Raw genomic sequence first — 52,294 nt, forward strand, 5'->3', positions numbered from 1 at the left:
GGCATGAACTTCCTCTTCTATATGTCACTGCGCACAGTGCCTCTGGGCATCGCGGTAGCGCTGGAATTCACCGGCCCGCTCGCCGTGGCTATCTATGCCTCGCGCCGGGCGGTGGATTTTGTATGGATCGGCCTCGCGATCGCGGGCCTGCTGCTATTGATCCCCACCGGAGAAACCAGCAGCGGCATCGACTTGACCGGCGCCGCCTACGCACTGGGTGCCGGCGTTTGCTGGGCACTCTACATCCTGTTTGGCCAAAAAGCCGGCAACGACAACGGCGTGCAAACCGCCGCCCTGGGTGTGATGATCGCCGCTTTGTTCGTGGCGCCGATCGGCATCGTCCATGCTGGCGCCGCACTGCTGACGCCCTCGCTGATTCCCGTTGCCATCGGTGTCGCCATCCTGTCGACCGCCTTGCCCTATACCCTGGAAATGGTCGCACTCACTCGTCTGCCCGCTCGCACCTTCGGCACCTTGATGAGCATTGAGCCGGCGTTCGGCGCCCTCTCCGGTCTGTTCTTCCTGCAAGAGCACTTGTCCCTCGCGCAATGGCTGGCGATCACCTGCATTATCTTGGCCTCCGTAGGTGCCACACTGACGATGCGCAATGAATCCAAACCGTTGGTGCCAGCCGATTGATTCTGATCGCAGGTAGCTCTGGTATTTGCCGCTCATTTAGGCCATGTTTAGGCCGTAAACGAATGTCTTTCATGGAGAATTTCGACAGGGACTGCTGAACGCTACAATCGAGAGCGAGTAAAGCCTGCATCGAGCCTTTTTGCGACGCGGCTATAAGGATAGTAATGAAACGAATTTTGATACTGTTACTGGTCGTGGGTATTGCTGGCTGTGCTGCGACCACCAAGACAGAAGTGAAACGGGGCAAAAAAGGCATGCACATCAACTGTTCCGGCCTGTCCTCCTCCTGGGACCAGTGCTACACCAGTGCAGCCAACTCCTGCGGCGCCAAGGGCTACCGGGTTATCGCCAAATCCGGTGACAATTCCGAGGAGCCCGGTGACTATCCTTTCGGCATCAACCCTGCCGGCTACACCAGCCGCAGCATGATCGTCATCTGTAAATGACCGCCCGAGCAGTCCACTTCCGGCTGCTCCTCCTTCTTGCCATGCCCTTCGCCCTCCTGCGGCTACACTCCTGCTCGACATTAGAGCAACGGAGTTCCCATGACACCCAACAAGAAAATCGTATTGGTGGTTGGTGCCGGTGATGCAACCGGTGGCGCCATTGCCCGGCGTTTTGCCCGTGAAGGCTATGTAGCCTGTGTCACCCGTCGCAGTGCCGATAAACTGCAGCCCCTGGTCGACAGCATTCAGGCTGCCGGCGGCGAAGCCCACGGTTTTGCCTGTGATGCGCGTAAAGAAGACGACGTGATCGCGCTGGTTGAACAGATAGAAACCGAGCTGGGCCCCATTGAAGCCTTCGTCTTTAATATCGGCGCCAACGTGCCGTGCAGCATCCTCGAAGAAACCGCGCGCAAATATTTCAAGATCTGGGAGATGGCCTGCTTCTCCGGGTTCCTGAACGCTCGCGAAGTCGCCAAGCGCATGGTCACCCGCGAACGCGGCACTATTTTGTTCACCGGTGCCACTGCCGGACTGCGTGGCGCTGCAGGGTTTGCCGCATTCGCTGGCGCCAAACACGGCATCCGCGCGCTCGCACAAAGCATGGCGCGGGAGCTGGGGCCGCGGAACATCCATGTGGCCCACGTGGTGGTCGACGGCGCCATCGACACTGACTTTATTCGCGACAATTTCCCGCAAAAATACGCGCAGAAAGACCAGGATGGCATCCTCAACCCTGACCACATCGCCGACAACTATTGGTACCTGCACAGCCAGCCACGCGACGCCTGGACCTTCGAACTGGACCTGCGCCCCTGGAATGAACCCTGGTAAACACGCCGCCCCTAATCAAGAACAACAATAAGCAGTGAGAATCGACCATGAGTAAAACCCTGGAATTCTTTTTCGACCTCGGCAGCCCGGCCACTTACCTGGCCTATACGCAATTGCCTGCGCTATGCGCCGAGACCGGTGCGCAACTGGTGTATCAACCCATGCTGCTGGGTGGCGTATTCAAAGCGACCGGCAACGCTTCGCCCATCACTGTGCCCGCCAAAGGGCGTTACATGTTTAATGACCTGGCGCGATACGCCAAACGCTACAACGTACCGCTCAAATTCAACCCGCACTTCCCCATCAACACCCTGATGCTGATGCGTGCCGTCATGGGTATCCAGATACGCGAACCCGAGCGCTTCCAGGCCTTCATCGACTGCCTGTTTCGCGCCCTCTGGGTCGAAGGTCGCCACTTGGGCGACCCCGTCGTCGTGGCCGCTGTGCTGAGTGAAGCCGGTTTCGACCCAGAGGAAGTCCTGAACCTGGCCAATGATGAAAAGGTAAAAGCCGCCCTCAAGGATAAAACCGAACAGGCTGTGCAGCGCGGGGTATTCGGTGCACCCAGCATGTTTGTAGGCAATGACCTGTTCTTCGGTCAGGACCGTCTGGAGTTTGTGCGCGAAGCACTACGCTAAAACTCGATTGCCAAGCGTCCTTGAGCACCGCTTGCGAGCAAATCGTAGGCGGCGTTTACCGTATGCCGGTCGAAGTGACGCGGGCCCATGATCGGCAAGAGTTTGCCGGCATCGATCAACCAGGCGGCGTCAGAGAGTATCCGCCCGTGGTGCTCACGCCCCTTGCCCGTCAACAACGGCAACAATGTGAACACCCCGGAATAGGTCGCCCCGCGAAACGACAAAGGCGCCAGGCTATGTTGCCCCCAGCCCAGGCAGCTCACCACATGCCCGTGATACACCTTGGCGGCCCGGAAAGACGCATCCAGCGTCGCGCCGCCAACGGTGTCATACACAATGTCAAAACCCTCACCCGCCGTGTGCAACGCCACATACTCTTCGACCGTATGCTGCTGATAGTCGATGAAGGTGGCGCCCAACCCCTCAATGGTTGCCCGATGCCGCGCCGAGCCGGTCGCGTACACCCGCGCGCCGTAGGCAATCGCCAATTGCACGGCGACATGCCCTACACCGCCGGCGCCACCCTGGATCAACACCGTGTGCCCCACGCCCACCCGCGCCCGGTCCACCAGCCCCTCCCAGGCAGTGATCAATACCAACGGCAACACCGCCGCTTCGCGCATGCTCAAACGTTCAGGTTTTCGCGCCAGCAGGCGCGCATCAACCACCACATACTCAGCTAACGCCCCCTGAATACCGCCGATCCCGGCCCCGAGCGCATAGACGTCATCGCCCACTTGCCAATCGCCCGCCAACGGACCGACGGCCTCAAGGGTGCCCGCCAGGTCCATACCAATAACGGCAGGTAAAGGTTGCTGGGCATGGGCTGCCTGGCCCGCGCGGATTTTCGCGTCCAACGGGTTAAGGCCACTGGCCTTGACCCGGACCAGCACCTGCCCGGCACCCGCCACAGGCTTGGGGATCCTGGCCAAACGGAACGGCGCGTCTGCGGCGTCCACTACCAAAGCGTGCATATCAGTCATATCGGCGATCTCGGTGGGTTGATGATGTGGGCATGATCCGCCGCCACACTCATGCCGATAAGACGCTAAAAAGCTATAGTGACCATGCGCGTATGGCATGAATGAGGCAACCGATGGACAAACTCAACGCAATGGCAATCTTCGTGCGGGTCATCGAACGCGGTAGTTTTTCCGCCGTCGCCCGGGAGATGCAAACCACCCAGCCGACCATCAGCAAAGTGCTGCGTGCGCTGGAAACCGAATTGGGCGGCAAGCTGATTGCCCGCAGCACTCGGCACTTATCACTGACAGACGAAGGTCAACGCTACTACAACCATTGCCGTGAAATCCTGTCGGCCGTCGATGCCGCGGAACACAGTTTCCAAACGGGCAAGGAAACCATCGCCGGCCCACTGCGCATCGGCTCGTCGGTCAGCTTTGGCCGCCTGCACATCGCCTCGCGTTTGCACGGTTTCCTGCAGCAATACCCGGACGTGCACATTGACCTGCAACTCAACGACCATCTTCAGGATCTGGTCAGCGAAGGCCTGGATGTGACGTTGCGTATCGGCGAATTACCCGACAGCGGCCTGATTGCGCGACAGATCGGCACCACCCACCGCGTCACCGTGGCGAGCCCGGCTTACATTGCCAGGCACTGCGTCCCACACACCCCACAAGATCTCACGCAGCACAACTGCCTGCTCTTCAACTTGCTGAGCAGCCAGAACCAGTGGATTTACGAAAAGGACGCCAAGCGCCACGCGGTGCGCATCACCGGCAACGCCCAGAGTAATAACTCTGAGGCGGTGCGGGAGATGGTGTTGACGGGGCTTGGCATTGCGCTGTCGCCCCTGTGGCTGTTTGCCGATGACCTCAAAGCCGGCCGCGTGGTTGCACTGTTACAGGATTACACCCCGCAATCGCTGCCGATCCATGCGGTGTCGGCGCCCAATCGGCGCCAGTCAGCCAGGGTCAAGGCGTTCGTCGACTACCTCGCCGACGCCCTGGCCTTGGCCCCTGAACTGCAACCGATCAGATAGCGGCGGTACGCACCTGCAGCCATTCCAAAGCCGCACCACTGAGCAGCGGGCTCAGGCGTTCACGCACCTCGGCGTGGTAAGCGTTAAACCACTCGCGCTCATCCGCCGTCAGTAACGACGACTCCAGGCAACGGGTGTCGATCGGGCACAGGGTCAGGGTTTCAAACCTGAGGAACTCGCCAAACTCGGTTTTGCCGGCTTCGCGGTTCAACACCAGGTTCTCAATGCGCACACCCCAGCGACCCGGGCGATAGGTACCTGGCTCAATCGAGGTGATCATCCCCGGCTGCATCGCGGTCTGCGGTGCCGCGGCAGCCTGGTAGGCGATCACTTGCGGGCCTTCATGCACGTTCAGGAAGTAGCCTACGCCATGACCTGTACCGTGGCCGTAGTCCACGCCTTCGGCCCAGATCGGCGCACGGGCAATGGCGTCCAGCAATGGCGAAAGAATGCCCTTGGGGAAATGCGCACGGGACAGGGCAATCACACCCTTGAGCACGCGCGTGCAGTCGCGCTTCTGCTCGTCACTCGGCGTGCCGATGGGCACCATTCGCGTGATATCCGTGGTGCCGCCCAGGTACTGGCCGCCGGAGTCGATCAGCAACAGGCCATCGCCTTCGATCAATGCATGCTCTTCTTCGGTGGCGTGGTAATGCGGCATCGCACCGTTGGCGTTGAACGCCGCGATGGTGTTGAAGCTCAGCGACACATAATCGGGGCGACGGGTACGTGCGGCAGTCAGGTGTTCGTCGATGGTCAGCTCAGTGATGCGCTCACGACCCAACGCACTGTCCAGCCAGGCGAAGAATTCGCACAGCGCTGCGCCGTCCTGCTCCATGGCTTGGCGGATATGTTCGGCGTCCGCCAGGCTTTTGCGCGACTTGGCCAACGTGGTCGGGTTCAAGCCCTCGACCAGCTTGACGCCGGCATCGAGGTTTTCCAGCAAACCGGTGGTGACGCGTGCCGGATCAACTTGCAGGCTGACGCCCGCCGGGACTGCACGCAGCGCATCTGCCACTTCGCTGTAGTCGCGCAAGGTCACGCCGTCGCGCTCCAGTACCGCGCGCAACTCGGCATCGACCTTGCTCAGCGCCACGAACAGCGTGGCCTGCTGTTGATTGATCAAGGCAAAGGACACAAACACCGGGTTGAACGACACATCACCGCCGCGCAGGTTGAACAACCAGGCGATGTCATCCAGGGTCGCAATGAAGTGCCAATCGGCGCTCTTCTCTTTCAAGCTGGCACGCAGGGCGGCGAGTTTGTCGCCCCGGCTGACCGTCGCCTGCGGCGGCAGGTGTGGGTAGATCGGCTGGTTCGGCAAGGCCGGGCGGTCTTGCCAGACTTCATTCAACAGGTCGATATCGGTACGCAGGCGAGCGCCGCGCTCGGCCAGCTTGCCGCCCAGGGTACGCGCCGAGGCCACGGCCATCACTGCGCCGTCCACCGCGACCACACCACCCTCCGGGGTTTGCTCGGCCAGCCATTCCAGCGGGCCGGGTTGGCCTGGCTGCAGTTTCACCAGTTCGATGCCGCTGCCCTTGAGTTCCTTGCTCGCCTGCTCCCAGTAACGGCTGTCGGCCCACACACCGGCAAAATCCGCGGTCACAATCAGCGTGCCCACCGAGCCATAAAACCCCGACAGCCATTGCCGCCCCTGCCAGTAACCCGGCAAGTACTCGGACAGATGCGGGTCGGCCGACGGCACCAGCAGGGCATGGATGCCCTCGCGGCGCATCAGTTCGCGGGTATGCGCCAGGCGCTGGGGAACCGTTCCATGGGTCAAAGGCTGCGTACTCATCATGTCTCCTGCTAACCACTCATAATTGTTATGTGTTGTGACTGAAAAATCAGACCGCCCAGAACGCCGGCGCACTGGCGAGTGCGGCCTTGATCAACTGCACGGCCGCGTCGATATCCTGCTCGGTGGTAAACCGGCCCAGGCTCAAGCGAATAGTCCGACCGGCGCTGCGCGCGTCATGGCCCAAAGCCAGAAGCACGTGGGACGGCGCATTGCTCGCCGAATTACACGCCGAGGTGGCCGAAAACGCGATGCCTGCGCTCAGTGCGGCGGAATTGAATTCGCCCTCGGTGAACGTGAGGCTCAGTGTATGCGGAATGCGCTGGGTGGCGCTGCCATTAAGGCGCACGCCGGCAAGCGTTTCCAACTGATCGAGCAGGCGCTGACGCAACGCGACGATGGCGGCTTTTTCTTCAGCAAAGGACTGCGCCGCCAAGGCGAAGGCAGTGCCCATGCCGGCAATCTGGTGAGTCGCCAGGGTGCCGGAGCGCAACCCACCTTCGTGGCCGCCGCCGTGAATCTGCGCCAGCACCTTCTGCTGCGCACGCGGGCCGACATACAGCGCGCCAATGCCCTTGGGGCCGTACAGCTTGTGCGCCGAAAACGACATCAGGTCCACCGGCCATTCAGCCAGGTCGATCGCGACCTTGCCCGCCCCCTGCGCCGCATCCACATGCAGCAACGCGCCGTGCTCACGTACACGTGCACCAATGGCGGGGATGTCATTGAGGGTGCCCAGCTCGTTGTTCACCAGCATCAGCGACACCAGGAAGGTGTCTTCGCGCAAGGCCTCACTGACAGCTTCGGCACTGATCAAGCCTTCAGCGTCCGGTACCAGGTAAGTGACAGCCACGCCGGCTTCCTGCAACTGCCGCGCCGTGTCCAGCGTAGCCTTGTGTTCGATCTGGCTGGTGATGATATGTCCACCTGCCACACCTCGCGCCTGGGCCACGCCTTTGATCGCCAGGTTGTTGGATTCTGTGGCACCGGAGGTCCAGACAATTTGCTCAGGCTGGGCACCGACCAGCTCGGCCACTTGGCGTCGCGCCTGCTCGACCGTGTGCCGAGCCGCCTGACCGAACGCATGGGAGCTGGACGCAGGGTTGCCGAAGTTGGCATTGAAGCCCAGACACTCGACCATCACTTGAATGACCCGCTCATCCACCGGCGTGGTGGCGGCGTAGTCGAAATACAACGGACGTTTATTCATGACATTAAGACTCGCAGAGCGTATTCCCCAGGACAGCGCCTCGGGTGGCATCGACCGGAACAGAGGTCGTCAGGTTTAACCCGTCGGATGCCATAAAAGAAGGACCACTTTATGTAAATGTGCGTAGGAACGCTCCTGAAATTCAGCTTAACAGGCTGAAGTATCCCAATGGCAAACAAAAAGCCCGAGGTTCCTTAAGGGAATCCTCGGGCTTTTTGCCACTTGGCGCCGGCTCAACTGGGGCGACCGTGCATCACCACGCTGCGTTCGGCGTTCATTTCGCCCTGGTGGTCGAAGCCGAACGGCTTCTGTGGCTGGCCGGTCAACGCGGCGCGCTGCTGTTGATATTCATCAAACGACAGGCCACGACGGCTCAAGGCTTCAAGGGCCAATTGCTTGGTTTCTTCGGCGGTATAAGGACGCGACTCAGGTGACGGGTGGGTCGCACATCCGGCAAGGACAGCGCTCACAACTATTAAGGAAACAGCCAGGAAGTGGTTCATGGTGAAGGCCCTGCGAAGGAGGTTTGTAGTCAATGAACACAGGCTACTCCCGCCCTTGCGCAGTGAAAAATCATCCCCTGTGATAGTCGCTATCAACAGTTACGGCGTCTTCGATAGCGAACCATGCATATTCATTTATGTTCTATAAATATGGAAATCAGTTCGTTTACGGAATAAACCTAACCTTCTATAAATAGCCCTATTGCGAACCGACACTGTTCGCCACGCAACTGTTGCCCAGGCAACAGCCATTCAACATAACCGCAACCAGGCAACAGCTTCTTTTTCAACAGGTCGTCTGCAGCCCATGCCAATCAAGGCTTGCAGCCATTGGTACAGCTCTTGCTCAACACGTCACACCTCACCTGCTACCCACCCCTGTTGAAAAAGGAACTGTTGATGTCCCGTCCCCTGAATGTCGTTGCCCTCTCCGGCGGAACCTGGCGCCCATCGCGCACCTTGGTGCTGACCCAAGCTGTGCTGGCCGAACTGGCCACGTTGCTGCCGATCCAGACCACCCTGATCGAGTTGGGTGACATTGCCCGGCCCTTGGGCGGTGCACTCTCACGCGATGAACTGCCGGCCGAGGTCGAAACGCAACTGTTGGCCATCGAACAGGCCGACCTGCTGATCGTTGCCGCGCCGGTGTATCGCGGCTCTTATCCTGGCCTGCTCAAGCACCTGTTTGACCTGGTTGGCCTCAACGCTTTGATCAACACTCCGGTGTTGCTCGCGGCCACCGGCGGCAGCGAGCGCCATGCACTGGTCCTCGATCACCAGTTGCGTCCGCTGTTCAGCTTCTTCCAGGCCTTGACCCTGCCGATCGGCGTGTACGCCACCGAGGCCGACTTCACCGACTACCAAATAACCAGCGAGTTATTAAAAGCCCGCATTCAACTGGCCGCAGAACGCGCAGCGCCGTTGTTTGCCGCGCACTCCCCTTCTCTGCTGAAAATCGCTTAAGGATTTGTCATGGATGTTTTCTGGTTTCTGCCCACACATGGCGACGGCCATTTCCTCGGCACCACCCAAGGTGCGCGCCCGGTCACGCTCAATTATCTGAAGCAGGTGGCGCAAGCGGCTGACAGCCTCGGTTACTTTGGTGTGCTGATTCCTACCGGGCGCTCGTGTGAAGATTCCTGGGTAATTGCCTCGGCACTGGTGCCGTTGACCGAACGCCTGCGTTACCTGGTAGCGATTCGCCCGGGGATTATTTCGCCCACGGTGTCGGCGCGCATGGCCGCGACCCTGGACCGCCTGTCCAACGGCCGATTGTTGATCAACGTAGTCACCGGTGGCGACCCCGACGAAAACCGTGGCGACGGCAGCTTCCTCGACCATAGTGAACGCTACGAAGTCTCCGACGAATTCCTGCAGATCTGGCGCCGTGTGTTGCAGGGCGAGTCGGTGGACTTTGAAGGCAAGCACCTGCGTGTGCAGAACGCCAAAGCCCTCTACCCGCCGGTGCAGAAGCCGTATCCGCCACTGTACTTCGGCGGTTCGTCGGATGCTGCCCACGACCTGGCCGCCGAGCAGGTCGACGTGTACCTGACCTGGGGTGAGCCGCCTGCCGCCGTTGCGCAAAAACTTGCCGACGTACGTGAACGCGCCGCCCGTCATGGGCGCACCGTCAAGTTCGGCATTCGCCTGCATGTGATCGTGCGCGAAACCGAAGAGGAGGCCTGGAAAGCCGCCGCCAAACTGATCGAACACATCAGCGATGAAACCATCGCCGCCGCGCAAAAATCCTTCTCGCGCTTTGACTCCGAAGGCCAGCGGCGCATGGCGGCTTTGCATGATGGGCGCCGCGATAACCTGGAAATCGCGCCGAACCTGTGGGCCGGCGTCGGCCTGGTACGCGGCGGTGCCGGCACCGCGTTGGTGGGTAACCCGCAGCAAGTGGCGGAACGCATCAAGGAATACGCCGACCTTGGCATCGAGAGCTTCATCTTCTCCGGCTATCCGCACCTGGAAGAAGCCTATCGCTTTGCCGAGTTGGTGTTCCCGCTGCTGCCGGAGCCTTACGCCAGCCTCGCCGGGCGCGGTATCACCAACCTGACAGGGCCGTTTGGCGAAATGATTGCCAATGATGTGCTGCCGAACACCAAAGCCTGAGTGCACTGAGTTCCACTTCGTGTGGGCACTGCTGTTCTGTGGGAGCCGGGCTTGCCCGCGATGCAGACGAGGCGGTGTTTCAGTTGCACCACAGTGATGCTATCGCAGGCAAGCCAGCTCCCACATTTGAACGTGATCGCCAGACAGACATTGAGGAACCCCGTGTGACAGCCAAACCCCACAGCGTCCTGCCTTCCCCCTTGCAGACCGCCAAGCTGTTGGCCGCCGAATTCGCCCTCACCGCCGTTGAACGCGATGAGCGCGGCGGCACACCCAAGGCCGAACGTGATGCGCTGCGCCAAAGCGGTCTGCTGGCCCTGAGCATCCCCACGCAATACGGCGGCCTCGGCGCACGCTGGAGCGAAACCCTGGGCATCGTGCGCGAGTTTGCCAAGGTCGACAGCTCCATTGCCCATGTCTTCGGCTTTCACCACCTGATGCTCGCCACCGTGCGCCTGTTTGCGCGCCCGGACCAATGGCAGCCGTGGTTCGAACAAACCGCACGCAAAAACTGGTTCTGGGGCAATGCCCTCAACCCGCTGGACACGCGCACGGTGGTTAAGGATTTCGGCGGCTGGCGCGAATTTTCCGGCAAGAAGAGCTTCTGCTCCGGCGCCAGCGATTCGGAAATGCTCATTGCCTCCGCCGTGGATGAAAGCTCCGGCGGCAAGCTGCTGATCGCCGCGATTCCCAGCGGGCGCAGCGGCATTACCTTGCATAACGACTGGAACAACATCGGCCAGCGCCAGACCGACAGCGGCAGCGCCAGCTTTGAACGGGTGCGCGTCGAAGAGTCGGAGTTGCTGCTCGATCCCGGCCCGTTGAGCACGCCCTTCGCCTGCCTGCGCCCGCTGATCGCTCAGTTGACGTTCACGTATATGTTTCTCGGGATTGCCGAAGGCGCCTTTGAAGAAGCACGCAACTACACCCTCACCGAAACCCGTGCGTGGCACAAATCTTCGGCGGGCGATGTGCGCCAGGACCCTTACGTGCTGCACCACTACGGCGAATTCTGGGTGGCCCTGGAAGGCGTGCGCCTGCTGGTCGAGCGCGCTGGCGAATTGCTCGACCAGGCCTGGGCCAAAGGTGCCAGCCTCAGCGAACAGCAACGCGGCGAACTGGCGATTGCAATCGCCACCGCCAAAGTCGCCGCCACCCGCCAAGGCCTGGACCTGTGCAGCCGCCTGTTTGAAGTTACCGGCGCGCGCTCGACCCATGCCTCGCTGCGCCTGGACCGCCACTGGCGCAACTTGCGCACGCAAACCCTGCACGACCCGGTGGATTACAAACTCCACGAACTGGGGGACTGGGCGTTGAACCAGTCCCTGCCGATTCCCACGTTCTACTCCTGAGAGAGGTGCCCATGCAGCTGTTAACCTTACCGCCCTCGCCCGCCCTCGCGACCTCGATTCGCGCCACGGCCCAGGTCTTCGAAGACCCCAAATCCCAGGCGTTGCTCGACCATATCCAACAAGTGGCACCCAGCGAAGCGAGTGTGCTGATCATCGGCGAGACCGGCACCGGCAAAGAGCTGGTGGCGCGCCATATTCATAACCTCAGTGCGCGGCGCAACCGGCCCTTTGTGGCGGTGAACTGCGGCGCGTTTTCCGAATCGCTGGTGGAAGCCGAATTGTTCGGGCATGAAAAAGGCGCGTTTACCGGCGCCCTCAGCGCCAAGGCCGGCTGGTTCGAAGAGGCCGACGGCGGCACCCTGTTCCTCGATGAAATCGGCGATTTGCCGATGGCGATCCAGGTCAAATTATTGCGCGTTCTACAGGAACGCGAAGTCGTGCGCCTGGGTTCGCGCAAGAGCATTCCGATTGATGTGCGCGTGCTGGCGGCCACCAACGTGCAGCTGGAAAAAGCCATCAACGCGGGGCACTTTCGCGAAGACCTCTACTACCGCCTGGATGTGGTCAGCCTCGAACTCAGCCCACTGCGCGAGCGCCCCGGCGATATCCTGCCGCTGACCCGGCATTTTATCGAAGCCTATAGCCAGCGCCTGGGCTACGGCCCGATCACCATCAGCCGTGAGGCGGAGCACAAGCTCAAAAGCTACAGCTGGCCGGGCAATATCCGCGAGCTGGAAAACGTGATTCACCACACCTTGCTGATCTGCCGTAATGGCGTGATCGAGCGTGATGATCTGCGCCTGTCGAACATGCGCATCGAACGCCAGGACGACAGCCAGCACGGCACCGACAACAGCGCCGAAGCCTTGCTGGCCCGCGCCTTTCAAAAGCTTTTTGAAGAACAGGCCGGCGCCCTGCATGAAAAAGTCGAAGACGCGCTATTGCGCGCCGCCTACCGTTTCAGCCATTACAACCAGGTGCACACCGCCAACCTGCTGGGTTTGAGCCGCAACGTCACGCGCACACGCCTGATCAAGATCGGCGAGCTGGCAGTGAACAAACGCCGACCCGGCGAAAACGTGCAGGGCGAGCGCATGCTGCACTTATCCATTTAGGCGGCAGTGCAACGCGTTGTCATGGCTGCGCTCGAAACTGCGCAGCACTTGAAATGAACCGAAGGTCACCGCCGTGGCCTGGTGGGCGCGAATCAGCGTCCAGAAGTCTTCCTCGCCGTGCTCAAAACACTTGAACGCCGCCTCGCCGTCTTCGCGCGAGCGCCATTGCAGGTAATTGAGCACCCGCCGCCCATCGTCGCTAACTTGCACACTGGCATTGATAAAGCCGCCATGGCCCTGGGCCAGGCGCTCGCTCTGGGTGGACAAGGCGGCCACCAGGGCAAATTGCTGCTGAGGTTCGATCTGAAACTCGATCAACTGAGTGAAGCTGCGATTTTTCTCTGATACCTGCATGAACACTCCCCTCTCTCTGTAGGCAGAATCTTGCGATTCGATGCCACGCAGGGTAAAACCTCTAGTTAAGTCAAGGTCAAGCGCTTATCTGGAGTTTTTTATGCTTACCAAGGAACTCACCGTCGGCCAACTCGCCGCTCGCAGTGGCGTGGCGGTTACGGCACTGCACTTTTATGAGTCCAAGGGGTTGATCAAGAGTAACCGCAACGCCGGCAACCAGCGGCGCTACCCACGGGATGTGTTGCGGCGCGTGGTGGTGATCAAAATCGCACAACGTTTGGGTATTCCATTGGCGACCATTGGCGAGGCGTTGCAGACGTTGCCGGATGGGCGCACGCCCACTGCACAGGATTGGGAACGCTTGTCGGCGCTGTGGCGCGAGGATCTGGATCAGCGCATCAACAAGCTGATGCTGCTGCGCGACAAACTCAGTGGCTGTATTGGTTGTGGGTGTTTGTCGCTGGAGGCGTGTCCGTTGCGTAATCAGGACGATCAGTTAGGTGAGCAAGGGCCAGGCGCCCAGTTGCTGGAGCCCACCACGCCGGCCTGAGTTGGCAATGCGATCAATGTGGGAGCTGACTTGCCTGCGATGGCATCACCTCGGTTTGACTGACAGACCGAGTCGCCTGCATCGCAGGCAAGCCAGCTCCCACACAAGCCCTGCCCCATGGATGGAGGTTGTGCCTTAAAAGCCCGGGGCTATCTGGCCCTTGTAACGCGTGAGAATGAACTGGCGCACCTCATCCGAATTCAACGCCTTGGCCAGCTTTTGAATGCGCGGGTCGTTGATGTTGTCCGGCCGCGCCACCAGATACTCGACGTACAAGGATTTGCCCTTCTCCACAATCAACGCACTGTTGGTATCAATCCCCGCCTCCAGCGCGTAGTTGGCAAACACAAACGCCAGGTCCACCTGGCTCACCGAACGCGCCAGCAAGGCGCCTTCCAGTTCGCGGATTTTCAGGTGCTTGGGGTTCTCGGCAATATCACGCGGGGTGCTGAGGGTGTTGCTCGGATCCTTGAGTATGATCAACCCGGCCTCATCCAGCAGCACCAGCGCGCGGCCGGTGTTGACCGGGTCGTTGGGGATCGACACGGTGGCGCCGTCTTTGAGTTCCGAGATATTTTTGATCCGCGTCGAATACGCCCCAAACGGCTCGATATGCACGCCCACCACCGGCACCAGGTCGGTGTGGCGGGTCTTGTTGTAGTCATCCAAGAATGGCCGGTACTGGTAGTAGTTGGCGTCGATATTTTTCAGCGCCAGTTGCTGGTTGGGTTGGATAAAGTCAGTGAAGACTTTGATCTGTAAATCCACACCCTCCTTGGCCAGTACCGGTTTGACGAACTCGAGAATCTCCGCGTGCGGCACGGGTGTGGCGCCGACCACCAAGGTTTCATTGGCAAACGCATTGAACGACAGAACAGCGGCCAAAATGGCCAGGGACTTTTTCATGCAGGCTCCAAAGCTAGTTTTATAAAAATTAACGGCGGCTATAACGCGCCACCAAACGGTCGCCGGTCATCTGTAATGCCTGTACCAGCACCAGCAACAGCACCACGGTGACCACCATCACGTCGGTCTGGAAGCGTTGGTAGCCGTAGCGAATCGCCAGGTCACCGAGGCCACCGCCACCGATCACGCCGGCCATGGCGGTGTAGTCCACCAGCACAATCGCGGTCACGGTGACGGCGGCCAGCAACCCGCCTCGGGCTTCCGGCAACAGCGTGTGACGGATCACCTGCCAGGTACTCGCACCCATGGATTGAGTGGCCTCGACCACCCCACGGTCGACTTCGCGCAACGCGGTTTCCACCAGCCGCGCAAAGAACGGCGTGCAGCCCACCACCAACGGCGGGATGGTGCCCGGCACGCCCAGTGAAGTGCCCACCAACAAGGTGGTCAGCGGGATCAGCACAATCAGCAAGATGATGAACGGCAGTGAACGCAGCACGTTGACCACCACCGACAGCAGGCGATACACCACCAGCGCTTCATGCAACTGGCGTTTGCCGGTCAGAAACAGCAACACGCCCAGCGGCAAGCCCAGCAGCACGGTAAACGCCAGGGCGGCGCCGAGCATGCTCAAGGTTTCCAGGCAGGCCTGGCCGATGTCGGCCCAGTAGATGTGCTTGAACCATTCGGCCATGGGTTATGACCAGTCGTGACGTGGCGGCTGGGTGCCATTGAGCAACCAGTTGCCCACCACGTGGTACTTCCAGCGCACCGGGTCGTGCAGGGTGTGGACCCGCGCGTTACGCCAGTGGCGGTCGAAATTGTGCGTCTTCAAGGTCGAGCGGGTGCCGCCCAGTTCAAACACTTTGTTGCTGGCTTCGATGGCGATCTCGGTGGTGAGCACCTTGGCCCGCGCCACCGCCAGGGAGGCGTGGGCGACGTTATCTTCAGTCGGCGCCGGGCGCGCGGCGTCCAGGGCCAGACCTGCGCGTTCCAGCAAGGCTTCAGCGGCTTCCAGGCGGATATCCAGAGCGCCGACCTGGATGATGGTCAGCGGGTCTTCGCTGGCTTTTTCTACCCCGGCATCGATCCACGGCCGAGCGAATTGCTGCACGAAACGCACGGTGTCACGCAGTGCGGCGCGGGCAATACCGGCGTCGATGGCGGCGGTGGTCAGCTGTGCGAAAGGGCCGGCAAGCGTCGGTGAATCGTAGGATTTATGCGTGGGAAACAGATTGAACGCCGGTACCCACAGGTTCTCTGCCAGCACCGTGCCGCTGCTAGTGGTGCGCTGGCCCATGCTGTCCCAGTCATCCACCACCGCCAGCCCTTCGGTGCCACGCTTTACGAACGCCAACTGCGCATTTTGCTGCTCATCCAACGCCAGCACCGCCAGCCAGTGGGCGTACAGCGAGCCGGTGCAATAGCCTTTGCGGCCGTTGATCACATAACCGTCGCCTTCAGGGCGAATCGTGGCGCGAATGTCCTGCACGTGCTTGCCGCCGGTTTCCGACAGCGCATTGGCAAACCGATGCCCCTGCAGCGCCAGGCTAAAGAAATGCGCCTGCTGCTGTGGCGTGCCTTGCAGGCGAATGTCTTCGAGCAGGCAATAGTGGTTCTGCGGGATCTGCCCCAGCGACGGGTCGGCCGCCGAGATAATTGCGATCACCTGGGCCAGCACTGCGTAGGACACCTGAGCCCCACCGAATTCGCGCGGCACGCTGATGCCCCACAGGCCACTGTTGGAATACAGGTTCACAACGTCGGCGGGCACGTGGCGGGTGCGGTCGCGTTCGGCAGCGTGCTCAAGCAGCACGGCAGCGACACGGTGGGCGACAGCAATCGCCTGAGCTTCATCGCGAATCAGTTCGGCGTTCGGGGTGTGGATCGGGTAATCGGCAGACACGGGCAGTACAGGCATACAACGCTCTCGGGCGAATGGTTTGCCTGAGGCATTGCAGCTTCTGTGCCGGGCCCTGAAACCGCAGGTTTGGCTGTAAAAGCGCGATTCCGGACCGCTGGCAACGCAGCAATCTGCCGGTTCACTGTTGCCTGGCCAACACCTCGTCGGCTCGCCGCAGGGCACGCGCTACGTGGCCTATAGTGAAAAGGCCGTGCCTCCACAACCACCATCCAAGGAGAACGATATGAGCGTTAAGCCAATCCCAGAGGGTTATCACAGCGTTACGCCGTATATGGGCATCGACAACGCCGCTGAGGCCATCGAGTTTTACCAGAAAGCCTTTGGCGCCACCCAGGTCATGCGCCTGGACATGCCCGACGGCAAGGTCGGTCACGCCGAGCTGCGTATCGGTGACTCGGCGATCATGCTCGGCTCGCCGTGTGCCGACATGGCCCTGCGTAATCCCGGTGAGCACACCAGCGTTGGTTTGCACCTGTATGTGAACGACGTGGATGCGCAGTACCAACAGGCCATTGAGGCAGGCGCCCTTTCGGTGTCTGAGCCAAAAGATCAGTTTTACGGCGACCGCTCGGCGAGCGTGAAGGATCCCTTTGGTCATCTGTGGTTTTTGGCTACGCGCAAGGAAGACCTGACTGAAGCGCAGATTCGCGAGCGGGCCATGGAAATGTTCAAGCAAGGCTGAAGTTTCAATAACCCTGCATATCCAATGTGGGAGCGGGCTTGCTCGCGAATGCGGTGGGTCAGTGACAGATGAATTGACTGACGCACCGCATTCGCGAGCAAGCCCGCTCCCACATTTAGACTGCGCTGCATCAGGTAGATAGACTTTTGCTTTGCACTGCCAAAAGTGACCCGCCGTCAGTGCGGAACCCTAAGTAGCCGTTACCGCAGCAACGGATATGTACCCCGCTCCTACACACTTCATGAACAACCCCTCCACGCTTTCCCCCTTGCCCCAAACCCCGGGTGATTCCACGATGCAAGCACTTACAAAGAGGAGTCATCCCATGTTCGCCGGTTTCCAAAAAGACCAGTGCCACGTCAACGGCGTGGACATCAGCTACCGCAAAGGCGGTACAGGTCCCGGTCTGCTCCTGCTGCACGGGCACCCGCAAACCCACGTCATCTGGCACAAAATCGCCGAACAGCTGGCCCGGCACTTCACCGTGGTCGCCGCCGACCTGCGCGGCTATGGCGACAGCAGCAAACCACCCGCCAACGACCATCACACCAACTACTCCAAACGCGAAATGGCCCGCGACGGCGTCGAGCTGATGCAAGCCCTGGGCTTCGAGCGTTTCTCGGTACTGGCCCACGACCGTGGCGCCCGCGTCGCCCATCGCCTGGCCCTGGACCACCCCGCCGCCGTGCAGCGCATGGTCCTGCTGGACATCGCCCCCACCTTGTCGATGTACGCCCAAACCAACGAAGCCTTCGCCCGCGCCTATTGGCACTGGTTCTTCCTGATCCGCCCCGCGCCGTTGCCTGAAGCGCTGATCGAAAGCAACCCCGAGCTGTACCTGCGCAGCGTCATGGGCAGCCGCAGTGCCGGGCTCAAACCGTTCACCGATGAAGCCTTCGCCGAATACCTGCGCTGCCTGCAACTGCCCGGCACCGCTCGCGGTATCTGCGAGGACTACCGTGCTGCCGCCGGCATCGACCTTGAGCACGACCAGGCCGACATCGACGCCGGCAACCACCTGAATCTGCCGCTTCTTGTGATGTGGGGCGCCGAAGGCACCGTCGGCCGCTGCTTCGAGCCGCTCAAGGAATGGCAGAAAGTCGCCACCGACGTGCGTGGCAAGGCGCTGCCGGCCGGGCACTACATTGCCGAAGAAGCCCCTGAGTTGTTGCTGGGCGAAGTCCTGGCCTTCCTTCGCTGAATGCACTGACACCGTGATCTGAAACACCCGCCTCGCAGGCTGCCAATGGCCTGCGATGGGTTCGCTTTGCCCAAAAAACATCCCGAGATAATAACAATGACAATCCGAAAACTGCTGGGAACCCTGTATGTCCAGGTGCTCATCGCCATCGCGCTGGGTGTGTTGATCGGCCATGTCTGGCCGCAAATCGGTATCGACCTCAAGCCCCTGGGCGACGGGTTTATCAAGCTGATCAAGATGATCATCGGCCCGATCATCTTCTGCACGGTGGTCTCCGGTATCACCAGCATGCACGATGTGAAACAGGTCGGCCGCGTCGGCGGCAAGGCGCTGCTGTACTTCGAGATCGTCTCCACCATCGCCCTGCTGATCGGCATCCTCGCCGCGCACCTGCTGCAACCGGGCGTGGGTTTCAACATTGATGTGAAGACCCTCGACAGCTCGGCCATCGCCGGCTTCGTCGGCCAGGCCGAACATGGCGAAGGCATTACCGGGTTCTTGCTGCACGTGATCCCCACCACGTTTTTTGATGCCTTCTCCAAGGGCGAAATCCTGCCGGTGCTGTTTGTTTCGGTACTGTTCGGCGTCGGCCTGGTGATGGTCGGGGAAAAAGGCCGGCCATTGGTGGGCGTGATCAACCAGGCCAGCGAAGTGTTCTTTCGCATCGTCGGCATCATCAGCCGCGTGGCGCCGATCGGGGCGTTTGGGGCGATTGCCTTCACCATCGGCAAATACGGCGTGGGTTCATTGCTGCCGCTGCTCAAGCTGGTGGGTACGTTCTACCTCACCGCGTTTTTCTTTGTGGCCGTGGTGCTGGGCAGCATCGCGCGCTACGCCGGCTTCAGCATTTTCAAGTTGATGGGCTATATCAAGTCGGAGCTGTTGATTGTGCTGGGCACCAGCTCGTCGGAGTCGGCACTGCCGCAATTGATCCAGAAACTCGAGAGCCTCGGCGCATCCAAAGGCGTGGTGGGCATCGTGGTGCCGACCGGCTACACCTTCAACCTCGACGGCACCAATATCTACATGACCTTGGCGGTGTTGTTCCTGGCCCAGGCGACCAATATCCACCTGCCACTGGAGCAACAATTGACCTTGCTGGCGGTGGCCATGCTCACCTCCAAGGGCGCCGGTGCGGTAGTCGGTGCAGGTTTTGTGGCGCTGGCCGCGAGCCTGGCCGTGGTGCCGACTGTGCCGGTGGCGGCGATGGTACTGATCCTGGGTGTCGACCGTTTTATGGCCGAGTGCCGCTCGCTGACCAATATCATCGGCAATGCCGTCGCGGCATTGGTGGTGGCTGCCTGGGAGGGTGAGCTGGATCGCGAAAAAATGGCCCCTATTGCCCTCAAGCATGGCCGCCATGCGCGGGCTGCGGCGCAGGCGAAGATCGCCGCTGAGTAAGCAATAACGGCCCGGCATGCCGGAAGGCGTGCCGATCCGGTGCTATTCTGGCGGTTCATGCCGCCACGCCTGTTTCTGATGACTCATAAGAAAGATACCGTGCCCTTACCCGAAGACCTGCGGGTGTTCCTCACCGTGATCCGCAAGGCCGGCTTCGCTGCCGCCGCCGATGAACTGGGGCTGTCGCCTGCGTATGTGAGCAAGCGCATTCAGATCCTCGAAACCACCCTGGCCACGCGCCTGCTGCACCGTACCAGCCGCCGCATTGCCCTGACCGAAGATGGCGAGCGGGTACAACGCTGGGCCGTGCGCATCCTTGAAGATTTCCAGCAACTGTCCGATGAGTTGAGCGACGCCCACGACAGCCCGCGCGGGCATCTGCACCTGTGCAGCAGCTTCGGTTTCGGCCGTAACCACGTAGCGCCGGCCCTGTCGTTGCTGGCCGAGCAGTACCCGGACCTGGAAATCCGCCTGGACCTGTTCGACCGCGTGGTGGATATCGTCAGTGAAGGGTTTGACCTGGAAATCCGTGTCGGCGATGACATCCCCGGCCAGCACATTGGCAGGCGGCTGGTGAGCAACCGCCGGGTGCTGTGCGCAGCGCCGGCCTACCTGCAACGCAAAGGCACCCCGCAACAGTTGAGCGACCTGGAACAGCACGACTGCCTGGTGCTCAAGGAGCGCGACAACGCCTTCGGCATCTGGAACCTGGAGCGTGACGGCACGCCCGAAAGCGTGCGCGTGCGCGGGCCGCTTTCTTCAAACAATGGCGAGATCGTGTTGCAGTGGGCCCTGGACGGGCGCGGTGTGTTACTGCGCTCGATGTGGGACGTGAAACCACTGCTGGAACAGGGCAAGTTGGTGCAGGTGCTGCACGCCTACACCCAAAGCGCCAACGTGTGGGCGGTGTACCCGACACGTTTGGCCTACTCCGGCAAATTGCGCGCCTGCGTGGAATTTTTGCAGGAGCACTTCAAGGGGTTGTCGATCTGACGCCCCGCGTGGCGCTGACACCCAGCCATACCGTCATGATCACCAAGGCCGTCAATGGCAGCCCATGGAACAGCACAATCACCTGGGCCGGCGTCCACGTCAGGTAGAACGGCCCCACCACCAGCATGCCCACGCCAAAGCCGGCCATCTGGATCAGCGTCAACAAGCTGAACAGCGGCAGGCGCAAGCTATCGGGTTCGCTTTGCGCACGGGAAACCAGCGCCACCTCAGAGATACCATCACCGAGCCCGGCCCACACCACCAACAGCAGCGCCAGCCACAGTTCGGTTTGCTGAAAGGTGAGGATAAAGCCGCTGGACATCAGCGCCACACCCGCCATGAACCAGCGCTCCATGCCTTGGGTGCCACGGCCCTTGAGCAACGCACTGGCCAGGCGCGCGCCGACGAACTTGCCGCAGGCCCACACCGCCAGCAGGTAGCCCATGACGGTTTTCGCGGTGTCCGGCGAAATGTACTGCGACAGCACCGGCCAACCGACGTTGTGTGCAGCGCTGCCGAGGGTGTCGAGCATGCTGATCAACAACATCGCCGCCAACACCGGCGCACCGCGCAAGCCCTTGGTCAACTCGTGCCATTCGGCCGCAAGCCCACGGTGCGCGGCAACGGCGACTGAATACAAGGCGCGCAACGGCAGGATCAGGCAGGCCGCCATCACGTAAGTGCCGATGTTGACGGCAAACACCGCCTCGAATCCGCCCGTGGCGATCAGCACGCCGGAGAGCAGGCTGCCAAACACCGCACCGGTAGCCGCCGCCGAGGTGATCCAGGCATTGGTGCTCACCCGCTGTTCAAGCGCCACCCAGGTCGGCAACTGGCTATTGAGGCCAATGGCAAACAGCGAATTGCACAGGCCGATGCCGAACGCGATAAACGGCAGCACGTTGAGCTGATGCGCCGGGATCAGCACCAGCAGCGGCACCAGTAACAGCGCGCGGGCCATGTCCAGCCCGGCCAAGGTACTGCGCCCCGGGAAGCGCCGGAAAAACGGGATGCCGAACAGGCTGGCGACAATCCCGCCCGTCACCCGGCACGCCAGGAACACACTGACAAACACCACGCTTTGGCTGAGCCAGTAAACGTAGGTCGAGAGCGCCACCATGTTGAGGAAGGCGCCGAAGTCCGACACGCCCCGCGCAAAGATGATCAAGCGGGCGTTGCGGGTCGACAGGCCCAAGGGCTGAACGTCGCTCATGCCGGTTGTACCTCGTCTTCTACCCGAACGTCATCAGCCGCCACGCCGCGCAGGCTCACCAGCAGCACATCGCGCCAGGCCGGTGCCGAATCGGCCTGCGCCCGCACAGCGCCGGCGCGATGATACAGCCCACGGTCGTTGATCACGATGGTTTCCAGGAACTGCTCCATCGCCAGGTTAAGCACGCGGCTTTGCTCCGCCTCAGCGGTAAACACCTCGGACACCACCGGCACCGTGTTGCTCTGGCCAATAAAGTGCATGAACACCCAATCCAGGCCGTCCTGGTGAATCCCCGAGGTGGTCGGGCTGGCCGATGGCCCCTCTGCACGCACGCGAAACTGGTGGATATCAATGGTGTAGGCATGCGCGCCCAGGTGCGGTTCGATCACCGCCAAGTCGGTGGCGAGCAATTTCTGCATCAGTGGGTGCTCGATAAAGCCCTCCTCGCTGTAACTCAGGTGGTTCACGCCTTGGCGATAGTTGACGGCATAGGTGACCGGCGACTTGAACGCGGTCGTGCGGTCGATCTGCAACTGCCGCGACGGAGATAAACGATAGCGCAGGATCCGCCGTTCGCGATGGGTGTATGCCTTGAACGCCTCGTCGCGCACCAGGTTTGCCCAGTAGGCGCGAAAGCTTTGCTCCTCGCCAGGCTCGACCTTGAGCAACTGGCCAAAGTCCCGACGGTGACAATAGTGGTGCTCGCGCAAGTGCGCGCCAATCTGTGGGATATCCATATCGCTAGACCTTACTGTCGATAATCACGCGCAGGTTGTGCCGGATCGCATCATGCACGGCGTGGGCGTCGGCAGCATCGTCAACCTTGGCCCAGCACTTGAGCAAGTAATGCTCTTCGATATCCGCATCGATGCAGTTGCCGGGTTCCTGCTGGAAATACTCCAGCACCGCAAGGTGCTCATCGAGGAACTGCATCCCCTCAATGCCCTTAAACTGACCACTGTGCTCCGGGTAGAGCGCCAGCATCGAGTAATGCTGGGAGGCACTTGCGATGTTGTGCGCACAGGCTTGCAACCGGGCATTCAGGTCCGGCTCGCCCAACAGCAGGGACAGATAAAGGTCGTATGGGTCAATGCCGGCAAAGTCGCGGAACGCCGCATTGACATACAGCCCGCCGACGCGCGGGTTGATCTCAATTACCACCGGCCCCGCCGCCGTCATGCGAAATTCAAAATGCACCAGCGCGTTGGTCAGCCCCACCGCGCGCAGGCAATCCCCCGCGTATTGGCGGATCTGCTCGCACTGGGCGTCGGTAAAAGACGTGGGCGGGCAAATCAGCAGGTTCTCCAGCACCGTGCCACTGCGCTCGGTCAACATCAGTTTTTCGTTGATCAACAGCGCATGGACGTGCCCGCCGACGATCACACACTCCACACTGCCTTCAATGCCTTGGATAAACCCTTCCAACAACAGGCTGTGCCCTGGAATGTATTGGCGTTGCTGCCCATCTTCGTCAGACAGGCTGTGCTCACACCCATAGAAATCAGCGTAAGCCGCGTTAGCGTGGCCACTGCGAAATTGCGCATAGTGCCGGCTTAACTCGGCCCAGTTGAAGCACTGCTTGATAAACGCCGAAGCGCCACCAAACGGCGGTTTGGCAATCAGCGGATAGCCCATGCGCTCGGCGCTTTGCTGCAGTTGTTGTTCGTCATTGCACAGCGCGAACGGCACGGAGAGCACGCCATGCTGGCTCAGCGCCCGGCGCATCAGGTACTTGTTGTTGCACGCGGCAATGGCTTGCGGGCAGCTGTACACCAGGCCCAGGCGCTGACTGGCCTGCGCTACGATGCAACCGACTTGCCCCAGCGCAGATGAATGACCAGCCTGGCAGAAAATCGCGCGGATCTGATAGCGCCCATCCAGTTCGCCCACCAAGTCGAGAATGGCCGGCTCGCTGAGTGTATCGAGCAGGAACACTTCATCACTGTCGTCCTGCAGCCGTTGCAGGTGCTTGCGCCCCGCCAGACCCGCAGTCAAACACACCAGGCCTTTGGCCCGGGCCGCAACAAAGTGCGGCTCACGGTAGCTATAGCGAATGGAAGCACTGTCATCCACATCAATAAAAAGAATGGCATCTTGTTTCATCATTAATACCGCCTCATGCGTCAATAACTTCAGGCATCCTGCCAACTGCACCACTGCCCTTCCCAATTACGGAAACGGTAATGACGCTGCCCATCGCGCACTTCAAAGTGCGGCAAGTCTTGCGGCTTTTCAAAGTCCAGCAGCGGCACGGTAAACTTGCCCTGTGCATGCGGCAGTACATATTCCGGCATGGCAATATTGGACACACGCCGCTTGAGGCGATCCATAATAGCGATGGCGTGGCTTATCGATGCTTTATATTCCGAAGCCCCAGGTGAAAACGGCATGAAGTGGTACAAGTAATATGGTTTTACGCCCAGCCGATACAGGTCAATAAACAGTTTATGCAAGGTCGCTTCATTGTCATTCACGCCGCGCAACAACGGCATGTTGGAGAACACGATCGGCACCACACTTTGGATACGTTTAACCGCCACGGCAAAGTCCGCACTCAGTTCCAGCGGGTGGCAAACATGCACGCCAAACGCATTGACCTTGTACTTTTCCAGCATGGCCAATAACTCATCGGTTACCCGAAACGGGTTAAAGCTCAAGGCCCGTGTGTGCAGGCGAATCAGCAGGTCGTCGCGGATGCCACGCAGGGCGGCGAGGTTCTCTTCGAGCTTGCGGTCGGCGAGCATCAGCGGGTCACCACCGCTCAAAATCACCTCTTCGATGGCCGGGTTGTTGCGGATGTACTCGAGCGAGTCCTTGAACGAGTCGGCGCTGGCATTGGCCTTCTCGGTACCCACCTGCAAAGTGCGCAGCGCTTCGAAGCAGAACTGGCAATAGGCGTTGCAGGTGTTGGTCATGCGCAGGATTACGCGGTTGTCGTATTTGTGCTGGCAGATCGGCGTTTTCATCTCGTGGCCGAGTTCCCAGTTCTCCGAGGTACCGTCGTAATCGCCAGCGACCTGCTCGCTCCAGTAGGGCACCACTTGGCGCCACAGCGGATGGTCCATCACCTCGCCATCGGTGAGTGAGCGCTTGATCAGGTCAATATAATAAGGCGTTATCTGCAACTTGCGGTCTCGTAAGTTGTGTTCGATATGCGCGCTGGTTTCCTCATTCCAACCACCGCAAGCGGCCCGCAGTGCCGGTTCATCGCGGATGGCATTCTTTTGCTGCCAACGCCAATCCTGCCACTGCACCGAACGCTGGATTGCTTGATCAAAAATCGACATGAGTTTGCACTCTCTGTGTTCTGAACGGATGTTAAGGCATAGGCTTACGTGTCTTTTCACAGTGGAAAAAACAGTGACAACCGCAACAATGACAACTGGTTTAGAGGTGGCGGAATTCGATCAAGTTACAAACTTGTTCACCGACACCAGAGAGGTATGAAAGCTAACTAATTCATCGGCCATGGTTTTAACTTCCTTTTCTTATAATGTGCGACTTTCCAAGTCAGCACCCACTTAAGCCGATAGACTACAAAGTGTCAACACACCTACCCTTGTATTTTTTAAGGGTTTAACCCATTGCCTCAACTACGCCCTTGAAATCGCTGAGGTTGCGCGGTGTAAACCGCGTTATTTGAAAAGTAAATAGTCTAAAAAAAACGCCCTCCAGTAACAGGAGGGCGTTTGCTCTACTTATATGACTACGTAGTTAATCCATTGAAGTCTTTAACTCAGCCAGGGGTTGGCCGCCAGATGCTTGCGCTCGAACATTTTTATCTGCTCACTGCGCTGCAACGTGCTGCCAATCGCATCCAGGCCGAGCAACAACGCGGTCTTGCGCAAGGTGTCGATCTGGAAGGGGATCACCTGGCCATCGGCCAAGCGAATCTGCTGTGCCTCAAGGTCCACGCTGATCTGCGCCTGCGCAGGCTGGCTGACCGTCTGCCCGAGTGTGTGCAGCACCGCCTCGTCCAAGGTAATCAACAACACCCCGTTGCGCTGGCAGTTGTCATAGAAAATCCCGGCAAAGCTGCTACCGATCAGCGCGCGAATGCCCATCTGCTTCAAGCCCCACACCGCGTGTTCGCGGCTCGAGCCACAGCCGAAGTTGGGCCCCACCACCATAAAACTTGCGCCCTGCCAGGCTGGCTGGTTCAACACGAATTCGGGGTTGGGCGCGCCATTGGGCAAAAAGCGCAGGTCGAAGAACAGCCCACGGTCGAGGCCTGCGCGGTCGATGCCTTTGAGAAATTGCTTGGGCATGATCACGTCAGTGTCGATATTTGCTGCCAGCATCGGCGCGGCCTGGCCGGTGACTTGGGTGAACGGTTGCAGGCTCATGGGCGGTCCCCAAAGTGACGGATATCGGTAAGACGGCCGGTGATGGCAGCGGCGGCGACCATCGCCGGGCTCATCAAGTGGGTACGCGCCCCGGCGCCCTGGCGGCCTTCGAAGTTGCGGTTGGTGCTGGAGGCGCAGCGGTCGCCGGGGGCCAGCACGTCATCGTTCATCGCCAGGCACATCGAGCAGCCCGACTGGCGCCATTCGAAGCCGGCGTCGATAAAAATCGCCGCCAGCCCTTCGGCTTCGGCCTGGTCGCGTACCTCGGTGGAGCCCGGCACGATCATCGCCCGCACATGCTCGGCCACGTGTTTGCCGCGCACCACACTGGCGGCGTCGCGCAGGTCTTCGATGCGCGCGTTGGTGCACGAGCCAATAAAGGCATGGCTGATCACAATGTCGCTGAGCGGCATGCCGGCTTCCAGGCCCATGTAGTTGAGGGCGCGGCGCATGTCCTGGCGCAGGATCAGGTCGCTGACGTCTTGCGGGTCCGGCACACGGGCGCCGATGGGCGCAGCCTGGTCGGGGCTGGTGCCCCAGGTGACCATGGGTTCCAGGGTGCTGGCATCGAGGTGCACTTCCTGATCGAACACTGCGTCGGCGTCGGTGTGCAACGTGCGCCATTGCACCAGGGCTTGTTCCCACAGCTCGCCCTTGGGCGCACGCGGCTTGCCTTTGAGGTAGGTGAAGACTTTTTCGTCAGGCGCCATAAACGCGCCACGCGCGCCGGCTTCCACCGCCATGTTGCAGATGGTCATGCGCGCTTCGACACTCAGCGCATCAATGGTGGCGCCGCGAAACTCGATGGCGTAGCCAGTGGCACCGGACGCGCCGATCTTGCCGATCAGCGCCATGATCACGTCCTTGGAGGTCAGGCCGTTGCCCAGGGTGCCGTCTACCGTCACACGCATGCTTTTCAGACGCTTGTACACCAGGGTCTGCGAGGCCAGCAGGTGCTCGATTTCCGAAGTGCCGATGCCAAAGCCGAAGGCGCCTAGGGCACCGTAGGTGGTGGTGTGGCTGTCGCCGGCGGCGATCACCATGCCCGGCAGAATAAAGCCCTGCTCCGGGGCAATCACGTGTTCGATGCCTTGGCGCTTGTCGAGGATGTCCAGCAACTCGATGCCGAAGTCCTGGCAGTTTTCTGCCAGGTACGAGACTTGCCGCGCGCCGCCTGCGTCGGGCATGGCTGCAATGCGTGTGGGCGTGGTGGGGTTTACGTGGTCGACCACCGCCAGCGCGGTGCCGGGGCGCCATACCCCACGCTTGGCCTCGCGCAGGCCGCTGAAGGCCTGGGGGCTGGTGTATTCGTTGATCACCTGGCGATCTATATAAAGCAGCACATGGCCCTGATCATCCAGGGCGCACACCGTGTGGGAATCGATGTGTTTGTCGTAGAGGGTTCTGGCAGTCATTTTTGTGGACTCACTTTTATAAGCGCTCGCTCAACGGTATGCCCCCATCCTACGCAGCCCCCCGGCCCCATCAATGCCACCTGGGTGATGGCTTGGAACATGTTTCGTGTTCAATCCGGCAACGCTGAAACATTTTCTTTCATATCCCGCTTAGGGATTTCTCATTCTCATCCGTCTTAACTTAGATACAGCCCGTCGCGTCAGCAAAAGCTACGACCGGCCTTTTCCGGGCCTCCTTCGCCCTCCTCCGATCAAGACCCGCATCCACATGTCAAAGAAGTCACGCTCAAAACTCTGGTTTCTGGTTCATAGCTGGCTGGCGTTGCCCATCTGGTTTTTTGTACTGATTGTCTGCGTCACCGGCACCCTGGCGGTGGTCAGCCAGGAAATCGTCTGGCTGGCCAACCCGGACATCCGCGCCAGCAAGCCGTCGGACGATGCCGAACTGCTGAGTTACGACCAGGTCATCGGCGCCATCAAGCGCAACGAACCCCAGGCGATCGTGCAGTCGATCACGCGCCCGGACGAGTCGCACTTCGCGCTAAGCGTCGACCTCAGTTATCCCGACGGGCGCTCGGTGGAGGTCTACGTCAACCCGTATACCGGTGTGATCCAGGGCATCAGCCCGGCCTTCAACTTCCAGCAATTTACCCGTGCCTTGCACGGTTGGTGGCTGGTGCCGTTTACCAATGGCTACAGCTGGGGCTGGTACCTGGTGTCGGCACTGGGCATACCGCTGCTGGCCTCGCTGGTCACCGGGCTGGTGGTGTACAAGCGTTTCTGGAAGGGTTTTCTGCGCCCGACCCTGCGAATCCGCCATGGCGCGCGGATCTTCTGGGGTGACTTCCACCGTTTGAGCGGTATCTGGTCGATCTGGTTTATCGCGGTGATTTCCATCACCGGCATCTGGTTCCTGATCCGGGCAATCCTGGGCGACAACCAGATCTCCATCTCCAGTGAGCCCATCGTGCCGGTGATTGCCCGGGAGAAGGTGCCTATGTCGGCACCGGGTGTACCGGCACCGATGATCCCGATCGATCGGGCCATCGAGATCGCCACGCAACGCATCCCCGGGCTGGAGGCCAGTTTTGTGTTCCTACCCAGCAACGCCTATAGCCACCTGCAGATCGGCGGGCGCGGCTGGTACCCGTTGATGTTCCAGACGGCGCAACTCAACCCGTACGACGGTGAAATTGCCGTGTCACACCTGCTCTCCGACCGTTCGACACTGGAGTTCGTCACCGAATCCATGCGACCGCTGCACACCGGCGACTTTGGCGGCCTGTGGATCAAGCTGATCTGGGCATTCTTCGGCCTGATCATGAGCATGATGGTGTTGAGCGGTCTGCTGATCTGGACCAAACGCACCGCGCTGGCCACGCTCAACGCCCTCAAGCGCGAGGCCAAGACCCAACGCGCACCGGCCCCCGCCACGGCCAGGCAGGCTGAAACCTCGGAGGCCAACTGATGAGCAAACGTGCGACCACCACACCGCCTTCACCGCTGCGGGCCTTTTGGCTCAAATGGCGATTCCACATCAATGTCCTGCTGTTGCTGGTGCCCCTGGGGTTCATGCCCAAGTACTTTGCCGACGCCGCGCTGTTTCGCGGTGACACCGGCATTGGCGAGCGCGTGGCCGGCGAAGTGCAGGTGGGGCCGTGGAGCCTGACCCTCGCCGAGTTTCGCAACGAAGGCCCGCGCCCGGACCCGGCCGGGCCGATGAAATTTTTTAACGCCGCCCTGTGCGACACCTGCGCCGAGCAGGTCAAGGCCACTTACCTGCGTATCGGCAAACCACGCAGCCTGCGCGCGGCCGGGGTGATTTTCTTCGGCACGCCGTACCGCATGGGTGCAGTGCTGCCGGTGCCGGAACGCACCCCCGTCGATGCCGAAGTGTGGGTGACCATGGAAGGCTGGGACGGCTCCATGCACCAGGGTTCCATCCCGCTGAGCCAGGCCTCGCCTGCCACCATTGCCTGGCTGAACAAGCAAGGAGTTAAACCATGACGTTAATGCGCCTGACTCGCGCCGCTTTTTTACTCTGCGCCGGCTTCAGCGGCGTCGCCCTGGCCCATAACCCGATGTGCGAATGCAAGGAAATCCCCGGCGAGCAGATCCAGTGCACCGGCGGTTTTTCCGACGGCAGCGGCGCGCCAGGCGTGACCCTGGACGTGATCGGCTACGACGAAACCATCCTGCTGCCCGGCAAGCTTGGCCAGGACTCGACACTGACCTTCAAAAAGCCCTCGGCCGAGTTCTATGTGCTGTTTGATGCAGGCCCTGGCCACGTGGTGGAAATCGACCAAGCGGATATCCAGCCCCAATGAGCACCACACAGGTTGTACGCCCCGCCGGGGCCGGCCATGAAACCCTCTACGTGTTGCTGCTGTGCCTGATCATCCTCGCGGTGGCGGGCACGGTGGTGGCGCTGCACGGTGAAACCCAGGAGGTCGCCGCCGTGCCCAGCCACCAATTGGACGCACGCCGTGACCTGAGCGCTGCCGAGCAAGGCATCTACGCCGACCTGCGGGTGACCCTGGATGAAATCCAGCTGTTGCAGCAGGAGCAAAGCGCCCTGCCGACGCCTGAGCAACTGGCCGAAGAAGGCTTCGCGCCGTTTGCCCAGGACGCCAGTTCGGTGAGCCGTGGCGACCATCGCTGGCAGTTGCTCGAGCCTGCGGCCTACCTGGGTTTGAGCCAAGCGCCAAGCACCAGCGGCTCGGTGCTGATGCGCGTGCAAGGCGCAGAGCCGGATGTGTGGCTCAACCGCCAGGCCAACCTCGCCGCGCCGGCCGACCTCACCGACGCAGCGCTGATCGCCGCCGGCTGGCGCCAGGTGGTCACGCAATTTGATGCCGGCGTGACACGCCAGCACCGTCACTGAACCAGAAGACCGAGTGCCCATGTCTATTTCATCGCCCCTGTTACGCCTGTTGCTGGTTGGCCTGTTCAGCCTGATGCTCGCCCCACTCGCAAATGCCGAGGCGGCCAAGCGCCTGCGCATCGGCATCACCCTGCACCCGTATTACAGCTACGTGGCCAATATCGTCGGCGACAAGGCCGAGGTGGTGCCGCTGATTCCGGCCGGCTTCAACCCCCACGCCTACGAACCGCGCGCCGAAGACATCAAGCGCATCGGCACCCTGGACGTGATCGTGCTCAACGGCGTCGGTCATGATGATTTTGCCGACCGCATGATCGCCACCAGCGAGCGCCCGGACATCCCGGTGATCGAAGCCAACGCCAACGTGCCGCTGCTGGCCGCCACCGGCAATGCCGCGCGCGGTGCGGGCAAGGTGGTCAACCCGCACACCTTCCTGTCGATCAGTGCATCGATTGCCCAGGTCAACAACATTGCCCGCGAACTGGGCAAGCTCGACCCGGACAACGCCAAGACCTACACCCAAAACGCCCGCGCCTACGGCAAGCGCCTGCGCCAGATGCGCGCCGATGCCCTCGCCAAGCTGACCAGCGCGCCGAACCCGGACCTGCGCGTCGCCACCGTGCATGCGGCCTACGACTACCTGCTGCGCGAATTCGGCCTGGAAGTCACCGCCGTGGTCGAGCCTGCGCATGGCATCGAGCCCAGCCCCAGCCAGTTGAAAAAGACCATCGATGAACTACGCGCACTGGATGTGAAGGTGATCTTCTCGGAGATGGATTTCCCGTCCACCTACGTCGAGACCATCCAGCGTGAATCCGGGGTCAAGCTCTACCCGCTGTCGCACATTTCCTACGGCGAATACACGCCAGAGAAGTACGAAGTGGAAATGACCGGCAACCTCAACACCGTGGTGCGGGCGATTCAGGAGTCGGGGGCATGACGGCAGCGCAGCAAATGAAGGTGGCCAGCATTGGCCCGACCCTTGAGTTCGACAAGGTCTCGCTGACGCTGGGCCGCACGGTGATTCTTGACGCGGTGAGCTTTCAGGTCGAGCCAGGCAGCATTCACGCCTTGGTCGGCCCGAACGGCGGCGGCAAAAGCTCGCTGATCAAGACCTTGCTGGGGCAGACCCCGCACCAGGGCCAATTACGCCTGCACTGGCCGAACACGCCAGGCACGGTCGGCTATGTGCCCCAGGCGCTGGAATTCGACCGGGGTTTGCCGATGACCGTCGACGACTTCATGGCCGCCATGTGCCAGCGGCGCCCGGCGTTTCTGGGCCTGTCCCGGAATTACGCCGCCGCGATTGGCGAAGCGCTGGAACGGGTCGGCATGCAGGACAAACGCAAGCGCCGCATGGGCGCGTTGTCTGGCGGTGAGCGTCAGCGCGTGCTGTTGGCCCAAGGCCTGATCCCGACGCCGCAGTTGCTGGTGCTGGATGAACCGATGTCGGCGCTCGATGAAGCCGGTATCCAAGTGTTCGAGCGGCTGCTTAATGACTGGCGCCTGGCCGGGATCACCGTGCTGTGGATCGAGCATGACCTGGAAGCCGTGGGCCGCCTGGCCGATCGCGTTACCGGCCTGAACCGCCGCGTGCTGTTCGATGCCACACCGAAAGAGGCGCTGACCCCGGACCGCCTGCTGACCCTGTTTTCCACCCACCCGCGGAGCCCGGCGTGATGAGTTATGAAGCCTTTCGTTTGATGGTCCAGGGCTGGGCTTCATCCGGCTACCTGCCGGAAGCGCTGGCCTATGGGTTTGTGGTCAACGCCTTGCTCGCCGGCTTGCTGATCGGCCCGGTGCTGGGCGGCCTGGGCACGCTGGTGGTGGTCAAGCGCTTTGCGTTCTTCTCTGAAGCCGTCGGGCACGCCGCGTTGACCGGCGTGGCCGTGGGCATCCTGCTCGGCGAGCCCTATACCGGGCCTTACGGCAGCCTGTTCGGCTACTGCCTGTTGTTCGGCATCCTGCTCAACTACCTGCGCAACCGCACGGGTTTGGCGCCGGACACCCTGATCGGCGTGTTCCTCTCGGTGTCCCTGGCGCTGGGTGCGAGCCTGCTGCTGATTCTGGCGGGCAAGATCAACGTGCATATCCTCGAAAACGTATTGTTCGGCTCGGTGCTGACGGTGAACGGCAATGACCTGCTGGTGTTGGCGGTCGTCGGTTCACTGGTGATGGCCCTGGCGCTGCCGCTGTACAACCGCATCATGCTGGCCAGCTTCAACCCGCAATTGGCCGCTGTGCGCGGCGTGGCGGTGAAGACCCTGGATTACCTGTTCGTGATCCTGGTGACCTTGATCACCGTGGCGGCGGTCAAGGTGATCGGCGCCATTTTGGTCGGCGCCCTGCTGGTGATTCCGGCAGCGGCAGCGCGTCTGTTGAGCCAGTCGCTCAAAGGGTTTTTCTGGGTCTCGGTGGTGATCGCCACGCTCAGCACGCTGTGCGGCATTCTGCTGCCGATCATCTTCGACCTGCCCATCCCGTCTGGTGCCGCGATCATTCTGGTGGCCGGTATCGCCTTCGCCTTTGCCGCCATCGCGCGCGGCACCGTGCCCAGCCTCAAAGGGAATCTTGGATAATGCGCTCTGTTTTTCATCCGCTGGCCCTGGCCATTGCCTGTTTATTCACACCGCCGTTGATGGCCGTTGAAGCCGCCAAACCGCTGGCTCACGCCGCCAAACCGGTGAAAGTGCTGGCCTCGCTGCCCATCACCTATGGTTTGGCCGAGGTGCTGCTCAAAGGCACCGATGTACAGCTTGAGCGCGCAGCACCGGCCAACCTGCCCGGTTCGCGGCAAGTGTCCTACTTCACCGGCCGTGGTGCGCCGGCCCTGAACACGCTGGCGCTGGACGCCGACGCCGCCATCGGCCTGCGCTCGCTGTGGGCGGATGACCCGCTCTACCCGGTGGCGCGGCGCAGCAATATCCGTATCGTCGAAGTGGACGCCGCGCGCCCGGTGGACGGCGGCTTGCCGGGTATTGCCGTGCAGCCGGGCGGCGCCGATGGCCTGAACAGCCAGCCGTGGCAGTCGAGTAACAATATGGGGCGCATGGCCGATGTGATGGCGGCCGACCTGAGCCGCCTGGCGCCCACGGCCAAAGCCAGGATCGACGCCAACCTCGCGGCGCTCAAACAACGCCTGCTCAAGCTCAGCGCCGACAGCGAAGCAAGACTGGCCAAGGCGGACAACCTGAGTGTGGTCAGCTTGAGTGATCACTTTGCGTATCTGATCAGCAGCTTGAACCTGGAAGTGCTCAGCACCGATGCTCGGCCGGACACCGAGTGGACGCCTGAGGCATTGCACACACTCAGTGCCGACTTGAAGGCCAATGACGTGGCCATAGTGCTGCATCACCGCCAACCGAGTGAGGCGGTTAAAACAGCAGTGACGGCAGGCGGTGCGCAACTGCTGGTATTGAATGTCGACGGGGCGGACCCGGTGGCGGAGTTGGAAGGCAATGTGGATCAGGTGATCAAGGCACTGGTGCCATAGCCTTTATATGAAATGCAGTTCAAATGTGGGAGCGGTGCAGCAGTTGAAATCCGGCAATAGCCATTCAAGCTGCGATCAAACCACATCCACACCCACATGAATCGCATCATGGCGCCAGAACTCCAGGTCGCAGTCGATCAGGCGCTCATGCTGGTCATAATTGACCCGGGCAATCCGCAAGCCCGGGCTGCCCACCGACACCCTCAATGCGGCGGCGGCCTCCACCGGCAGTGAAGTCGGCACAATCTCGAAACGCACGCGGCCGTAATGCAGGTCGTACTTGCGTGCGTACAGTTCGGTCATCGACTGGTTCAGGTCACACGCCAGAATCCCCGGAAAATACTGCGGGTTCAGGTAATGCTCCACATACAGCACCAAGCGCCCATCGATCCGCCGGCCCCGGCAGATCTGGATCACACTCGACAACGCCGGCAACTGCAACCACGCACACACCGCCGCCGATGCCGGTTGCAACCGCGCCGAAATCACTTCGGTGGAGGCTACGCGCCCTTGTTCACTGACCATCGCGTGAAAGTGGCTGCGTTGCATCAGGTTATAAGCCAGACGCGGCGGCGAGACGAACCAGCCACGTCGCTCTTCGCGATAGATCTGGCCCTGGGCCTCCAGTTGTAACAAGGCTTCCCGCACCGTAATGCGGGTGGTACCAAACAACTCGCTGAGCTTGCGCTCGGCGGGCAGTTTGCTCGCCGGCGGCAACAGCCCGTGGCCGATCTGCTCTTGCAGCGCCAGGCCAATGGATGTCACCGCCTTGATTGCCTCATCACGCATCAACGTTACCTATCTGGACTAGACCAGCACCGTTCAGGTGCACACACCGCGCTGTATTCGGGCCTCTGCCGTTAACTGCCAGCCTAGGCATTACAGATGACCGACAGATGACAGTCCCTGCTCATCCCCAGCCCCACACCCTGCAATACATCGGCCAAGTCCAGGGCCTGCGGGCACTTGGGCATGGTCTACGCTGAGTCTGAAGTCAGCGACATAAACGCTTTAAAAACGACATCGACATGAAACTGTCATCCACCGAGCCTAAATTGGCTCAGGTATTGCTGACCTAGACCAACACCACCGCAAACGTCGATAAAAACGCAGCGTTGAAAACGCCCAAAGGAGCTTCGGATGAAACAGCTTTTCCTGGCATCACTGTTAGGCTCGACCATTGCCATGTGCACCGCCGCCATGGCTGCTGATACCGATCTAAAAACTCTGGAAGCCGCCGCGAAAGCGGAAGGCGCCGTCAACAGCGTCGGCATGCCCGATGACTGGGCCAACTGGAAAGGCACCTGGGACGACCTGGCCAAGACCTATGGCCTCAAGCACATCGACACCGACATGAGCTCGGCCCAGGAAATCGCCAAGTTCGCCGCCGAAAAAGACAACGCCAGCGCCGATATCGGTGACGTCGGCGCCGCCTTCGGCCCGATTGCGGTCAAACAGGGCGTGGCACAGCCGTACAAACCGACCACTTGGGCACAAGTGCCGGATTGGGCCAAAGATAAAGACGGCAACTGGGCCTTGGCCTACACCGGCACCATCGCCTTTATCGTCAACAAAAAACTGCTGCATGGCTCTGAAGCGCCAAAAAGCTGGGCTGATCTTAAAACCGGTAAATACAAAGTCTCCATTGGTGATGTGAGCACCGCCGCCCAAGCCGCCAATGGCGTGCTGGCTGCTGCCCTGGCCAACGGTGGCGACGAGACAAACATCCAGCCTGCGCTGCTGATGTTTGCCGAGATCGCCAAGCAAGGTCGCCTGTCGCTGGCCAACCCGACCATCGCCACCATGGAAAAGGGCGAAGTCGAAGTGGGCGTGGTCTGGGACTTCAACGGCCTGAGCTACAAAGCCAAGATGGCTAACCCGGATGACTACGTAGTGCTGATCCCGTCGGACGGCTCAGTAATTTCCGGCTACACCACCATCATCAACAAATACGCCAAGCACCCGAACGCCGCCAAGCTGACCCGCGAATACATCTTCAGCGACGCCGGCCAGACCAACCTGGCACGCGGCAACGCACGTCCGATCCGTGCCGAGCACCTGACCCTGCCGGCCGATGTACAGGCCAAGCTGCTGCCGAACGAGCAGTACAAGAAAGTCACGCCGATCAAAAACGCCGAAGCTTGGGAGCAAACCTCCAAGGCACTGCCGCAGAAGTGGCAGGAAGAAGTCATCATCAATATGCAGTAAGGCTCCCGGGTCTTATTTAGACCCAGAGCCGTGAAAGCGGTCAGTGTGGGAGCTGGCTTGTGTGGGAGCTGGCTTGCCTGCGATGCAGACGACTCGGTTTGTCATCTGAACCGAGGTGATGCTATCGCAGGCAAGCCAGCTCCCACACAAGCCCGCTCCCACAGTTTTGACCCCGTTCCCCAGTTAAATTGAGTCAAGCCTATCGTCGCGGAGCGTCTCCCCCTATGAAGCACAACGTCATCCTTGTGGTGCTCGACGGCCTGAACTACGAGGTTGCCCGACATGCCATGGGGCATCTCCAGGCCTACATCGGCGCAGGACGCGCAGCGCTTTACAAACTGGAATGTGAACTGCCGGCGCTGTCCCGGCCCTTGTATGAATGCATCCTTACCGGCGTGCCACCGATCGACAGCGGCATCGTCCACAACCAGGTCTCGCGCCTGTCCAACCAGCGCAGCATTTTTCATTACGCCACCGACGCAGGCCTCACTACAGCGGCGGCGGCTTATCACTGGGTGAGCGAGTTGTATAACCGCACGCCCTTTGAAGCCGCGCGTGATCGTCACACCGACGACAAAGCGCTGGCGATCCAGCACGGGCATTTCTACTGGAATGACCACTACCCGGATTCCCATCTGTTTGCCGACGCCGAAAGCCTGCGCCGCAAACACACGCCGAATTTCCTGGTAGTGCACCCGATGAACATTGATGACGCCGGCCACAAGCATGGCCTGGATACCGCGCAATACCGCAACAGCGCGCGCTCGGCCGACATCATCCTTGCCGACTACCTGCAAACCTGGCTCGACGCCGGCTACCAGGTGCTGGTGACTGCCGATCACGGCATGAACAACGACCGCTCCCACAACGGTTTACTGCCGGAAGAACGCGAAGTGCCGTTGTTCGTACTGGGCTCGGCCTTCACCCTCGACCCTGGCGCCATCCCGAAGCAAACCGACCTGTGCGGCACCGTCTGCGAACTGCTCGGTGTGCCCCACGACAAACCTGTATGCCGGGAGCTGCTCAAGTGAACGCCATCACCCGTGGCAAATGGCTGGCTATCCTGTGCCTGGTGCCGTTTGCGCTGTTTTTTATCGTGTTTGAAATTGCCCCGCTGGTGTGGGTGATGATCAACAGCCTGCAGTCGGAGGAGTTCGGCTGGGGCCTGGCCAACTTCACCAAGATCTTCAGTTCGAAGTTCTACCTGCAAGCCATCCAGTACAGCCTGGAGATCAGCTTCTACTCCAGCGTGTTCGGGATCATCATCTCGGTGCTCGGCAGCTACTCGTTGCGCCGCGTGGATGGGCCACTGCGTAACTTCGTGACGGCCTTCGCCAACATGACCAGCAACTTTGCCGGCGTGCCCCTGGCCTTCGCCTTCATCATTCTGCTGGGCTTTAACGGCAGCATCACGATCATGCTCAAGCAGGCAGGGATCATTCAGGACTTCAATCTGTACTCCAAGACCGGCCTGATCATTCTGTACACCTACTTCCAGATTCCCCTGGGCGTGCTGCTGCTGTACCCGGCTTTCGACGCATTGCGCGAAGACTGGCGCGAATCGGCCTCGCTGCTCGGCGCCAGCGGCTGGCAATTCTGGCGGCACATCGGCCTGCCGGTGCTCACGCCGGCCCTGCTGGGCACCTTCGTGATCCTGCTGGCCAATGCCCTCGGCGCCTATGCCACGGTGTATGCCCTGACCACCGGCAACTTCAACGTGCTGCCGATTCGTATCGCGGCGATGGTCTCCGGCGACATCTCCCTGGACCCGAACATGGCCAGCGCCCTGGCCGTGGTGCTGGTGGCACTGATGACGGTGGTCACCGTCGTGCATCAACTGCTGCTCAAGAGGAGCTACCATGTCTCGCGCTGAAGCCGGCTCGGCCTCCCTCTACCATCGGGTAGTGGTGTACCTGTTATTTGCGATCCTGGTGTTGCCGCTGGTGGGCACCTTTGTCTACTCGATTGCCAGCAGCTGGTCGGCCACCATCCTGCCCGCCGGGTTTACCCTGAAGTGGTACGTGCAGCTGTGGAGTGACCCGCGCTTTCTGGCCGCCTTCGGTCAGTCGCTGTTGGTGTGTGTGGGTGCGCTGGTGCTGTCGGTGGTGCTGATTCTGCCGCTGCTGTTCGTGGTGCATTACCACTTTCCCAAGCTCGACGCGCTGATGAACATCCTGATCCTGCTGCCCTTTGCGGTGCCGCCGGTGGTGTCTTCGGTGGGCTTGCTGCAACTCTACGGCTCCGGGCCATTTGCGATGGTGGGCACGCCGTGGATCCTGATCGGCTGCTACTTCACCGTGGCCTTGCCGTTCATGTACCGCGCGATCACCAACAACCTGCAAGCGATCAACCTGCGCGACCTGATGGACGCCTCGCAGCTGCTGGGCGCCAGCACCTGGCAGGCGGCGATTTTTGTCGTGCTGCCGAACCTGCGCAAAGGCTTGATGGTCGCGCTGCTGCTGTCGTTCTCGTTCCTGTTCGGTGAGTTCGTGTTCGCCAACATTCTGGTGGGCACTCGTTACGAAACCCTGCAGGTGTACCTGAACAACATGCGCAACACGAGCGGCCACTTCACCAGTGCCATCGTCATTTCCTATTTCTTCTTTGTGCTGGTGCTGACCTGGGCCGCCAACATCTTGAACAAGGACAAAAGCCAATGAGCTTCGTCAGCGTCCAACACCTGCAAAAAGGCTACGCCGGCACGCCGGTATTCAGTGACATCAACTGCGAAATTGCCAAGGGTGAATTCGTCACCCTGCTCGGCCCGTCCGGTTGCGGCAAGTCGACCCTGCTGCGTTGCATCGCCGGGCTGACCTCGGTGGACAGCGGCAAAATCCTCCTGGATGGCCAGGACATCGTGCCCTTGAGCCCGCAGAAACGGCACATCGGCATGGTGTTCCAGAGCTACGCCCTGTTCCCCAACATGACCGTGGAACAGAACGTCGCCTTCGGCCTGCGCATGCAAAAGGTCAACGCCGACGACAGCCACAAGCGTGTGCAGGAAGTGCTGCAACTGGTGGAGCTCAAAGACCTCGCCGGTCGCTACCCGCACCAGATGTCCGGCGGCCAGTGCCAGCGTGTGGCCCTCGCCCGCTCGCTGGTGACACGCCCGCGCCTGTTGCTGCTGGATGAACCGCTGTCGGCGCTGGACGCACGGATTCGCAAGCACCTGCGCGAACAGATCCGCCAGATCCAGCGCGAGCTGGGCCTGACCACGATTTTCGTGACCCATGACCAGGAAGAAGCGCTGACCATGTCAGACCGCATTTTCCTCATGAACCAGGGCAAGATCGTACAAAGCGGCGATGCCGAGACCCTTTACACTGCGCCCGTGGATGTATTTGCCGCCGGTTTTATCGGCAACTACAACCTACTTGATGCCGACAAGGCCAGCCAGTTGCTGCAACGGCCCATCAGCGGGCGCATCGCGATTCGCCCGGAAGCCATCGAGCTGAGCCGCAGCGGTGAACTCGACGCGCTGGTACGCAGCCATAGCTTGTTGGGCAACGTGATCCGCTATCGCATCGAAGCGCGTGGCGTGGAATTGGTGGTGGACGTGCTCAACCGCTCGGCCGACGATCTGCACCCGGATGGCCAGCGCCTGGCACTTTCCATCGACCCCAGTGCGTTGTGTGAAGTAGCCTGACACAACGATTGATTTGAGAGAGCGTGACAGATGGCATTGGTAATTTTTGATCTGGACGATACTTTGATCCACGGCGACTGCGCCACCTTGTGGAGCGAACAGATGGGCCGCCTGGGCTGGGTCGACCCGGAGTCGTTCATGCGCCAGAACGACGAACTCATGGCCGCCTACAGCCGTGGCGAGCTGGCCATGGAAGACTTCATGGACTTCAGCCTGGAGCCGATGATCGGGCGCACGCCCGAGGAGATCGAGCATCTGGTTGAGCCGTGGGTGGAGGACATCATCGAGCCGCTGATCTACAGCGACGCCACCAAGACCATCGCCCGCCACCGCGCGAATGGCGACCGGATCCTGGTGATCTCAGCCTCGGGCACGCACCTGGTCACGCCGATTGCGGCACGTATCGGGATTGATGAAGTGCTGGGCATTGACCTGGAGGTCAGCCATGGCGTGTACAGCGGCCAGACCGTGGGCGTGCTGACCTACCGTGAAGGTAAGATCACGCGGTTGCTGGAATGGTTGGAGCAGGAAGGTGAAAGCCTGAAGGGCGCGTATTTCTACTCGGATTCGCGCAACGATTTGCCGTTGTTGCTGAAGGTGGATCATCCGCAGGTGGTGAACCCGGATCCGGTGTTGCGCGCGCATGCTGAAAAGGCTGGCTGGCCGATTCATCAATGGGTTTGACCGCGACTTGTTTGAATTGAAACCCAATCCACTGTGGGAGCGGGCTTGCTCGCGAAAGCGGAGTGCCAGATGAAACATTCTTCACTGACAAACCGCTTTCGCGAGCAAGCCCGCTCCCACATTTTGATCTCATTTCAGCCTGAGGCGGGGATCAGGTCAGGCTTTCGTCTATCACCAGTACCAACTTGCCGGAAATCTGATTGCTCGCCAGCTCAGCAAACGCCGCCTCGGCATCCTTGATCGGGAAGGTCTTGGCCAACTGCGGGCTCAGGCGACCCTCAACAAATAGCGGCCATACATGCTGGCTCAAGTCGCTGAACAGGTCGGCCTTGAACTGATCGCTGCGGCTGCGCAGGGTCGAACCCAGCAGCTGGATGCGCTTGCCCAGCACCTGCGCCAGGTCCAGTTGCGCATCGCGGCCGCCCATCAAGCCGATCAACACCCAGCGCCCATCGAGGGCCAGCAGCTTCAAATCCATCGCCGCATAATTGCCGCCGACCGGGTCGAGGATCACGTCGAACGGCCCGAAATCGCGCAGCCCTTCAAGGCCGTCGGTACGCACCACGCCGCCCTGGGCGCCGAGTTCTTCGCAGTAAGCCAGGCGTTCTGCCGAGCCGACGCTGACCCAGCACGGGCTGCCGAACGCCTTGCACAGCTGGATCGCCGCCGAGCCCACGCCGCTGGCGCCCGCGTGCAGCAAGACCTTTTCGCCGGGCTTGAGGCCCGCCAACTGGAACAGATTCAGCCATGCCGTGCTGTACACCTCAGGCAACGCCGCCGCTTCGCTCAACGACAAACCTTCCGGCACCGGCAGCACATGACGGGCATCCACCACCACTTCTTCGGCCATGCCGCCGCCGGCCAGCAGCGCGCAGACGCGGTCGCCAACCTGCCAGGAAGAGCCCGCGCCCACCTCGCTGATCACCCCGGAACACTCCAGGCCCAGCACTTGGCTGGCGCCTGGAGGTGGCGGATAAAGCCCCGCACGTTGTAATAAATCGGCGCGATTAAGGCCCGCGGCCGCCACACGAATGCGAACTTGGCCTACATCGCAGGTAGGACTGGGTTCTTCCATCCACTCCACATGACCTTCAACGCCTTGCAATGCTTTCACAGTGCCTCCATAGTGAGTCTGGACTGAGCCCGTAGCTGTAGCGCCGGGCTTTTTGCATTATGCGACCGGATCATATGGAACCGGCTCCCTCAAAGACGGCCTAATATGCGTTATCAATTGCCCCCGCGTCGAATCAGCATGAAGCATTTGTTCCCCAGTACCGCCCTCGCTTTTTTCATTGGTCTCGGCTTTGCGTCGATGTCGACCAATACGTTCGCAGCCAACAGCTGGGACAATCTTCAGCCTGATCGCGATGAGGTGATTGCCAGCCTTAACGTCGTCGAGTTGCTCAAGCGCCATCACTACAGCAAGCCGCCGCTGGACGACGCGCGCTCGGTGATCATCTACGACAGCTACCTCAAGCTGCTGGACCCGTCGCGCAGCTACTTCCTCGCCAGCGATATCGCTGAGTTCGACAAGTGGAAGACCCAGTTCGACGACTTCCTCAAGAGCGGCGACCTGCAGCCTGCGTTCACCATCTACAAGCGCTACCTGGATCGCGTCAAAGCGCGTCTGGACTTCGCCTTGGGTGAGCTGAACAAAGGCGTCGACAAGCTCGACTTCACCCAGAAGGAAACCCTTCTGGTGGATCGCAAGGACGCCCCTTGGCTGACCAGCACCGCCGCCCTCGACGACCTGTGGCGCAAACGCGTCAAGGACGAAGTGCTGCGCCTGAAGATCGCTGGCAAAGAGCCCAAGGCCATTCAAGAGCTGTTGACCAAGCGCTACAAGAATCAGCTGGCACGTCTGGACCAGACCCGTGCCGAAGATATCTTCCAGGCCTACATCAACACCTTCGCGATGTCCTACGACCCGCACACCAATTATCTGTCGCCAGATAACGCGGAAAATTTTGATATCAACATGAGTCTGTCGCTGGAAGGCATCGGTGCCGTCCTGCAAAGCGACAATGACCAGGTCAAGATCGTGCGTCTGGTGCCGGCAGGTCCGGCCGACAAGACCAAGCAGGTTGCACCGGCCGACAAGATCATCGGCGTCGCCCAGGGTGACAAAGAGATGGTCGACGTGGTCGGCTGGCGCCTGGACGAAGTGGTCAAGCTGATCCGTGGGCCGAAAGGCAGCGTGGTGCGCCTGGAAGTGATTCCGCACACCAATGCGCCGAACGACCAGACCAGCAAGATCGTGTCCATCACCCGTGAAGCGGTGAAGCTCGAAGACCAGGCCGTGCAGAAGCAAGTCCTCAACCTCAAGCAGGACGGCAAGGACTACAAACTGGGCGTGGTGGTAATTCCTGCGTTCTACCTGGACTTCAAAGCGTTCCGCGCCGGTGACCCGGACTACAAGTCCACCACCCGTGACGTGAAGAAAATCCTGACTGAGCTGCAGAAAGAGAAAGTCGACGGCGTGGTCATCGATCTGCGCAACAACGGCGGCGGTTCCCTGCAGGAAGCCACCGAGCTGACCAGCCTGTTTATCGACAAAGGCCCGACCGTATTGGTTCGCAACGCCGACGGCCGTGTCGACGTGCTGGAAGACGAAAACCCAGGCGCGTTCTACAAAGGCCCGATGGCGTTGCTGGTCAACCGCCTCTCGGCCTCGGCTTCGGAGATTTTCGCCGGTGCCATGCAGGACTACCACCGCGCGTTGATCGTCGGCGGCCAGACCTTCGGTAAAGGCACCGTGCAGACCATTCAGCCGCTCAACCATGGCGAACTGAAGCTGACCATTGCCAAGTTCTACCGGGTTTCCGGGCAGAGCACCCAGCACCAGGGCGTATTGCCGGATGTGGATTTCCCGTCGATCATCGACACCAAGGAAATCGGCGAAAGCGCGCTGCCTGAGGCGATGCCATGGGACACCATCCGCCCTGCGATCAAGCCGGCTTCAGACCCGTTCAAGCCGTACCTGACGCAGTTGAAGGCTGACCACGAGACCCGCTCCGCCAAGGATGCCGAGTTCGTGTTTATCCGCGACAAACTGGCGCTGGCCAAGAAGCTGATGGAAGAAAAAACCGTCAGCCTCAACGAAGTCGATCGTCGTGCGCAGCACACCAGCATCGAAAATCAGCAGCTTGTGCTGGAAAACGCCCGCCGCAAGGCCAAAGGCGAAGATCCGCTCAAAGAGCTGAAGAAAGAAGATGAAGATGCGCTGCCGGCCGAGCCGGAAAAAACCAAGCCGGAAGACGACGCCTACCTGTCGGAGACAGGCCGGGTGCTGCTGGACTACCTGAAAATCAGCAAACAGGTGGCCAAGCAGTAAATGATGGCGATTTAATGTGAGCGCTCCCAGGAGTGTCATCATATAGACATCATTCTGTCGTGAAATAAAGGGACCGCAGGCGTTAAGCCTGCGGTCCTTTTTTTTCGATTGAGATCGCCATGACCATGACCGAACAGCTGAATGCATTGGGCTCAATCCTGGCTCAAGGCAGTTTACACAGCCTGTTCCAACCGATCATTTGCCTGTCCGAGCGGCGCATTCTTGGCTACGAAGCGCTCAGCCGTGGCCCGTCCAACAGCCCCTTGCACTCCCCCGTCGCCCTGTTCAGCGTGGCCAGCCATGCCGGGCGCCTCAGCGAGTTGGAAATGGCCTGCCGCGAAAGTGCCTGCCGACGCTTCAGCGAGCAGAAGCTGCCGGGCAAGCTGTTCCTGAATATCTCGCCGGAGTCCTTGATGGAGACGGCGCATCAACCGGGACGCACCTTGCAGTTGTTGCGCGACTTCGGCATCCCGCCAAGCCAGGTGGTGATCGAACTCACCGAGCAAACGCCCACCGACGACTTCGACCTGCTGCAAACCGCGCTGCATCATTACCGCGACATGGGGTTTGCCATCGCCCTGGATGACTTGGGCGCCGGCTATTCCAGCCTGCGTTTGTGGTCGGAGCTGCGTCCGGACTACGTAAAAATCGACCGGCACTTTATCGACGGCATCCATCAGGATGCGCTCAAGCGCGAGTTTGTCGGCTCCATCCTGCAAATCGCCAAGGCATCCCGTGCCCAGGTGATTGCCGAAGGTATCGAGCTGCCGGAGGAGTTGGCGGTGTTGACGGAAATGGGCGTTGATCTGGTCCAGGGCTACCTGCTTTGCCGGCCCCAGGAACAACCACCCCAGGAAGCGCGCCTGATGTTGCCCAAGCAGGACCACACCAACATCACCCTCAGCGAAGAAGGCAGCGACCTCAGCGCCTTGCTCAACGAGCAACCGGCGGTGGCTCAGGACACCGCCACCGCCCAGGTACTGGAATCCTTCCGTCGTCAGGCCAACCTCAACTCGCTGGCCGTGCTGGATGGGCGCGGGCACCCGGTCGGCATCGTACACCGACATTCGTTGTCGGACGCACTGCTCAAGCCATTCGCCACCGACCTGTTCGCGCGTAAACCCATCAGCCGTTTGATGAGCGATGACTTCCTGGCGGTGGAGCTGAGCCAATCCTTGCAGCAGGTCAGCCGCCTGCTCACCAGCCGCGCGCGGCAACGCATCGAGGAAGACTTCATCATCACCCTCAACGGTGACTACCTGGGCCTGGGCCGGGTTATTGACGTACTCAAGTTGATCACCGAGCTTAAGATTCAGCAGGCGCGTTATGCCAACCCGCTGACGCTGCTGCCGGGCAACGTGCCGATTCAGCAATGCCTGACGCGGTTGCTGCAACAACAGCGCGAGTCGGTAATCTGCTACGTGGATATCGACAGCTTCAAGCCGTTCAACGATATCTACGGCTACGGGCGTGGGGATGAGGTGCTGTTGTGCCTGGCGCAGTGCCTGAACGATCGGGTTGACCCCAGTCGCGACTTTGTCGGGCATATCGGCGGTGATGATTTTTTGCTGGTGCTCGGCCCGCAGGACTGGCGCAAGCGGCTCAACCAGTTACTGGATGACTTTCACACCCAATGCCGACGTTTCTACCGCGCCGAACACTTGGACGCCGGTTGCTTCGTGGCATTGAACCGCCAAGGCGTGCGCCAGGAATTCGCCTTGCTGTCGTTGTCGATCGGCGTGGTGCATCTGTATCCACAGGCCTGTGCACAACTGGATGCCAGCCAGTTGGCGGAGCTGGCCTCGCAAGCCAAGCACCACGCCAAAGACATCGCCGGCTACAGCATCCATGTGATCGACAGCATGGACTACCTGCCCGTTTAGGCCTCGGCGGACTCCGGGTACTCGTACTCGAACACCCGCACCACTTCCGAAGCATGCCAGGACGCAGCAGCCACACCATCGGACGGCCCGCTGAACCGCCCCAGGCGCTCCACACACTCAAAGAAACCGGTACGCGGCAAGCGGCTGGCGCCCTGGCTGATCACCAGGGAGCTGCGCAAGGGCTGCTCGGCCTTGGCGTCCAGCGCGGCCAGGTGCTCCAGGGCAGCGGCCAGGGTTTGCATGGCCGGCGTGGGAAATTGCAGGCGCTCCAGCAGCGCACGGTAGGTGAGCAAATGGCGCTGGCGGCGCGCCTGGTCCAGTTCGTTGAGTAACCCATCCCAGTGTTGACGACTGATTCGAAGACTCAAGATTCATCCCTCCAACCTGCAACGCCCAATTCCCAGGCCAGGCTGCGGCGGATGGCGGCATCCGGCTGGCGTTCACCACTTTCAATCAATCCGAGGTACGAAGGGCTGATGCCCACGGTGCGGGCCAGGCTTTCAATGGCCAAGCCCTTGGCCTCACGCAGGCCGCGCAGGTCGGCGAGCGGGCGCAAAGCCTGATCGGGCGTGACCTGAGCGGTAGAAGAAGGAGTGGCGACAGGCTGTTGCTGACCGGCTGCTTTTAGTAGCGCCTGGTACTGGTCCCATGGCAGCACCGCATATTCGGGTGCGCCATCGCGTGAAATTATCTGAATATCCATGACTGCCCCGTAGGATAACAACACTTACTAAGTAAGTTCTTTCCTTAGAAGTGTAATCCTAACAGCCACAAAGGTCGCAGGGGGATATAAGCGTGTTCAGTTTTTTTGCGGGTTTTCCTCGGCCAGCAGCGCAGGCGTCGCAGGTAGCCGCTCAACCACTGCGAGTTTTTCCGGGCGCTGGGCGTCGCGCCAGGCGCGAAAGGCGCTCAGTTCGCCGTCCAGGGTCTTCATGACCCATGCCAGTACGGCAATATCATCGAGCATGCCGAACACCGGGATAAAATCCGGGATCGCGTCAATCGGACTGAGGAAGTACATCAGCCCCGCTACTACCGAGATCAGCGCCTTGGGGCTGATGGCCCGGTACTCACCACGCCAGTAAGCCAGGCATAGGGCCTGGAGCAATTTGAGATCATCCTTGAGCTTACCCAGCCGGTTGCCCTGGCTTGAGCCTTTGGCGGCCACGGCAAACAGCAGGGTCGGCAAGCGCCCACGGCCGAGCAAGCGTGCGGCCATGGGCAGGAAACGGGTGAAATTGAAGGGTGGTTTCATCGGTCACTCCAGTTCCAGGCGACATAAAAGGTTATCCACACAAATTGTGGATAACCTTGTGAACAGAGCCTGTTTTATCGGCTGAAAGCCGCGATTTACAAGGCTTGCAGTCAGATCGGGCGTTTTTTGCGCACATAAAAAAAACCCAAGAATTCATTGACTTGGCATTGATGTGCGGCTACCCGTGCTCGAGTCATATATCAGACTGTTACAGGTTGGGGATGTTCGATTGGATTTGCAAAGGCGCAGATCAGCAAACGCCAGAAACAACAACGCCCCGTAAAAACGGGGCGTTGTGTGTTCAGGTGCCGATTACTTCTTGGCAGCTGGGGCCGCAGGTGCGTCAGGGGCTTCAGCCTTGGCTGGGTCCTTGATGGCCAGCAGTTCCAGGTCGAATACCAGCACGGAGTTGGCTGGAATCGCCGGGCTCGGGCTCTGTGCGCCGTAGGCCAGGTCGGACGGAATGTACAACTCGACCTTCTCGCCCACGTGCATCAGTTGCAGGCCTTCGACCCAACCCGGAATCACGCCGCTGACCGGCAGGTCAATCGGGCTGCCGCGATCTACGGAGCTGTCAAAGGTGGTGCCGTTGGTGAGCTTGCCGGTGTAGTGAACAGTCACTACGTCGGTCGGCTTAGGCTGAGCGCCGTCGGCCTTCTTCACGATCTTGTATTGCAGACCGGAAGCGGTGGTGACTACGCCGTCTTTCTTGGCGTTGTCTTCGAGGAATTTCTTGCCGGCGGTTGCCGACTCTTCGCTCATCTTGGTCATGCGTTCTTCAGCACGTTTTTGCAGTGCGGCAAACGCTTCAACCAGTTCGTCGTCCTTCAGCTTCTGTTCTTTCTTGCCGACAGCATCTTCGATGCCTTGGGCTACCGCTTTGGAGTCCAGGTCATCCATGCCTTCTTGAGCAAGGCTTTTGCCCATGTTCAGGCCGATGCCGTAGGAAGCTTTCTGCGCCGGGGTTTTCAGCTCTACGCTGGTCTGCGAATCACAACCCGCAAGTACCAGGCTAACCAGGGCCACCGCCGCCGCCAACCGATGCTGTTTCATGCTATTTCCTTGTTCGTGCGCCAAAAGGGCATTCGAGTAAAGTCGCGAGCTTATCAGGCGGCCACGACCAATGGCTACCGGCATCTGAGCAGTAAACCTCTGATAAGTTCACGTGTTTAAAAGCATTTTCATACATTATGGAGGCCCGCGAAGGATCGCGGGACCATCCGCAACCAGGCTGCTGGCCACTTGCCGCACCTGTGATGCAATGGCATAACAACGCTACAACTCGACAAGGATAGTTATCTTGCGCATTTTTTCCCGTGCTTTACTCCTGATATTGCTCGCCCTGGGTTTGCTGCTGGGCGTGGTCCTCTATTACACCCTCAACCCCAAGCTGCCGGATTACGTGCCCGTGGAGCTGGTGCACTATCAGGAACAATGGAGCGATGCCGATCGCCAGACCTACTACTTCACGCCCCAGGGCACCCAAGTAAAGGGCCTGCATTACGACTGGTTCACCGCCCTGGAGCTGCCGTTCTCGGACCAGCGTTTTGCCACGCCCGACTACCTGGCGCGCTTCGGCTTTCTGGTCGACCCCAAGCAGGTGCCCAGCGCACAAAACCCCGGCAACCTGCCGGTGGGGTTCGCCCGGCACCAGAACGCCGGCAGCCAGGTGCAGTACCTGGACATCACCTGCGCCGCCTGCCACACCGGCGAGCTGCATTTCAAAAACCAGGCGCTGCGCATCGACGGTGGCTCGGCCCAGCATGTGCTGCCATCCAGCGTACCGACCTTGCGCGGTGGCAGCTTCGGCCAGGCGCTGGTGGCCAGCCTTGCCGCCACCTACTACTTGCCGTGGAAATTCGATCGCTTCGCCCACAACGTGCTCGGCGACGACTATGACGATCACAACAAGCAACAATTGCGTCAGCACTTCAAGCAGTCGCTGAACCAGTTCCTTAAAGTTGCCTGGAACGACACACACCGTGGCCTCTACCCCACCGAAGAAGGCCCGGGCCGCACTGACGCATTTGGCCGCATCGCCAATGCCAGCTTTGGCGACGCCATCTCGCCGGCCAACTATCGGGTCGCCAATGCGCCGGTGGACTACCCGCACCTGTGGGACATCTGGACCTTCGACTGGGTGCAATGGAACGGCTCGGCTCAGCAGCCCATGGCGCGCAACATCGGCGAGGCCTTGGGCGTAGGCGCCACCCTGGACTTTTTCGACGCAGCCGGCCAACCCCTTCAGGGCGCTGCCCGCTACCCTTCCAGCGTGCGCGTGCGCGACCTCAACCGAATCGAAGAAACCCTGCAACGCCTCAAGCCGCCGACCTGGCCGCAAGACCTGTTCGGCGCCATCGACAAACCCCTCGCCGCCCAAGGCCGCGCGCTGTTCTCCGAGAACTGCGCCGGTTGCCATGTGCCTGCAGTCACCCAGGAAAACGGCCGCCCGGTGCAGCAACTGAAGATGCTGCCCGTGGACTACATCGGTACCGACCCAGGCACGGCCAATAACATCGCCGACCAGCGCTATGACCTCAGCGCCCTGCAGTGGGACCCGGCCGAGCTGGCCAAGCTTAATGTCGAGCTGCACCCCACGCCCACCGCGCCGCTGGACCTGCACAACCTGTCCGTGGCCCAGGGTCTGGCCTACGTCACCGCCTTTGTCGAAGAGCACGCCTACCGCGCCGCCGGTGTCACCCCGGCCGAACGCCCAGGCCTGGACGGTTTTGGCCTGCCCATCGGCGTGCGTGAATTGCGCGCCTACAAGGCCCGACCGCTGGCCGGCGTGTGGGCCACACCGCCGTTCCTGCACAACGGCTCGGTGCCGACGATCTACCAATTGCTCTCGCCCCAGGACGAGCGCAGCACCACCTTCTACAAAGGCACGTTCAACTACGACCCGCGTCACCTGGGCTTTGAAACGGGTGCGTTCAAAAACGCGTTTTTGTTCGATACCAAAATCACCGGCAACCACAACAGCGGTCACGAATTCCGTGACGGCAAGCGTGGCAATGGCGTGATCGGCCGTGGCCTGCTGCCGCAGGAACGCTGGGCGCTGCTGGAATACCTCAAAGTGCTGGGCGGCCCGCTGGAGCAACCACTGCCATGATTATCCGATCTCAATACAATCAACGTTCGCTGCTCGCACGCCTCTGGCTGCGCCTGGGCGCCTTTCTCGGCAAAACCCTGCTGTGGCTGGTGGGTTTGGGGCTGCTGGGCTGGCTGATCGCCACGGCCTGGTTCGCCTGGCAACACAGCGGCCCGGTGTCGCCGGATGAACAGATCCCGCCCGGCGAAGCGACCATGACCCAAGGCATCATCCAGACGGCGGTGCGCATCGTCGATCAGCATCGCGAAGGCACGCGCTACCTGCGTGACGCGCATGCCAAGGCCCACGGCTGTGTGAAGGCCGAAGTCAGCGTGCTGGCGGACCTCGACCCGGCGCTGCGCCAAGGCGTATTCGCTGAAGCGGGCAAGACCTGGCAGGCGCAGATGCGCCTGTCCAACGGCAATGCCTACCCGCAGTTCGACAGCATCCGCGATGCGCGGGGCATGGCGATCAAGCTGCTGGATGTGCCGGGCAAACAGTTGATGGCCGACCAGCAGACGCGTACCGAACAGGACTTCGTGATGTTCAGCCACCCGAACTTTTTTGTCAGTGATGTGGCCGAATACGCGCAGAACATCGGCGCCCAGGCTGACGGCAAAAAGGTGCTGGCGTTCTTCCCCAAGGCCGACCCGCGCAGCTGGCAAGTGCGTCATCTGCTTATCGCCCTGGCCACCCTGGCGCCCGCACCGGCTAGCCCGACGCAGACTACGTATTTTTCAGTTTCGCCCTACAAATTTGGCGCGGCCAATGCCAAGTTTCGTGTGGCACCCGACCCACAGAGCTGCCCGGAGTACGTGCTGCCCAAGCAGAATCAGGACCTGCCGAATTTTCTGCGCAGTGCGCTGAACCAGCAGCTGTCTACCGACCGCGTGCCGGCGTGTTTTGTGTTGCAGATTCAGCGGCAGAATCCGCAGAAGTTTATGCCGATTGAAGACACCAGCATCGAATGGAAAGAAAGTGACGCACCCTATGAGACGGTGGCCAAAGTGCGGATTGCTGCGCAGGACTTTGATACGCCCGCGTTGAATCTTGCCTGTGATAACCAATCGTTCAATCCGTGGTTCGGGTTGGAGGCGCACCGGCCGATCGGGGGAATTAACCGGTTGCGCAAGGCGGTGTATGAGGCGGTCAGCGACTATCGGCATAGTCGGAATTTGTAAGCAGAGAGGCCGCCAGTCGCCCTGACCATTAAAAGAAACACTCGGTCAACAGGTGGGAGCTGGCTGGCTTGTGATGGCATCAACTCGGTGTACTTGATAGACCGAGTTGTCCGCATCGCAGCATAGGCATCTACACAAATATTGACGTTTGTGGTGTTGGGCTGTTTTATCTTGGGGGCATATCCGTTATTTAGGTCACGGCGGCTTAGGGTTCCGCCCTGACGGCGGGTCACTTTTTGAAGGACCAAAAAGGTAACCAAAAAGTCCTCGCCCCACCACTCGGTGCCTCGCTGTGGCTCGGCATGCCCTCACTCCGGCTTGAATCCGTGGGCCGCCGCGATGGGCCATCCTTGGCCCAGCGCGGCTAACCCGGCGTCCTGCCGGGTTACCCACGGATTCAAGCCTGCGTTCGGCCATCGTGGTTAACGGGGCGTCTGAGATCAAAAGCAGATCAAGATCAAGATCTACAGCACGGCGGCCTGAAAGCCGACCTGAGTGGTTGAAGCAAGAGCCAGATCAAGTGCGAAGCAAAAGCCAGATCAAGTGCGAAGCAAAAGCATCTCTAACTGATGCAACACAGTCTAAATGTGGGAGCAAGCCCGCTCCCACAGTTGACCGCATGCAGTTTTGAATTTGAGGTCGGCTGCGGATTTGCATGCACTGGAGAGCCGCTTTTCTGTGGGAGCTGGCTTGCCTGCGATGCAGACACCTCGGTGTGTCAGGTACATCGAGTTGATGCCATCGCAGGCAAGCCAGCTCCCACATTAGACCGCGTGCAGTCTTGACGATGAGGTCTGCTGTGGTTGTGGCCCTTACATCCTTTTCGCTGACGAAGTCAGCGGTCTTTTGATCTGCGCTTGTGATCGTGATCTTGATCTCAAATCGCCCCGTCAAACACGATGGCCGCAATTCGATAGGGATTTGGGGGGTAAACCGGCAGGACGCCGGTTTAGCCGCGCTGGGCCAAGGATGGCCCATCGCGGCGGCCCCCCAAA

The 52,294-nt window shown here is 60.6% G+C and carries 52 protein-coding genes (1 of these 52 only partly in view); 32 read left to right on the plus strand and 20 right to left on the minus strand.

Going from position 1 to position 52,294, the window contains the following annotated elements:
- From rhtA to K0H48_RS24525, 4 genes are all read left to right on the plus strand, one after another.
- On the plus strand, positions 1-639 hold the 3' portion of the coding sequence (rhtA, locus tag K0H48_RS24510; protein WP_219269487.1) for a threonine/homoserine exporter RhtA. 249 nt of this gene lie to the left of the window's left edge; 639 of the gene's 888 nt are visible here — the last part of the coding sequence; the start codon falls outside the window, past its left edge; it ends in the stop codon at positions 637-639.
- A gap of 164 nt (positions 640-803) precedes the next feature.
- Positions 804-1,085 carry a hypothetical protein gene (locus tag K0H48_RS24515; RefSeq protein WP_017136337.1) on the plus strand — a complete coding sequence of 94 codons (282 nt, stop codon included), beginning with the start codon at positions 804-806 and terminating at the stop codon, positions 1,083-1,085.
- A 99-nt stretch (positions 1,086-1,184) separates the two neighbouring features.
- Entirely contained in the window at positions 1,185-1,916 is a 732-nt protein-coding gene (locus tag K0H48_RS24520) for an SDR family oxidoreductase (protein ID WP_219269488.1), read from the plus strand.
- A gap of 47 nt (positions 1,917-1,963) precedes the next feature.
- Positions 1,964-2,554 carry a 2-hydroxychromene-2-carboxylate isomerase gene (locus K0H48_RS24525; protein WP_219269489.1) on the plus strand — a complete coding sequence of 197 codons (591 nt, stop codon included), beginning with the start codon at positions 1,964-1,966 and terminating at the stop codon, positions 2,552-2,554.
- Here K0H48_RS24525 and K0H48_RS24530 read toward each other — a convergent pair.
- The gene (locus tag K0H48_RS24530; protein ID WP_219337603.1) at positions 2,551-3,528 is read right to left on the minus strand and encodes a zinc-dependent alcohol dehydrogenase family protein; all 978 of its coding nucleotides are present in this window, start codon (positions 3,526-3,528) and stop codon (positions 2,551-2,553) included. The two genes, K0H48_RS24525 and K0H48_RS24530, sit on opposite strands and share 4 nt — an antisense overlap.
- A 122-nt stretch (positions 3,529-3,650) precedes the next feature.
- On the opposite strand from K0H48_RS24530, the gene K0H48_RS24535 reads away from it, so the two are divergent.
- The gene (locus tag K0H48_RS24535) at positions 3,651-4,559 is read left to right on the plus strand and encodes a LysR family transcriptional regulator (RefSeq protein ID WP_219269490.1); all 909 of its coding nucleotides are present in this window, start codon (positions 3,651-3,653) and stop codon (positions 4,557-4,559) included.
- On the opposite strand, the gene K0H48_RS24540 is transcribed toward K0H48_RS24535, so the two are convergent.
- The 3 genes from K0H48_RS24540 to K0H48_RS24550 all read right to left on the minus strand — a co-directional run bounded on the left by K0H48_RS24540 (position 4,552) and on the right by K0H48_RS24550 (position 8,073).
- Positions 4,552-6,360 (minus strand): aminopeptidase P family protein, encoded by a 1,809-nt coding sequence (locus K0H48_RS24540; RefSeq protein WP_219269491.1) that lies wholly within the window; start codon positions 6,358-6,360, stop codon positions 4,552-4,554. The genes K0H48_RS24535 and K0H48_RS24540 overlap by 8 nt on opposite strands.
- Positions 6,361-6,409: 49 nt before the next feature.
- The gene (locus K0H48_RS24545; protein ID WP_219269492.1) at positions 6,410-7,570 is read right to left on the minus strand and encodes a cysteine desulfurase family protein; all 1,161 of its coding nucleotides are present in this window, start codon (positions 7,568-7,570) and stop codon (positions 6,410-6,412) included.
- Between the two features lie 233 nt (positions 7,571-7,803).
- Entirely contained in the window at positions 7,804-8,073 is a 270-nt protein-coding gene (locus K0H48_RS24550; RefSeq protein ID WP_017136342.1) for a hypothetical protein, read from the minus strand.
- Positions 8,074-8,472: 399 nt separating this feature from the next.
- On the opposite strand from K0H48_RS24550, the gene msuE reads away from it, so the two are divergent.
- The 4 genes from msuE to K0H48_RS24570 all read left to right on the plus strand — a co-directional run bounded on the left by msuE (position 8,473) and on the right by K0H48_RS24570 (position 12,655).
- Entirely contained in the window at positions 8,473-9,036 is a 564-nt protein-coding gene (gene msuE, locus K0H48_RS24555) for an FMN reductase (RefSeq protein ID WP_017136343.1), read from the plus strand.
- A 9-nt stretch (positions 9,037-9,045) separates the two neighbouring features.
- Entirely contained in the window at positions 9,046-10,188 is a 1,143-nt protein-coding gene (gene ssuD / locus K0H48_RS24560; protein ID WP_219269493.1) for an FMNH2-dependent alkanesulfonate monooxygenase, read from the plus strand.
- A 164-nt stretch (positions 10,189-10,352) separates the two neighbouring features.
- Complete coding sequence (locus K0H48_RS24565) at positions 10,353-11,540, plus strand: acyl-CoA dehydrogenase family protein (protein WP_219269494.1); 1,188 nt, start codon at positions 10,353-10,355, stop codon at positions 11,538-11,540.
- A gap of 11 nt (positions 11,541-11,551) precedes the next feature.
- Entirely contained in the window at positions 11,552-12,655 is a 1,104-nt protein-coding gene (locus K0H48_RS24570) for a sigma-54-dependent Fis family transcriptional regulator (RefSeq protein WP_106580595.1), read from the plus strand.
- Here the strand turns inward: K0H48_RS24570 and K0H48_RS24575 are convergent.
- Entirely contained in the window at positions 12,644-13,009 is a 366-nt protein-coding gene (locus tag K0H48_RS24575; protein WP_056859702.1) for an antibiotic biosynthesis monooxygenase, read from the minus strand. The genes K0H48_RS24570 and K0H48_RS24575 overlap by 12 nt on opposite strands.
- 100 nt (positions 13,010-13,109) lie before the next feature.
- Here K0H48_RS24575 and soxR point away from each other — a divergent pair, with 100 nt between their 5' ends.
- Positions 13,110-13,559 carry a redox-sensitive transcriptional activator SoxR gene (gene soxR, locus K0H48_RS24580; protein ID WP_219269495.1) on the plus strand — a complete coding sequence of 150 codons (450 nt, stop codon included), beginning with the start codon at positions 13,110-13,112 and terminating at the stop codon, positions 13,557-13,559.
- A 135-nt stretch (positions 13,560-13,694) separates the two neighbouring features.
- On the opposite strand, the gene K0H48_RS24585 is transcribed toward soxR, so the two are convergent.
- Genes K0H48_RS24585 through K0H48_RS24595 form a run of 3 tightly spaced genes read right to left on the minus strand, consistent with a single transcriptional unit; the run spans position 13,695 to position 16,386 of the window.
- Positions 13,695-14,465 carry a MetQ/NlpA family ABC transporter substrate-binding protein gene (locus tag K0H48_RS24585; protein ID WP_219269496.1) on the minus strand — a complete coding sequence of 257 codons (771 nt, stop codon included), beginning with the start codon at positions 14,463-14,465 and terminating at the stop codon, positions 13,695-13,697.
- Between the two features lie 28 nt (positions 14,466-14,493).
- The gene (locus tag K0H48_RS24590) at positions 14,494-15,159 is read right to left on the minus strand and encodes a methionine ABC transporter permease (RefSeq protein WP_219269497.1); all 666 of its coding nucleotides are present in this window, start codon (positions 15,157-15,159) and stop codon (positions 14,494-14,496) included.
- Positions 15,160-15,162: 3 nt separating this feature from the next.
- Positions 15,163-16,386: an SfnB family sulfur acquisition oxidoreductase gene (locus tag K0H48_RS24595; protein ID WP_219269498.1), complete on the minus strand. Its 1,224-nt coding sequence runs from the start codon at positions 16,384-16,386 to the stop codon at positions 15,163-15,165.
- Positions 16,387-16,612: 226 nt separating this feature from the next.
- Here K0H48_RS24595 and K0H48_RS24600 point away from each other — a divergent pair, with 226 nt between their 5' ends.
- From K0H48_RS24600 to K0H48_RS24615, 4 genes are all read left to right on the plus strand, one after another.
- Complete coding sequence (locus K0H48_RS24600) at positions 16,613-17,071, plus strand: VOC family protein (RefSeq protein WP_219269499.1); 459 nt, start codon at positions 16,613-16,615, stop codon at positions 17,069-17,071.
- A 325-nt stretch (positions 17,072-17,396) separates the two neighbouring features.
- A complete protein-coding gene (locus tag K0H48_RS24605; protein WP_219269500.1) occupies positions 17,397-18,272 on the plus strand; it encodes an alpha/beta fold hydrolase in 876 nt (291 codons plus the stop codon).
- 96 nt (positions 18,273-18,368) lie between these two features.
- Entirely contained in the window at positions 18,369-19,673 is a 1,305-nt protein-coding gene (locus K0H48_RS24610; protein ID WP_219269501.1) for a dicarboxylate/amino acid:cation symporter, read from the plus strand.
- Between the two features lie 78 nt (positions 19,674-19,751).
- The gene (locus K0H48_RS24615) at positions 19,752-20,666 is read left to right on the plus strand and encodes a LysR substrate-binding domain-containing protein (RefSeq protein ID WP_219269502.1); all 915 of its coding nucleotides are present in this window, start codon (positions 19,752-19,754) and stop codon (positions 20,664-20,666) included.
- Here K0H48_RS24615 and K0H48_RS24620 read toward each other — a convergent pair.
- The 6 genes from K0H48_RS24620 to leuC form a co-directional block, all read right to left on the minus strand.
- The gene (locus K0H48_RS24620) at positions 20,647-21,879 is read right to left on the minus strand and encodes an MFS transporter (protein WP_219269503.1); all 1,233 of its coding nucleotides are present in this window, start codon (positions 21,877-21,879) and stop codon (positions 20,647-20,649) included. The genes K0H48_RS24615 and K0H48_RS24620 overlap by 20 nt on opposite strands.
- Positions 21,876-22,616 (minus strand): 2OG-Fe dioxygenase family protein, encoded by a 741-nt coding sequence (locus K0H48_RS24625; RefSeq protein ID WP_219269504.1) that lies wholly within the window; start codon positions 22,614-22,616, stop codon positions 21,876-21,878. The genes K0H48_RS24620 and K0H48_RS24625 overlap by 4 nt, the downstream gene beginning before the upstream one ends.
- A gap of 4 nt (positions 22,617-22,620) precedes the next feature.
- On the minus strand, positions 22,621-23,985 hold the full coding sequence (locus K0H48_RS24630) for an acetyl-CoA carboxylase biotin carboxylase subunit family protein (RefSeq protein ID WP_257627099.1): 1,365 nt from the start codon (positions 23,983-23,985) through the stop codon (positions 22,621-22,623).
- A 26-nt stretch (positions 23,986-24,011) separates the two neighbouring features.
- Complete coding sequence (locus K0H48_RS24635) at positions 24,012-25,166, minus strand: KamA family radical SAM protein (RefSeq protein ID WP_219269505.1); 1,155 nt, start codon at positions 25,164-25,166, stop codon at positions 24,012-24,014.
- 444 nt (positions 25,167-25,610) lie between these two features.
- Entirely contained in the window at positions 25,611-26,225 is a 615-nt protein-coding gene (gene leuD / locus K0H48_RS24640) for a 3-isopropylmalate dehydratase small subunit (RefSeq protein WP_219269506.1), read from the minus strand.
- The gene (leuC, locus tag K0H48_RS24645) at positions 26,222-27,640 is read right to left on the minus strand and encodes a 3-isopropylmalate dehydratase large subunit (RefSeq protein ID WP_219269507.1); all 1,419 of its coding nucleotides are present in this window, start codon (positions 27,638-27,640) and stop codon (positions 26,222-26,224) included. The genes leuD and leuC overlap by 4 nt, the downstream gene beginning before the upstream one ends.
- A 268-nt stretch (positions 27,641-27,908) precedes the next feature.
- Here leuC and K0H48_RS24650 point away from each other — a divergent pair, with 268 nt between their 5' ends.
- Genes K0H48_RS24650 through K0H48_RS24685 form a run of 8 tightly spaced genes read left to right on the plus strand, consistent with a single transcriptional unit; the run spans position 27,909 to position 34,017 of the window.
- On the plus strand, positions 27,909-29,108 hold the full coding sequence (locus tag K0H48_RS24650; RefSeq protein WP_219269508.1) for a PepSY domain-containing protein: 1,200 nt from the start codon (positions 27,909-27,911) through the stop codon (positions 29,106-29,108).
- Positions 29,108-29,647, plus strand: a complete 540-nt coding sequence (locus tag K0H48_RS24655; protein ID WP_138815958.1) for a thiamine pyrophosphate-binding protein — start codon at positions 29,108-29,110, stop codon at positions 29,645-29,647. Before K0H48_RS24650 ends, K0H48_RS24655 begins: the two co-directional genes overlap by 1 nt.
- On the plus strand, positions 29,644-29,967 hold the full coding sequence (locus tag K0H48_RS24660; protein WP_219269509.1) for a hypothetical protein: 324 nt from the start codon (positions 29,644-29,646) through the stop codon (positions 29,965-29,967). The genes K0H48_RS24655 and K0H48_RS24660 overlap by 4 nt, the downstream gene beginning before the upstream one ends.
- On the plus strand, positions 29,964-30,524 hold the full coding sequence (locus K0H48_RS24665; RefSeq protein ID WP_219269510.1) for a DUF6162 family protein: 561 nt from the start codon (positions 29,964-29,966) through the stop codon (positions 30,522-30,524). The genes K0H48_RS24660 and K0H48_RS24665 overlap by 4 nt, the downstream gene beginning before the upstream one ends.
- A gap of 19 nt (positions 30,525-30,543) precedes the next feature.
- Positions 30,544-31,464 carry a metal ABC transporter substrate-binding protein gene (locus K0H48_RS24670; RefSeq protein WP_017136362.1) on the plus strand — a complete coding sequence of 307 codons (921 nt, stop codon included), beginning with the start codon at positions 30,544-30,546 and terminating at the stop codon, positions 31,462-31,464.
- Entirely contained in the window at positions 31,461-32,204 is a 744-nt protein-coding gene (locus tag K0H48_RS24675; protein ID WP_219269511.1) for a metal ABC transporter ATP-binding protein, read from the plus strand. Before K0H48_RS24670 ends, K0H48_RS24675 begins: the two co-directional genes overlap by 4 nt.
- Complete coding sequence (locus tag K0H48_RS24680; protein WP_056859671.1) at positions 32,204-33,103, plus strand: metal ABC transporter permease; 900 nt, start codon at positions 32,204-32,206, stop codon at positions 33,101-33,103. The genes K0H48_RS24675 and K0H48_RS24680 overlap by 1 nt, the downstream gene beginning before the upstream one ends.
- Positions 33,103-34,017 carry a metal ABC transporter solute-binding protein, Zn/Mn family gene (locus K0H48_RS24685; protein WP_219269512.1) on the plus strand — a complete coding sequence of 305 codons (915 nt, stop codon included), beginning with the start codon at positions 33,103-33,105 and terminating at the stop codon, positions 34,015-34,017. Before K0H48_RS24680 ends, K0H48_RS24685 begins: the two co-directional genes overlap by 1 nt.
- Positions 34,018-34,092: 75 nt before the next feature.
- Here K0H48_RS24685 and K0H48_RS24690 read toward each other — a convergent pair whose 3' ends face one another.
- Entirely contained in the window at positions 34,093-34,806 is a 714-nt protein-coding gene (locus tag K0H48_RS24690; protein WP_138815962.1) for a UTRA domain-containing protein, read from the minus strand.
- A 351-nt stretch (positions 34,807-35,157) separates the two neighbouring features.
- Here K0H48_RS24690 and K0H48_RS24695 point away from each other — a divergent pair, with 351 nt between their 5' ends.
- The 6 genes from K0H48_RS24695 (at position 35,158) to K0H48_RS24720 (ending at position 40,555) form a co-directional block, all read left to right on the plus strand.
- Positions 35,158-36,225, plus strand: coding sequence for an ABC transporter substrate-binding protein (locus K0H48_RS24695; RefSeq protein WP_219269513.1), 1,068 nt, complete (start codon positions 35,158-35,160; stop codon positions 36,223-36,225).
- 224 nt (positions 36,226-36,449) lie between these two features.
- Positions 36,450-37,256, plus strand: a complete 807-nt coding sequence (locus K0H48_RS24700; RefSeq protein WP_138815963.1) for an alkaline phosphatase family protein — start codon at positions 36,450-36,452, stop codon at positions 37,254-37,256.
- Positions 37,235-38,098 carry an ABC transporter permease subunit gene (locus K0H48_RS24705; RefSeq protein ID WP_219269514.1) on the plus strand — a complete coding sequence of 288 codons (864 nt, stop codon included), beginning with the start codon at positions 37,235-37,237 and terminating at the stop codon, positions 38,096-38,098. Before K0H48_RS24700 ends, K0H48_RS24705 begins: the two co-directional genes overlap by 22 nt.
- Positions 38,085-38,885, plus strand: coding sequence for an ABC transporter permease (locus tag K0H48_RS24710; protein WP_138815965.1), 801 nt, complete (start codon positions 38,085-38,087; stop codon positions 38,883-38,885). The genes K0H48_RS24705 and K0H48_RS24710 overlap by 14 nt, the downstream gene beginning before the upstream one ends.
- Positions 38,882-39,871 (plus strand): ABC transporter ATP-binding protein, encoded by a 990-nt coding sequence (locus tag K0H48_RS24715; protein ID WP_065901349.1) that lies wholly within the window; start codon positions 38,882-38,884, stop codon positions 39,869-39,871. The genes K0H48_RS24710 and K0H48_RS24715 overlap by 4 nt, the downstream gene beginning before the upstream one ends.
- A gap of 30 nt (positions 39,872-39,901) precedes the next feature.
- Positions 39,902-40,555, plus strand: a complete 654-nt coding sequence (locus K0H48_RS24720) for an HAD family phosphatase (protein WP_219269515.1) — start codon at positions 39,902-39,904, stop codon at positions 40,553-40,555.
- 151 nt (positions 40,556-40,706) lie between these two features.
- On the opposite strand, the gene K0H48_RS24725 is transcribed toward K0H48_RS24720, so the two are convergent.
- Positions 40,707-41,669, minus strand: a complete 963-nt coding sequence (locus K0H48_RS24725; protein ID WP_219269516.1) for a zinc-binding dehydrogenase — start codon at positions 41,667-41,669, stop codon at positions 40,707-40,709.
- Positions 41,670-41,774: 105 nt separating this feature from the next.
- Between K0H48_RS24725 and K0H48_RS24730 the strand changes: the two genes are divergently transcribed.
- Both K0H48_RS24730 and K0H48_RS24735 read left to right on the plus strand, forming a co-directional pair.
- Entirely contained in the window at positions 41,775-43,889 is a 2,115-nt protein-coding gene (locus K0H48_RS24730) for a carboxy terminal-processing peptidase (RefSeq protein WP_138815969.1), read from the plus strand.
- A 119-nt stretch (positions 43,890-44,008) separates the two neighbouring features.
- Positions 44,009-45,772, plus strand: coding sequence for a bifunctional diguanylate cyclase/phosphodiesterase (locus tag K0H48_RS24735; RefSeq protein ID WP_219269517.1), 1,764 nt, complete (start codon positions 44,009-44,011; stop codon positions 45,770-45,772).
- Here the strand turns inward: K0H48_RS24735 and K0H48_RS24740 are convergent.
- From K0H48_RS24740 to K0H48_RS24755, 4 genes are all read right to left on the minus strand, one after another.
- Positions 45,769-46,140, minus strand: coding sequence for a hypothetical protein (locus K0H48_RS24740; RefSeq protein WP_005786715.1), 372 nt, complete (start codon positions 46,138-46,140; stop codon positions 45,769-45,771). The genes K0H48_RS24735 and K0H48_RS24740 overlap by 4 nt on opposite strands.
- On the minus strand, positions 46,137-46,475 hold the full coding sequence (locus tag K0H48_RS24745) for a helix-turn-helix transcriptional regulator (RefSeq protein WP_056859659.1): 339 nt from the start codon (positions 46,473-46,475) through the stop codon (positions 46,137-46,139). The genes K0H48_RS24740 and K0H48_RS24745 overlap by 4 nt, the downstream gene beginning before the upstream one ends.
- 96 nt (positions 46,476-46,571) lie before the next feature.
- The gene (locus tag K0H48_RS24750) at positions 46,572-47,027 is read right to left on the minus strand and encodes a YkvA family protein (protein ID WP_058420139.1); all 456 of its coding nucleotides are present in this window, start codon (positions 47,025-47,027) and stop codon (positions 46,572-46,574) included.
- Between the two features lie 312 nt (positions 47,028-47,339).
- Positions 47,340-48,080: an FKBP-type peptidyl-prolyl cis-trans isomerase gene (locus tag K0H48_RS24755; protein WP_078741668.1), complete on the minus strand. Its 741-nt coding sequence runs from the start codon at positions 48,078-48,080 to the stop codon at positions 47,340-47,342.
- A 247-nt stretch (positions 48,081-48,327) separates the two neighbouring features.
- Here K0H48_RS24755 and K0H48_RS24760 point away from each other — a divergent pair, with 247 nt between their 5' ends.
- Positions 48,328-50,139, plus strand: a complete 1,812-nt coding sequence (locus K0H48_RS24760; RefSeq protein WP_219269518.1) for a di-heme-cytochrome C peroxidase — start codon at positions 48,328-48,330, stop codon at positions 50,137-50,139.
- Positions 50,136-51,299, plus strand: coding sequence for a catalase family protein (locus K0H48_RS24765; protein WP_219269519.1), 1,164 nt, complete (start codon positions 50,136-50,138; stop codon positions 51,297-51,299). Before K0H48_RS24760 ends, K0H48_RS24765 begins: the two co-directional genes overlap by 4 nt.
- The last annotated feature ends 995 nt before the right edge of the window (positions 51,300-52,294 follow it).

This window comes from Pseudomonas sp. Xaverov 259 (genome assembly GCF_019352915.1).
Lineage (GTDB): Bacteria > Pseudomonadota > Gammaproteobacteria > Pseudomonadales > Pseudomonadaceae > Aquipseudomonas.

Excerpts from the sequence above, each read along its gene's own strand:
- K0H48_RS24515 (WP_017136337.1), top strand. The coding sequence starts at position 804 with ATGAAACGAATTTTGATACTGTTACTGGTCGTGGGTATTGCTGGCTGT.
- K0H48_RS24520 (WP_219269488.1), top strand. The coding sequence starts at position 1,185 with ATGACACCCAACAAGAAAATCGTATTGGTGGTTGGTGCCGGTGATGCA.
- K0H48_RS24525 (WP_219269489.1), top strand. The coding sequence starts at position 1,964 with ATGAGTAAAACCCTGGAATTCTTTTTCGACCTCGGCAGCCCGGCCACT.
- K0H48_RS24530 (WP_219337603.1), bottom strand. The coding sequence starts at position 3,528 with ATGCACGCTTTGGTAGTGGACGCCGCAGACGCGCCGTTCCGTTTGGCC.
- K0H48_RS24535 (WP_219269490.1), top strand. The coding sequence starts at position 3,651 with ATGGACAAACTCAACGCAATGGCAATCTTCGTGCGGGTCATCGAACGC.
- K0H48_RS24540 (WP_219269491.1), bottom strand. The coding sequence starts at position 6,360 with ATGAGTACGCAGCCTTTGACCCATGGAACGGTTCCCCAGCGCCTGGCG.
- K0H48_RS24545 (WP_219269492.1), bottom strand. The coding sequence starts at position 7,570 with ATGAATAAACGTCCGTTGTATTTCGACTACGCCGCCACCACGCCGGTG.
- K0H48_RS24550 (WP_017136342.1), bottom strand. The coding sequence starts at position 8,073 with ATGAACCACTTCCTGGCTGTTTCCTTAATAGTTGTGAGCGCTGTCCTT.
- msuE (WP_017136343.1), top strand. The coding sequence starts at position 8,473 with ATGTCCCGTCCCCTGAATGTCGTTGCCCTCTCCGGCGGAACCTGGCGC.
- ssuD (WP_219269493.1), top strand. The coding sequence starts at position 9,046 with ATGGATGTTTTCTGGTTTCTGCCCACACATGGCGACGGCCATTTCCTC.
- K0H48_RS24570 (WP_106580595.1), top strand. The coding sequence starts at position 11,552 with ATGCAGCTGTTAACCTTACCGCCCTCGCCCGCCCTCGCGACCTCGATT.
- K0H48_RS24575 (WP_056859702.1), bottom strand. The coding sequence starts at position 13,009 with ATGCAGGTATCAGAGAAAAATCGCAGCTTCACTCAGTTGATCGAGTTT.
- soxR (WP_219269495.1), top strand. The coding sequence starts at position 13,110 with ATGCTTACCAAGGAACTCACCGTCGGCCAACTCGCCGCTCGCAGTGGC.
- K0H48_RS24585 (WP_219269496.1), bottom strand. The coding sequence starts at position 14,465 with ATGAAAAAGTCCCTGGCCATTTTGGCCGCTGTTCTGTCGTTCAATGCG.
- K0H48_RS24590 (WP_219269497.1), bottom strand. The coding sequence starts at position 15,159 with ATGGCCGAATGGTTCAAGCACATCTACTGGGCCGACATCGGCCAGGCC.
- K0H48_RS24595 (WP_219269498.1), bottom strand. The coding sequence starts at position 16,386 with ATGCCTGTACTGCCCGTGTCTGCCGATTACCCGATCCACACCCCGAAC.
- K0H48_RS24600 (WP_219269499.1), top strand. The coding sequence starts at position 16,613 with ATGAGCGTTAAGCCAATCCCAGAGGGTTATCACAGCGTTACGCCGTAT.
- K0H48_RS24605 (WP_219269500.1), top strand. The coding sequence starts at position 17,397 with ATGTTCGCCGGTTTCCAAAAAGACCAGTGCCACGTCAACGGCGTGGAC.
- K0H48_RS24610 (WP_219269501.1), top strand. The coding sequence starts at position 18,369 with ATGACAATCCGAAAACTGCTGGGAACCCTGTATGTCCAGGTGCTCATC.
- K0H48_RS24615 (WP_219269502.1), top strand. The coding sequence starts at position 19,752 with ATGACTCATAAGAAAGATACCGTGCCCTTACCCGAAGACCTGCGGGTG.
- K0H48_RS24620 (WP_219269503.1), bottom strand. The coding sequence starts at position 21,879 with ATGAGCGACGTTCAGCCCTTGGGCCTGTCGACCCGCAACGCCCGCTTG.
- K0H48_RS24625 (WP_219269504.1), bottom strand. The coding sequence starts at position 22,616 with ATGGATATCCCACAGATTGGCGCGCACTTGCGCGAGCACCACTATTGT.
- K0H48_RS24630 (WP_257627099.1), bottom strand. The coding sequence starts at position 23,985 with ATGATGAAACAAGATGCCATTCTTTTTATTGATGTGGATGACAGTGCT.
- K0H48_RS24635 (WP_219269505.1), bottom strand. The coding sequence starts at position 25,166 with ATGTCGATTTTTGATCAAGCAATCCAGCGTTCGGTGCAGTGGCAGGAT.
- leuD (WP_219269506.1), bottom strand. The coding sequence starts at position 26,225 with ATGAGCCTGCAACCGTTCACCCAAGTCACCGGCCAGGCCGCGCCGATG.
- leuC (WP_219269507.1), bottom strand. The coding sequence starts at position 27,640 with ATGACTGCCAGAACCCTCTACGACAAACACATCGATTCCCACACGGTG.
- K0H48_RS24650 (WP_219269508.1), top strand. The coding sequence starts at position 27,909 with ATGTCAAAGAAGTCACGCTCAAAACTCTGGTTTCTGGTTCATAGCTGG.
- K0H48_RS24655 (WP_138815958.1), top strand. The coding sequence starts at position 29,108 with ATGAGCAAACGTGCGACCACCACACCGCCTTCACCGCTGCGGGCCTTT.
- K0H48_RS24660 (WP_219269509.1), top strand. The coding sequence starts at position 29,644 with ATGACGTTAATGCGCCTGACTCGCGCCGCTTTTTTACTCTGCGCCGGC.
- K0H48_RS24665 (WP_219269510.1), top strand. The coding sequence starts at position 29,964 with ATGAGCACCACACAGGTTGTACGCCCCGCCGGGGCCGGCCATGAAACC.
- K0H48_RS24670 (WP_017136362.1), top strand. The coding sequence starts at position 30,544 with ATGTCTATTTCATCGCCCCTGTTACGCCTGTTGCTGGTTGGCCTGTTC.
- K0H48_RS24675 (WP_219269511.1), top strand. The coding sequence starts at position 31,461 with ATGACGGCAGCGCAGCAAATGAAGGTGGCCAGCATTGGCCCGACCCTT.
- K0H48_RS24680 (WP_056859671.1), top strand. The coding sequence starts at position 32,204 with ATGAGTTATGAAGCCTTTCGTTTGATGGTCCAGGGCTGGGCTTCATCC.
- K0H48_RS24685 (WP_219269512.1), top strand. The coding sequence starts at position 33,103 with ATGCGCTCTGTTTTTCATCCGCTGGCCCTGGCCATTGCCTGTTTATTC.
- K0H48_RS24690 (WP_138815962.1), bottom strand. The coding sequence starts at position 34,806 with ATGCGTGATGAGGCAATCAAGGCGGTGACATCCATTGGCCTGGCGCTG.
- K0H48_RS24695 (WP_219269513.1), top strand. The coding sequence starts at position 35,158 with ATGAAACAGCTTTTCCTGGCATCACTGTTAGGCTCGACCATTGCCATG.
- K0H48_RS24700 (WP_138815963.1), top strand. The coding sequence starts at position 36,450 with ATGAAGCACAACGTCATCCTTGTGGTGCTCGACGGCCTGAACTACGAG.
- K0H48_RS24705 (WP_219269514.1), top strand. The coding sequence starts at position 37,235 with ATGCCGGGAGCTGCTCAAGTGAACGCCATCACCCGTGGCAAATGGCTG.
- K0H48_RS24710 (WP_138815965.1), top strand. The coding sequence starts at position 38,085 with ATGTCTCGCGCTGAAGCCGGCTCGGCCTCCCTCTACCATCGGGTAGTG.
- K0H48_RS24715 (WP_065901349.1), top strand. The coding sequence starts at position 38,882 with ATGAGCTTCGTCAGCGTCCAACACCTGCAAAAAGGCTACGCCGGCACG.
- K0H48_RS24720 (WP_219269515.1), top strand. The coding sequence starts at position 39,902 with ATGGCATTGGTAATTTTTGATCTGGACGATACTTTGATCCACGGCGAC.
- K0H48_RS24730 (WP_138815969.1), top strand. The coding sequence starts at position 41,775 with ATGCGTTATCAATTGCCCCCGCGTCGAATCAGCATGAAGCATTTGTTC.
- K0H48_RS24735 (WP_219269517.1), top strand. The coding sequence starts at position 44,009 with ATGACCATGACCGAACAGCTGAATGCATTGGGCTCAATCCTGGCTCAA.
- K0H48_RS24745 (WP_056859659.1), bottom strand. The coding sequence starts at position 46,475 with ATGGATATTCAGATAATTTCACGCGATGGCGCACCCGAATATGCGGTG.
- K0H48_RS24750 (WP_058420139.1), bottom strand. The coding sequence starts at position 47,027 with ATGAAACCACCCTTCAATTTCACCCGTTTCCTGCCCATGGCCGCACGC.
- K0H48_RS24755 (WP_078741668.1), bottom strand. The coding sequence starts at position 48,080 with ATGAAACAGCATCGGTTGGCGGCGGCGGTGGCCCTGGTTAGCCTGGTA.
- K0H48_RS24765 (WP_219269519.1), top strand. The coding sequence starts at position 50,136 with ATGATTATCCGATCTCAATACAATCAACGTTCGCTGCTCGCACGCCTC.